This window comes from Pseudorhodoplanes sp. (assembly GCF_035565855.1).
Classification (GTDB): domain Bacteria; phylum Pseudomonadota; class Alphaproteobacteria; order Rhizobiales; family Xanthobacteraceae; genus Pseudorhodoplanes.
The window spans coordinates 1-43,376 of record NZ_DATMRX010000248.1 but is presented as its reverse complement, the minus strand read 5'-3'; the positions used below and the strand labels follow the sequence as shown (position 1 = coordinate 43,376).

General features: G+C 63.8%; 49 protein-coding genes and 1 tRNA gene. 26 read left to right on the top strand and 24 right to left on the bottom strand.

What is annotated here, in order from left to right; all coding sequences use genetic code 11:
* A partial coding sequence (locus VN004_RS13985; RefSeq protein ID WP_325611088.1) for an ABC transporter ATP-binding protein occupies positions 1-591 on the top strand: 591 nt, incomplete at its 5' end.
* Between the two features lie 85 nt (positions 592-676).
* Positions 677-1,474, top strand: a complete 798-nt coding sequence (locus tag VN004_RS13980) for an alpha/beta hydrolase (RefSeq protein ID WP_325611086.1) — start codon at positions 677-679, stop codon at positions 1,472-1,474.
* 34 nt (positions 1,475-1,508) lie between these two features.
* Here the strand turns inward: VN004_RS13980 and VN004_RS13975 are convergent, their stop codons facing one another.
* The 3 genes from VN004_RS13975 to VN004_RS13965 all read right to left on the bottom strand — a co-directional run bounded on the left by VN004_RS13975 (position 1,509) and on the right by VN004_RS13965 (position 4,487).
* Positions 1,509-2,312 carry a DUF2927 domain-containing protein gene (locus VN004_RS13975; RefSeq protein WP_325611083.1) on the bottom strand — a complete coding sequence of 268 codons (804 nt, stop codon included), beginning with the start codon at positions 2,310-2,312 and terminating at the stop codon, positions 1,509-1,511.
* Positions 2,313-2,432: 120 nt separating this feature from the next.
* Positions 2,433-3,722, bottom strand: coding sequence for a hypothetical protein (locus VN004_RS13970; protein WP_325611081.1), 1,290 nt, complete (start codon positions 3,720-3,722; stop codon positions 2,433-2,435).
* Positions 3,723-3,878: 156 nt separating this feature from the next.
* Entirely contained in the window at positions 3,879-4,487 is a 609-nt protein-coding gene (locus VN004_RS13965) for a DUF1134 domain-containing protein (protein ID WP_325611079.1), read from the bottom strand.
* A gap of 98 nt (positions 4,488-4,585) precedes the next feature.
* On the opposite strand from VN004_RS13965, the gene VN004_RS13960 reads away from it, so the two are divergent.
* Positions 4,586-5,086, top strand: coding sequence for a YHS domain-containing (seleno)protein (locus VN004_RS13960; RefSeq protein WP_325611077.1), 501 nt, complete (start codon positions 4,586-4,588; stop codon positions 5,084-5,086).
* Here the strand turns inward: VN004_RS13960 and cysQ are convergent, their stop codons facing one another.
* Positions 5,087-5,911, bottom strand: coding sequence for a 3'(2'),5'-bisphosphate nucleotidase CysQ (cysQ, locus tag VN004_RS13955; RefSeq protein WP_325611074.1), 825 nt, complete (start codon positions 5,909-5,911; stop codon positions 5,087-5,089).
* Between the two features lie 123 nt (positions 5,912-6,034).
* On the opposite strand from cysQ, the gene chpT reads away from it, so the two are divergent.
* The 6 genes from chpT to VN004_RS13925 all read left to right on the top strand — a co-directional run bounded on the left by chpT (position 6,035) and on the right by VN004_RS13925 (position 12,371).
* A complete protein-coding gene (gene chpT, locus VN004_RS13950) occupies positions 6,035-6,718 on the top strand; it encodes a histidine phosphotransferase ChpT (RefSeq protein WP_325611072.1) in 684 nt (227 codons plus the stop codon).
* A 181-nt stretch (positions 6,719-6,899) separates the two neighbouring features.
* On the top strand, positions 6,900-9,488 hold the full coding sequence (locus VN004_RS13945) for a chemotaxis protein CheW (protein WP_325611070.1): 2,589 nt from the start codon (positions 6,900-6,902) through the stop codon (positions 9,486-9,488).
* Between the two features lie 3 nt (positions 9,489-9,491).
* On the top strand, positions 9,492-9,947 hold the full coding sequence (locus tag VN004_RS13940; protein WP_325611067.1) for a chemotaxis protein CheW: 456 nt from the start codon (positions 9,492-9,494) through the stop codon (positions 9,945-9,947).
* Positions 9,948-9,996: 49 nt separating this feature from the next.
* Positions 9,997-10,362 (top strand): response regulator, encoded by a 366-nt coding sequence (locus VN004_RS13935; protein WP_325611065.1) that lies wholly within the window; start codon positions 9,997-9,999, stop codon positions 10,360-10,362.
* Between the two features lie 93 nt (positions 10,363-10,455).
* The gene (locus VN004_RS13930) at positions 10,456-11,517 is read left to right on the top strand and encodes a chemotaxis response regulator protein-glutamate methylesterase (RefSeq protein WP_325611093.1); all 1,062 of its coding nucleotides are present in this window, start codon (positions 10,456-10,458) and stop codon (positions 11,515-11,517) included.
* Positions 11,514-12,371, top strand: coding sequence for a protein-glutamate O-methyltransferase CheR (locus VN004_RS13925; RefSeq protein ID WP_325611062.1), 858 nt, complete (start codon positions 11,514-11,516; stop codon positions 12,369-12,371). The genes VN004_RS13930 and VN004_RS13925 overlap by 4 nt, the downstream gene beginning before the upstream one ends.
* A gap of 7 nt (positions 12,372-12,378) precedes the next feature.
* On the opposite strand, the gene VN004_RS13920 is transcribed toward VN004_RS13925, so the two are convergent.
* Complete coding sequence (locus tag VN004_RS13920) at positions 12,379-13,296, bottom strand: DMT family transporter (RefSeq protein WP_325611059.1); 918 nt, start codon at positions 13,294-13,296, stop codon at positions 12,379-12,381.
* Between the two features lie 813 nt (positions 13,297-14,109).
* On the opposite strand from VN004_RS13920, the gene VN004_RS13915 reads away from it, so the two are divergent.
* Positions 14,110-14,283 (top strand): hypothetical protein, encoded by a 174-nt coding sequence (locus tag VN004_RS13915; RefSeq protein WP_325611057.1) that lies wholly within the window; start codon positions 14,110-14,112, stop codon positions 14,281-14,283.
* Between the two features lie 55 nt (positions 14,284-14,338).
* Complete coding sequence (locus tag VN004_RS13910; RefSeq protein WP_325611055.1) at positions 14,339-14,878, top strand: hypothetical protein; 540 nt, start codon at positions 14,339-14,341, stop codon at positions 14,876-14,878.
* On the opposite strand, the gene VN004_RS13905 is transcribed toward VN004_RS13910, so the two are convergent.
* The gene (locus tag VN004_RS13905; protein ID WP_325611053.1) at positions 14,875-15,138 is read right to left on the bottom strand and encodes a hypothetical protein; all 264 of its coding nucleotides are present in this window, start codon (positions 15,136-15,138) and stop codon (positions 14,875-14,877) included. The genes VN004_RS13910 and VN004_RS13905 overlap by 4 nt on opposite strands.
* Positions 15,139-15,286: 148 nt before the next feature.
* Here VN004_RS13905 and VN004_RS13900 point away from each other — a divergent pair, with 148 nt between their 5' ends.
* From VN004_RS13900 to VN004_RS13890, 3 genes are all read left to right on the top strand, one after another.
* The gene (locus tag VN004_RS13900; protein WP_325611051.1) at positions 15,287-16,036 is read left to right on the top strand and encodes a rhodanese-related sulfurtransferase; all 750 of its coding nucleotides are present in this window, start codon (positions 15,287-15,289) and stop codon (positions 16,034-16,036) included.
* A gap of 200 nt (positions 16,037-16,236) precedes the next feature.
* Positions 16,237-16,575: a hypothetical protein gene (locus VN004_RS13895; protein WP_325611047.1), complete on the top strand. Its 339-nt coding sequence runs from the start codon at positions 16,237-16,239 to the stop codon at positions 16,573-16,575.
* A gap of 11 nt (positions 16,576-16,586) precedes the next feature.
* A complete protein-coding gene (locus tag VN004_RS13890) occupies positions 16,587-16,766 on the top strand; it encodes a hypothetical protein (protein WP_325611046.1) in 180 nt (59 codons plus the stop codon).
* A 115-nt stretch (positions 16,767-16,881) separates the two neighbouring features.
* On the opposite strand, the gene VN004_RS13885 is transcribed toward VN004_RS13890, so the two are convergent.
* Both VN004_RS13885 and ctrA read right to left on the bottom strand, forming a co-directional pair.
* Positions 16,882-17,913 carry a DUF2778 domain-containing protein gene (locus VN004_RS13885; protein WP_325611044.1) on the bottom strand — a complete coding sequence of 344 codons (1,032 nt, stop codon included), beginning with the start codon at positions 17,911-17,913 and terminating at the stop codon, positions 16,882-16,884.
* A 396-nt stretch (positions 17,914-18,309) separates the two neighbouring features.
* Complete coding sequence (ctrA, locus tag VN004_RS13880; RefSeq protein WP_325611042.1) at positions 18,310-19,011, bottom strand: response regulator transcription factor CtrA; 702 nt, start codon at positions 19,009-19,011, stop codon at positions 18,310-18,312.
* A 580-nt stretch (positions 19,012-19,591) separates the two neighbouring features.
* On the opposite strand from ctrA, the gene fliI reads away from it, so the two are divergent.
* The 5 genes from fliI to VN004_RS13855 all read left to right on the top strand — a co-directional run bounded on the left by fliI (position 19,592) and on the right by VN004_RS13855 (position 23,182).
* Positions 19,592-20,917 carry a flagellar protein export ATPase FliI gene (gene fliI / locus VN004_RS13875; RefSeq protein WP_325611040.1) on the top strand — a complete coding sequence of 442 codons (1,326 nt, stop codon included), beginning with the start codon at positions 19,592-19,594 and terminating at the stop codon, positions 20,915-20,917.
* 84 nt (positions 20,918-21,001) lie between these two features.
* Positions 21,002-21,421 (top strand): flagellar export protein FliJ, encoded by a 420-nt coding sequence (gene fliJ, locus VN004_RS13870; RefSeq protein WP_325611038.1) that lies wholly within the window; start codon positions 21,002-21,004, stop codon positions 21,419-21,421.
* 110 nt (positions 21,422-21,531) lie between these two features.
* On the top strand, positions 21,532-22,215 hold the full coding sequence (locus VN004_RS13865; protein WP_325611036.1) for an RNA polymerase sigma factor: 684 nt from the start codon (positions 21,532-21,534) through the stop codon (positions 22,213-22,215).
* A 97-nt stretch (positions 22,216-22,312) separates the two neighbouring features.
* Positions 22,313-22,852: a DUF4142 domain-containing protein gene (locus tag VN004_RS13860; RefSeq protein ID WP_325611033.1), complete on the top strand. Its 540-nt coding sequence runs from the start codon at positions 22,313-22,315 to the stop codon at positions 22,850-22,852.
* A 45-nt stretch (positions 22,853-22,897) separates the two neighbouring features.
* Positions 22,898-23,182 (top strand): cupredoxin domain-containing protein, encoded by a 285-nt coding sequence (locus VN004_RS13855; protein WP_325611090.1) that lies wholly within the window; start codon positions 22,898-22,900, stop codon positions 23,180-23,182.
* A gap of 85 nt (positions 23,183-23,267) precedes the next feature.
* Here the strand turns inward: VN004_RS13855 and VN004_RS13850 are convergent, their stop codons facing one another.
* Positions 23,268-23,996: a hypothetical protein gene (locus tag VN004_RS13850; protein ID WP_325611031.1), complete on the bottom strand. Its 729-nt coding sequence runs from the start codon at positions 23,994-23,996 to the stop codon at positions 23,268-23,270.
* 232 nt (positions 23,997-24,228) lie between these two features.
* Here VN004_RS13850 and VN004_RS13845 point away from each other — a divergent pair, with 232 nt between their 5' ends.
* Entirely contained in the window at positions 24,229-24,990 is a 762-nt protein-coding gene (locus VN004_RS13845) for a substrate-binding domain-containing protein (protein WP_325611028.1), read from the top strand.
* A gap of 12 nt (positions 24,991-25,002) precedes the next feature.
* Here the strand turns inward: VN004_RS13845 and rnk are convergent, their stop codons facing one another.
* The 3 genes from rnk to flhA form a co-directional block, all read right to left on the bottom strand.
* Positions 25,003-25,404: a nucleoside diphosphate kinase regulator gene (gene rnk, locus VN004_RS13840; protein WP_325611026.1), complete on the bottom strand. Its 402-nt coding sequence runs from the start codon at positions 25,402-25,404 to the stop codon at positions 25,003-25,005.
* Positions 25,405-25,869: 465 nt separating this feature from the next.
* Entirely contained in the window at positions 25,870-26,091 is a 222-nt protein-coding gene (locus tag VN004_RS13835) for a hypothetical protein (protein WP_325611024.1), read from the bottom strand.
* A 234-nt stretch (positions 26,092-26,325) separates the two neighbouring features.
* On the bottom strand, positions 26,326-28,443 hold the full coding sequence (gene flhA, locus VN004_RS13830) for a flagellar biosynthesis protein FlhA (RefSeq protein WP_325611022.1): 2,118 nt from the start codon (positions 28,441-28,443) through the stop codon (positions 26,326-26,328).
* Between the two features lie 123 nt (positions 28,444-28,566).
* Between flhA and VN004_RS13825 the strand changes: the two genes are divergently transcribed.
* Entirely contained in the window at positions 28,567-29,013 is a 447-nt protein-coding gene (locus VN004_RS13825) for a PaaI family thioesterase (RefSeq protein WP_325611020.1), read from the top strand.
* A gap of 23 nt (positions 29,014-29,036) precedes the next feature.
* Here the strand turns inward: VN004_RS13825 and VN004_RS13820 are convergent, their stop codons facing one another.
* The gene (locus VN004_RS13820; protein WP_325611018.1) at positions 29,037-29,930 is read right to left on the bottom strand and encodes a LysR family transcriptional regulator; all 894 of its coding nucleotides are present in this window, start codon (positions 29,928-29,930) and stop codon (positions 29,037-29,039) included.
* Positions 29,931-30,053: 123 nt separating this feature from the next.
* On the opposite strand from VN004_RS13820, the gene VN004_RS13815 reads away from it, so the two are divergent.
* The gene (locus tag VN004_RS13815; RefSeq protein WP_325611016.1) at positions 30,054-30,467 is read left to right on the top strand and encodes a DoxX family protein; all 414 of its coding nucleotides are present in this window, start codon (positions 30,054-30,056) and stop codon (positions 30,465-30,467) included.
* A gap of 64 nt (positions 30,468-30,531) precedes the next feature.
* On the opposite strand, the gene VN004_RS13810 is transcribed toward VN004_RS13815, so the two are convergent.
* From VN004_RS13810 to VN004_RS13760, 11 genes are all read right to left on the bottom strand, one after another.
* A complete protein-coding gene (locus VN004_RS13810; RefSeq protein WP_325611011.1) occupies positions 30,532-31,626 on the bottom strand; it encodes a DUF1176 domain-containing protein in 1,095 nt (364 codons plus the stop codon).
* Between the two features lie 15 nt (positions 31,627-31,641).
* Positions 31,642-31,983 (bottom strand): DUF952 domain-containing protein, encoded by a 342-nt coding sequence (locus VN004_RS13805; RefSeq protein ID WP_325611009.1) that lies wholly within the window; start codon positions 31,981-31,983, stop codon positions 31,642-31,644.
* 135 nt (positions 31,984-32,118) lie between these two features.
* Entirely contained in the window at positions 32,119-33,489 is a 1,371-nt protein-coding gene (locus VN004_RS13800) for a sigma-54 dependent transcriptional regulator (RefSeq protein ID WP_325611008.1), read from the bottom strand.
* Positions 33,490-33,514: 25 nt separating this feature from the next.
* Positions 33,515-33,871 (bottom strand): flagellar motor switch protein FliN, encoded by a 357-nt coding sequence (fliN, locus tag VN004_RS13795; RefSeq protein WP_325611006.1) that lies wholly within the window; start codon positions 33,869-33,871, stop codon positions 33,515-33,517.
* On the bottom strand, positions 33,864-34,508 hold the full coding sequence (locus VN004_RS13790; protein ID WP_325611004.1) for a FliH/SctL family protein: 645 nt from the start codon (positions 34,506-34,508) through the stop codon (positions 33,864-33,866). The genes fliN and VN004_RS13790 overlap by 8 nt, the downstream gene beginning before the upstream one ends.
* Positions 34,508-35,602 (bottom strand): flagellar motor switch protein FliG, encoded by a 1,095-nt coding sequence (gene fliG / locus VN004_RS13785; RefSeq protein ID WP_325611001.1) that lies wholly within the window; start codon positions 35,600-35,602, stop codon positions 34,508-34,510. The genes VN004_RS13790 and fliG overlap by 1 nt, the downstream gene beginning before the upstream one ends.
* 6 nt (positions 35,603-35,608) lie before the next feature.
* Complete coding sequence (gene fliF / locus VN004_RS13780; RefSeq protein ID WP_325610998.1) at positions 35,609-37,300, bottom strand: flagellar basal-body MS-ring/collar protein FliF; 1,692 nt, start codon at positions 37,298-37,300, stop codon at positions 35,609-35,611.
* Between the two features lie 161 nt (positions 37,301-37,461).
* Positions 37,462-37,857: a hypothetical protein gene (locus VN004_RS13775; RefSeq protein WP_325610996.1), complete on the bottom strand. Its 396-nt coding sequence runs from the start codon at positions 37,855-37,857 to the stop codon at positions 37,462-37,464.
* 165 nt (positions 37,858-38,022) lie between these two features.
* Positions 38,023-38,298: a DUF1153 domain-containing protein gene (locus VN004_RS13770; protein WP_325610993.1), complete on the bottom strand. Its 276-nt coding sequence runs from the start codon at positions 38,296-38,298 to the stop codon at positions 38,023-38,025.
* Between the two features lie 154 nt (positions 38,299-38,452).
* A complete protein-coding gene (locus VN004_RS13765; RefSeq protein WP_325610990.1) occupies positions 38,453-39,142 on the bottom strand; it encodes a flagellar hook assembly protein FlgD in 690 nt (229 codons plus the stop codon).
* Positions 39,143-39,159: 17 nt separating this feature from the next.
* The gene (locus VN004_RS13760; RefSeq protein WP_325610987.1) at positions 39,160-40,356 is read right to left on the bottom strand and encodes a flagellar hook-length control protein FliK; all 1,197 of its coding nucleotides are present in this window, start codon (positions 40,354-40,356) and stop codon (positions 39,160-39,162) included.
* Positions 40,357-40,931: 575 nt separating this feature from the next.
* On the opposite strand from VN004_RS13760, the gene mnmA reads away from it, so the two are divergent.
* From mnmA to VN004_RS13740, 4 genes are all read left to right on the top strand, one after another.
* Positions 40,932-42,122, top strand: a complete 1,191-nt coding sequence (mnmA, locus tag VN004_RS13755) for a tRNA 2-thiouridine(34) synthase MnmA (RefSeq protein WP_325610984.1) — start codon at positions 40,932-40,934, stop codon at positions 42,120-42,122.
* Between the two features lie 43 nt (positions 42,123-42,165).
* The gene (locus tag VN004_RS13750) at positions 42,166-42,804 is read left to right on the top strand and encodes a class I SAM-dependent methyltransferase (RefSeq protein ID WP_325610980.1); all 639 of its coding nucleotides are present in this window, start codon (positions 42,166-42,168) and stop codon (positions 42,802-42,804) included.
* 35 nt (positions 42,805-42,839) lie between these two features.
* Complete coding sequence (locus VN004_RS13745; RefSeq protein ID WP_325610977.1) at positions 42,840-43,187, top strand: hypothetical protein; 348 nt, start codon at positions 42,840-42,842, stop codon at positions 43,185-43,187.
* A gap of 110 nt (positions 43,188-43,297) precedes the next feature.
* Positions 43,298-43,374 (top strand) — tRNA-Met (locus tag VN004_RS13740).
* The last annotated feature ends 2 nt before the right edge of the window (positions 43,375-43,376 follow it).

The window sequence follows — 43,376 nt, the reverse complement described above, 5'->3', positions numbered from 1 at the left end:
AACGGCGTCGGCAAGACGACGCTGCTCGTCACCGCCATGGGCCATACGAGCGTGAAGAGAGGCGATGTCCTGCTCGACGGCGAGCCGATCACACAACTTCCGGTGTATCAGCGGGCGCTCAAAGGCCTGGGGCTCGTGCCGCAGGAGCGGGAAATCTTCCCTTCGCTCTCGGTACGGGAAAATCTCGAGATCGCCGCGCGTCCCGGCTATTGGACCGAGGCGCGCATTTTCGAGCTGTTTCCCCGGCTGCGCGAACGCCTCGGCAATATGGGCAATCAGCTCTCCGGCGGCGAGCAGCAAATGCTCTCGATCGCGCGCGCGCTGATGACCAACCCGCAGGTGCTCCTGATGGACGAGCCGACAGAGGGGCTTGCTCCCGTGCTGGTCGAAACCCTGGCCGAGGTGCTGGGCAAGCTGCGGGATGAGGGCGCGCTCACGATCGTGCTTGTGGAACAGAACAGCCGCGTTGCGCTCGCCTTCTCGCCCCGTGTGCTGGTGATGGACAAGGGCCGCATCATTTACGACGGACCCTCGCAGCCGCTGCGGGACGACCCGGAACGGCTGGCAGGCCTCGTGGGCGTCGCCGAATAGGCGGGTCAAAATCGCCGCCTGGTCGGTCGCGCGACCGGACAACCCACCCTATGATGCCGATCCATGATTCGAACCGGGCTGAATCATGATTAGGCGCGTCCGCAGAGCCGTCGTCGGCGTCTGCGCTGCATTGCTGATGATCACGGGAACTGACCGGTCGCTCGCGCAGCGCGACCTGTCCGATCTCGGCATTGTTCTCATTCATGGCAAGGGCGGCACACCGACCACCGCGATCGAGGGGCTTCACGAGTCCCTGAAGCGCAGCGGCGCGCTCGTCGAGGCTCCGGAGATGCCATGGTCGGCGCGGCGAATCTACGACGCGACTTTCGATCAGGCGATGGATGAAATCGACGCCGCGGCGGAGCGCTTGAAGAAAGCCGGCGCCAGGAAGATCGCCGTGATCGGCCACAGCCTCGGTGCGAACGCCGCCATCGGATACGCAGCGCGGCGCAAGGATCTGCATGCCGTCGTCGCACTTGCGCCTGGCCATCTGCCGGAGGCCTGGGCGCTGCGCGCCCGCACCGGAAGTGCCATCGCCGAAGCCCGCAAGTTGGTCGCCGCCGGCAAGGGCGACGTGCGCAGGACTTTTCCCGATCTTGCGCAGGGCATTCCGTTTTCGGTGCGCGCGACGCCCGTCGTCTATCTTTCGATGTTCGATCCGGACGGTCCTGCCGTGATGCCGAAGAATGCGGCCGCCATCGAAAACGTACCGCTTCTGTGGATCGTCGGCGTTGCGGACCCGATCATCTTCCACGGCAAGGATTACATTTTCGGTCGCGCAGCGCCGCATCCGAAAAGCAAATATCTGGTCACGGCCAGCATGCACCTGTCCACGCCGTACCAGTCCCGCAGCCAGATCATCGAGTGGCTCAAGGGGCTGTGAGCCTACCGGTCCGAGCGACGGCGCTGAGTTGCCTTCAGTCGGGCTTGAGCCCGTTCACTTTCGTCACCCAGGCCCGCACGTCAGGAAGGATCTGCGGCAGCAATTCCTTCACCTGATCCTTGGTCATGCCGGCGCGAATGCGCGGATCGTACAGGATATTCAGGAGATACTGGTCGAAGATGTCGAAATAGCCCATCTGGACCTCGTCGTTGAACATGGTCCAGGGCAGATCGTCGTCATCGTTGATCGGGCCCAGCGCCTGCAGCAGTTCCTCGTAGATGCAATCGAGAAAGATGAAATCGCCGGCATCGACCACGACGATCACGTCGGAATGCTGGATCCGGTACAAATCGTCTTTGCGGAACCCAGACAGGCATTGCGGCTCGAGGGATTTGACGATTTTCGCGGCCTGTTCGCGTCCATAGAATTGCCGAATCGTCTTTTCGATGTCTCGGTCCCGCACAAGCGTCACGTTGACATTGGCGTCCTTGCGGGAATCCGCCATCGCGATATCGAGGCCGCGCACTTTCGACGCGATATCCTCGACCACGGATGCGACCTCCTTGCGGCGATCCGGCTTGGCGCGGCTGTCCGCAAAAACGCGGACCGGCATCTCGTATTTGCGGATACGATCGACCCGGCCTGAGACGTGGAATTCGGCTCCGAACACAATGCGGAAAAAGCCGTCGGTGATTTCGGCGTCGGTGAATGTCGTCCGCTCGGATGCGCGACGCTTGGTGACCTCGGCATGCTCGGTGGCCGTCAGGCCGGGCCATGATGCCGAAGCGATGACCACGGCGAGCAACAGCGCCGTCAGGTGACGCTGTACGCGAAGCATGTCTGACAAACGGTCGACCACGGGCCGGAAGAGCAGGACCATCATGACTTGCGATACCCGGCCAAGCGCCGTTCGAATTGCCGTCACTCCGAAGCGCAATGGAGCGGCGGAGGACTGATTTCAGGAAGACGTCGTGAGGCGTGACGCGCGTGTCTGAAGCGCGCGCATGCGGTCGGCGAGGCTGCTCTTTCCGTCGTCCTCGCCGGTGTCGTTGGCGGGGAGGGGGACCTGGCCGTTTGCCGGGCGGAGTGCCGCACCGGACGCAGTGTCGGCGGACGCCAGGATCGCCTCGATCGGCGAGTTCGGCCCCTCCAGGGTCACCGCGAGCTTGGCAATCTCCGCGGCCACGTCGTTGATGCGCTCGCGCAAAAGCGCATTCTCGACCCGCTCGGCCGCCCAGCTGGCTTCGGCCTCCCGCTTCATGGTGGCGACCTCAGCCTGCAATTTGCTTCGCTCGGAATTGGCCAGCTCCAGTTCCTTCTGCAAGAGCTCCTTTTCCGCAGTCAGATTCTGGATCGTTTCGCGATGCTGGCTGCCGGCCGAGGTGAGCTCTTCGCGTAGATGGAAACCGGCTCGGCGGGCATTTTCCAGCTCGGCGCGGAGACGGTCGCACTCATATTCCCGTTGGACGAGAATCTTCCCCTGGTCGGAAATCCGGCCTTCCAGCTCGACCACGCGCTTGCCGAGCAACTCGGCTTCGGTGGTCTGTGCGATCAATTGCTGTTCGAGCTGGCTGACGCGCTGTCCGAGGTTTTCGACCTTGCCGCGCTCGTCCGCCAGATGCTGCGTTGCGGCGGCGAGCTCGGCCCGCTCCTTCTCGAGGCGGTCTTCGGTGGTCTTGATGTCGCGTTCGTAGTCTCCGATGCGCAGCCGCAGCGCTTCGATCTGCGTCTTGAGTGAGATCAGCTCGACGCGCTGTGCCTCCGTGGTCGCGGTGCGATCGCCAAGCTCGATCGTGAGCCGTGCCAGGTCGGCTTCCTTGTCCGACAAATTTCGTTCGTTTTCGTGCAGACCGAGCGCCTTGGCGGACAGTTCCTCTTCCGTCGCCTTCATCTGGTCTTTCAGCGCCTTTTCGCGCGCTTCCAGCGCAAAAATGGTCGCGGCCTTTTCACCAAGCTCGACCTTGAGCCGATTGATGGCGTCATTTTTCTTGCCGAGCTCGGCCAGCTGGCTGGTGCTCTTGGCCTTCAATTGCTCGACGCTCATCTCCAGCCGGCGGGTCGACATCGCAAATTCGGCGCGGAGCTGATCCTTGTCGGCCTGAATTTCGGCCATCGACAGCGGCGTCGCTGCTTCCATGCGGCGCATGGTGAGGCGGACGGCACGGGCGTGGACCAGGGGAATGAAAACAAGACCGATCAGGCTCGCCAGCAGGAAGCCGATGCCGAGATACATGGCCGGCTCAATCATGTGCGAAGACTCCAACCCCCGGACGCGATTTGAGCGGACAACAACACGGAACCATGACACGAGGGTCCCGCCACTCCCAGCGTCTCCCGCGATTAACCTAAACCGGCCTATACCCGTCGTGAAAGGGAATTCCGACTCGTCCGAAAGCCGGACCGCTTAAAAGGGATTCCAGGTCGCGGTTGGCGTGAATTTGAGGTAGCCGATATTGGCCCCGAGCCTCAGTCCAACCCCCGCCCTGATCGGCACGACGACAATGTTTCCCGCGCCGAGCGCGGTCATCCCGAAACCGCCGATGAAATAGGCCGAGCCGTCGATGCCCCCGAACCGGTTGTAGATCGCCTCCGTGGCGGGGAGATTGTAGACCAGCATCATGGTCCGCGCGCCTTCGCCCCCGGCATCGAAGCCGATCGAGGGGCCTTGCCAGTAGACGCGGAGATCGCCCGCATTTTTCGTGTAGAGCGTTCCCTCGCCATAGCGCAGGCCGGCGACGAACGCGCCACCGGCTTCTTCGCCGAGGATATAGCCATTCGGCTGGCCGAACTGGCTGAAGGCCTTCTCGACCACCTGAGCAAGCCCGCGGGACACCGTGCCGAAGAAGCGGTGGCCGCTGTCCAGAATTTCGTTGGTGGAATATTGCGGCTGTCGCGGCTGCCCGGACTCCGGACCGGGCGGCGGCACCGGCTGCGGCTGCTGCGCAAATGCTGCCTCACCCTGCAGGCAAGCCAGAAGGGCTGCGGCGGCCAGAAGGCGAATCAGCGAACGCATCAGGTGCTCCATGAAGAACGTCGGTCGCGCGGGCTTAACCGGATACTCATCCGAATATTGTTAAGGCATCCGAATCGGAACACTTGTTGGACCGAATCATGACAACACTGCGCCGTCAACGTTGCATGCTACGCGCGGCGCTCCTGTGCCTCATTGTTTGCGCCGCGCCGACCGGATTGTCGTGCCAACTTGCGCACGCCGCGACCACCGAGCTGATCGTCACCGACCCGAATTCCGGACTGGCGATCTACGGATATGACCCGGTCGCCTATTTCACCGACCGCCAAGCGAAGCCCGGACACGCGGCGTTCGAGGTGACCCATGCGGGCGCCGCCTGGCGCTTCCGTAACGAAGGCAATCAGGCGGCTTTCGTGCAGCGTCCCGACGTCTACATGCCCCAATTTGGCGGCCACGATCCGGTGGGGCTCGCGCAGCATGTCCCCCGCGCCGGCCATCCCCTTTACTGGGCTATCCACAAGGACAGACTTTTCCTGTTTTACTCCGAGAGTGCCCGCGATGCCTTCGCGGCTGACCCGGACAAGATCCTCGCTGCCGCGCAAAGCAACTGGCCCGAGGTCATCCGGCAGCTCGCGCCCTGATCAGCCGTATCGCGCGGCGTCGGCAGGGTCGCCCCATGCGATAAACGACGGGACCTTCAGGCCGCGAGCGATCTGTCCGTATTGTACCGGCGTGCCGTCCGGCGTCAGCACCACGCCGCCGGCGGCGCTGAGTACCGCATCCCCTGCGGCGATGTCCCATTCCGATGTGCGGCCGAGCCGCGGATAGACGTCGGCCTTGCCTTCCGCAATCCGGCAGAATTTCACCGAAGAGCCGCAATCCATCCGGGAAATCGCGGGAAAGCGGGTGAGCCACTCTTCGGTCTTGGGGTCGAGATGCGAACGGCTGACCATTGCGCGCCAAGGCCCTTCGCGGTGAGGATGCGTGCGCAGGGGCGTGCGCTCGCGAGCAGCCTCCGGCCCCGCGCCCGGCTGCAGCATCAGCCGCTCCGAACCTGCGCCAATGGCGCCGCGCCAGATCGCATCCAAAGCCGGTGCGCCGACGACGCCTGCGATTGGACGGCCGTCCCGCACGATCGCGATATTGACCGTAAACTCGTCGCGCCCCTCGATAAATTCGCGGGTGCCGTCGAGCGGATCGACCAGAATGAAGGTCGCCGGAATCTGCGGCAGCGATCCTTGCGAAGCCGCTTCCTCGGACACCACCGTGATGCCCGGCAAGATGCGCGACAGGCCATCGAGGATGATTGTCTCCGCGGCTTCATCGGCTTCGGTGACCGGAGTGGCGTCGGCCTTGGTGCGAACGCTGGCGCCTGCCATACGCACGCGCATGATCGCGTCGCCGGCGCGGGACGCAATGCCAGTCAGCGCGTCGAGCAGCGACGGATCGGACAGTTCCTGCGTCATGCGAGCGATGTCCGCGCGAGCAGACGCAGCTTGGCGCACTGGCGCGTGCGGTGTATCAAGCGGCCGGCCGCATCATGATCGAGTGATTCGCGTTCCGCCGCCGCTTTGATCGGAGCCAGATTCATGTCCGCTATTTCTGCTGCTCAAGCGCCTGTCGCTCAATCGTCAACCGAGACACCCATCAGGATCGAGGCTCTCGACCTCGCGGCGCTCTTGTGCTCGCGTGTCTGTCACGATCTGATCAGCCCTGTCGGCGCCATAGTCAATGGCCTTGAGGTCATGGAAGACGACAACGATCAGGAGACCAAGGCTTTTGCCATGGACCTGATCAAGAAAAGCGTACGCCAGGCCTCCGCGAAGCTGCAATTCTGCCGGCTCGCTTTCGGGGCGGCGGGTTCGGCCGGCGCGCAGATCGATCTCGGCGACGCCGAAAAGGTGGCGCGCGGCTTTCTGGAAGACGAGAAGACCAAGATCACATGGAATCTGCCGCGTCTGCTGCTGCCGAAGAATCGCGTTAAGCTCTTGCTCAACATGCTGCTGATTGCCGGCCAATCGATCCCGCGTGGTGGCCAGATCCAGGTGGATCCGATCGGCAACGGCGAAACCATGAGCTTCCGGATTTCGGCGACCGGCAGTTATGCAAAGGTCCCGCAGGCCGTACCGGACTTGCTCGCGGGCGGGACCCATGGCGGCAGCGTCGATGCCCATGCGGTGCAGCCCTATTACACGAGCTTGCTCGCGCAGGATTGCGGCTTGACCGTAGCGGCAGCCGCCGAAGGCGAGGCGATCGTCATCGCTGCCCGCTAGGCCGCTCGCGGCATTTCGCGAGTCGCGCCGCCTTTCAGGGAATGGCGGGTGGAGACTTAACGACCGGTTAAAGGCCGATTCGTTGAGGCATTCCATTACGCAATATTAAACCGTTAGCAACACACTACCGTGGTCGACGGTGCAGCGCGGGAGGACCTCCCGGCGCGGAAGGCCTATTGCCATGGACGAGTTGCTGCGGGATTTCCTGACCGAGACCCATGAGAGTCTCGATAATGTGGATTCCGAGCTCGTACGTTTCGAGCAGGAGCCCAACAACACCGAAATCCTCGCCAACATCTTCCGCCTGGTCCACACGATCAAGGGCACCTGCGGCTTTCTCAATCTGCCGCGTCTTGAAGCGCTGACGCACGCGGCAGAGAGCCTGATGTCTCGCTTCCGCGACGGGATGCCGGTCAGCCACGACGCGGTCTCGCTGATCCTTGCGACGCTGGATCGCATCAAGAACATCCTCGATGGATTGGAAAAGCATCAGGGAGAGCCGGCCGGTACTGATGACGATCTGATCGCGCAACTCGATGCCATGGCACAGGCGGGCAACAGGTCGCAGGTGTCCGGAACCCTCACTTATCAGGTTCTCGAACGGCCGCTGAAGCCCGGCGAGGCGACGCTCGATGAACTGGAGCGTGCGTTTCGCGACACGCCCGGCCCGGAGCCGGTGAGCCACAAGCCCGATGACCGGAAATCGAGCGAGCGCTCGGACGCGAAGGTCGCGAGCCAGTCGATCCGCGTCAATGTCGAGACGCTCGAACACCTTATGACCATGGTCTCCGAACTGGTGCTGACGCGCAACCAGCTCATGGAGCTCGCGCGCCGCCAGGCCGAGACCGAGTTCAAGGTGCCGCTGCAACGGCTGTCGCATGTGACGGCCGAATTGCAGGAAGGGGTGATGAAGACCCGGATGCAGCCGATCGGCAATGCCTGGCAGAAGCTGCCGCGTCTGGTACGGGACCTCTCCGTCGAACTCGGAAAGCAGATCGAGCTCGAAATGCTTGGCGCGGACACCGAACTCGACCGGCAGGTTCTCGATCTGATGAAGGACCCGCTCACGCACATGGTGCGCAATTCGGCGGATCACGGGATCGAAACGCCTGTGGAGCGCCGCGCCGCGGGGAAACCGGAGCGCGGGACGATCCGCCTGACCGCCCGTCACGAAGGCGGGCACATCGTGATCGAAGTGTCCGACGATGGCCGCGGTCTCGACCGCAGCAAGATCGCTGCGAAAGTCCTCAAAAGCGGCCTGGCCACCGAGGCCGAGGTCGCGAAAATGTCGGAGTCGCAGCTTCAGCGCTTCATCTTTGCGCGCGGCATGTCGACGGCGGAGTCGGTTACCAATGTTTCGGGTCGCGGCGTCGGCATGGACGTCGTGCAAAACAACATCGATCAGATCGGCGGCACGATCGAGGTCAAGTCGGTGCCCGGGCAAGGCACGGTCTTCACCATCAAGATCCCGCTGACGCTGGCGATTGTGTCCGCGCTCATTGTCGAAGCCGCGGGCGAGCGTTTCGCCCTGCCGCAGGTCGCGGTGATGGAGCTCGTGCGGGTGCGCGCGCATGGCGAGCATCGCGTTGAGAGGATCAAGGATACGCCGGTCCTTCGGTTGCGCAACAAATTGCTGCCGCTGATTTTCCTGCGCAAATATCTGCGCCTTGGAGAGGCGGCCGAGCAGGAAACCGAGAACGGCTTTGTCGTGGTGACGCAGGTCGGAGCCGAGTGTTTCGGCATCATTGTCGACCGCGTCTTCCACACCGAGGAAATCGTGGTCAAGCCGCTGGCGAGCAAGCTGCGGCACATCCATGCCTTCTCAGGTAACACCATCCTCGGTGATGGCTCGGTGATCATGATCCTCGATCCCAACGGGATAGCCGCGGCTTTCGGTTCGGTACGGAGCGGCGCGTTAACCCTTGAAACCGTCGCGGATAGCGAGAAGAACTTTGCCGAGCGCAACAAGACCGCGCTGTTGATCTTTCGTGCGGGCTCGAATGCGCCGCGTGCGGTTCCGTTGTCGCTCGTCACGCGCCTCGAGGAAATCGATGTTGGCAGCATCGAGACGACCGGCGGACGGCATGTGGTGCAATATCGCGGACATCTGATGCCGCTGATCTGTCCCGGCGAGAACGTGCGGATCCGTGAGAGCGGATCGCAGCCGCTTCTGGTCTTCTCCGACGGCGAGCGTTCGATGGCGCTGGTGGTGGACCAGATTGTCGATATCGTCGAAGAGGAATTCGAGATCGATCCCAGTGATGGATGGCCGGGCGTCCTCGGATCCGCGATCGTGAAGGGCGAGGCGACCGACATCCTCGATGTCGGCCATTATCTGCCGCTTGCCTATACAGGCTGGTTCGGCAGCAGCACGTCGCAAAAGTCGAAACGTCATCTCCTGCTGGTCGACGATTCCGCGTTCTTCCGCAACATGCTGGTGCCGGTTCTGCGCGCGGCAGGTTACACCGTGACCACGGCAGCGAGCGGTCACGAAGCGTTCGGCATGATCCGCAGCGGTCGCAACTTCGATGTCATCGTGACCGACCTTCAGATGCCCGGCATGGACGGGCTCGCGCTGGCGCGCGCGCTTCGCGCCGAAAATGCCAGCGCGCAAATCCCGCTGATCGCTCTGTCGGCTATGACGACGCCGGACATGATCGAGCGAGTCAGACACGCGGGCTTTCACGATTTCGTCGCGAAATTCGATCGCCAGGGCCTGATCGCCGCGATCAAGGAACAGACCGACACGGTCACGAGCCAGGCGGCCTGACGCATGACCAACGCATCACACTCTGGAAGCGCCGAGTACGTCACCGTCACCGTCGGCTCGCAATTGTTCGGGCTCCCGATCGCGCGCGTGCAGGATGTTTTCGTGCTCAATCAGATTACGCGTGTTCCGCTCGCACCCGATGACATTGCCGGGGTGATCAATCTGCGGGGGCGCATCGTGACCGTGATCGATCTTGCGCGGCGGCTGGGCATTACCGGCAGCAGCCGTGCGCATCTGGCGGTCGGTCTTGAAAGCGACAAGGAATCCTACGGTCTGGTGATCGACGCGGTTGGCGAGGTGCTCAAGCTCGGCGCTGACACGGCCGAAGCGGCGCCGGCCAATCTCGACGAGCGGCTCCGGCATGTCGCCGCGGGTGTTCATCGCCTCGATGACAGACTGCTGGTGGTCCTGGACGTCGACAGGCTGATCGATCTGAAGCCGATGGAAATCGCCGCATGAAGCGGCACAGAGTGCGGGTCAATCCGCTAGAAAAGCGAGTGAGGATATCATGAAGACCTGTTTGGTCGTGGACGATTCCAGCGTGATCCGGAAAGTCGCGAAACGCATCCTGGAAGGACTGGATTTCCAGATCATGGAAGCCGAGGACGGCCAGCAGGCCCTCGATCAGTGTCAGCGGATGCTCCCTGACGCGATCCTGCTCGACTGGAACATGCCGAGAATGGATGGATACGATTTTCTCAAGGCGCTGCGGCGCATGCCGGGCGGCGATCAGCCGAAGGTCGTTTTCTGCACCACCGAGAACGATGTCGCGCATATTGCGCGCGCTCTGCATGCGGGCGCGAATGAATACATCATGAAGCCGTTCGACCGCGACATCGTGGAAGCAAAATTTCAGGAAGTCGGACTGATCTGACGCCCCGTTTGACGGTTGCATGTTGAGAAGAACGTGACGGCGCTCCCCGATACCGGCGTATTGTCGCCCAACACCGCGTCCCCGCTCCGCGTCATGGTGGTCGATGATTCCGCGGTCGCGCGAGGCTTCATCCGGCGCTGGCTCGAGGTCGAGCCGGGCATCGCGATCGTTGCTTCGGTGCGTACAGGGCGCGAGGCGTTGAATTATTTTGATCGCGCCGCTCCCGATGTCGTCGTGCTCGATGTCGAGATGCCGGACATGGATGGCATCACCGCACTTCCGCTCCTGTTGCAGAAGAAGCCCGGTCTGGCGGTGATCATGGCGTCGACCCTGACGCGCCGCAACGGCGAGGTCACGCTGCGCGCGTTGTCCCTTGGCGCGCTCGACTGCATCCAGAAGCCCGATGCGCAAGGCACGATCACGAACGACAATTATCGCCACGCACTGGTCGCGAAGATTCGCGAGCTCGGTGCGCGCGCGCGGCGCCTTCCTCACGCGCGGGCGCCCGTGCCCTTGAGGGAGAGGGAGACGTCGCCTCGGCGGCCCTTCGCGTTGCGGCAGGCTCCGGCAACCGCGCCGCGCGTTCTGGTGATCGGCGCGTCCACCGGCGGTCCGCAGGCGCTCGACGAAGTCTGCAGCCATCTTGGTGCGGTGATCGACGTCGCGCCCGTCCTGATCACGCAGCATATGCCGCCCACCTTCACCACGATCCTTGCCGAACATCTCGGCCGGGTCACGGGGCGTCTTGCGCGCGAAGCAGAGCATGGCGAGCCGATCCGCGCGGGGCGCATCTACGTTGCTCCCGGACATCAGCATTTCAAGGTCGTCCGCAACAACGGCCAGCCGGTGGTGGCGCTCGACGATTCCGCGCCTGTGAATTTCTGCAAGCCGTCGGTCGATGTGCTGTTCTCATCGGCGGCCGAGGTGTGGGGGAGCTGGGTTCTCGGGCTCGTCCTCACCGGAATGGGCACCGACGGCGTCCAGGGCGGCGCCGACATCGTCAGTTCGGGCGGCAGCATCATCGCGCAGGATGAGGCGAGCAGCATCGTCTGGGGTATGCCCGGCGCGGTCGCACAGGCCGGGCTGTGCTCGCAAGTGCTTCCGCTTGCGGATATTGCGCCCGCGATCGCGAACGCCTTTCGGAGGCGCTCGTGACCGGTTCCGACTATGACTTCATCCGCAAGCTCCTGAAGGAGCGGTCCGGCCTGATGCTGTCGGCGGAGAAACAGTATCTGGTCGAGAGCCGGCTGATGCCGGTTGCCCGGCGGAACAAGATCCAGAGCCTGACCGAACTCACCTGCCGGCTTCGCGCAGGCACCGATGAAGCGCTGATCGCCGAAGTGGTCGAGGCGATGACCACCAACGAGACCTTCTTCTTCCGCGATCGCGTGCCCTTCGATCATGTCAAGAACCATGTCCTGCCGACCCTGATCGCGGCGCGGGGGAGCCACAAGCGCATCCGCATCTGGTGCGCGGCTGCATCGACCGGGCAGGAGCCGTATTCGATCGCCATGGCCATCAAGGAGATGGGCGCCTCGCTTGACGGTTTCCGCATCGACCTTCTGGCGACCGACATTTCGGAAGACGTGCTGGAGAAGGCGCGGGCCGGCCTTTACACCCAGTTCGAGGTGCAGCGCGGGCTGCCGATCCATCTCCTCGTGAAATATTTCACGCAGAACGGCGACCTCTGGCAGATCGCGCCCGAGATCCGCCGCATGGTGCAGTTTCGGAGCTTCAATCTGTTGTCCGATTTCTCTCGCCTCGGGTCGTTCGATCTCGTCATCTGCCGCAACGTGCTGATCTATTTCGAGCAGGACACCAAGACCGCGGTGCTCGAGAAACTGGCGCGCGTCATCGCGCATGATGGCTTCCTGATCCTCGGGGCGGCGGAGACCACGATCGGGCTGACCCAGGCCTTCAAGTCGGTACCCGACAAACGGGGGCTGTACGCGCTCTCCCACACATCGGACAGGGTCGTGCCGCTTCCGCTGCGCAGTCTCGCGTCCTGAGGGGTGGTCACGCCTTGCGCCGGCGCGGCGCTGCAAGCCGCGCCGCAATCATGATCAGCGTCACCGACACCACCAGCACCCAGGTCGGAGCGGCAAGGCCGAGCAGGATGAGCAGCGCCGTCGAAATCACCGGCGAGGCGTAGCCGAGCACGCCGAGAAAGGCGACGTTGCCTTGCTTCATGCCGATGTCCCACAGCATGAAGGCGGCGCCGATCGGACCAAGCCCGAGAAACACCATCGCGATCCATTGCGGCGCGGATGGCGCGACCCAGCCCTCGAAGAGCAGATTGCACGCAAGTGCAAGGAGAGCCGTGGCAAAACAGGCCGGCGCCACGCTCTCGCTCGGCACCGCTGCAATCGTCCGCGACATCACCGAATAGGTCGCCCAGACCACGGCGCTCGCGAAAGCGAAGCTGAAGCCGAGCAATGCATCCGGATGGCCGGCCGATGCGCCGAGCTTGTCGAAGACGAGGAGCGCCGCCGCGGTGAAGCCCATCAGCGCGCCGACGACGTGGCGGTAGCTCAGCGTCACGCCGGGAAGAAATCCGGAGAACAGCACGGTGAGCAGCGCCCAGAGCGAGGCGATGAGACCGGCCTCGGCGGGCGGCGCGAATTTCAGTGCCGCGAAATACAGAACATGAAAGACGAACAGCCCGTAGATGCCGAGCAGAAAGGACGGCAGCGTCGGCACCATGGCGCGGCTGCGTCCCACCGCGATCGCATAGAGCGCGATCGTCGCGCCGCCGACCGCGAAGGTGATCGCGGTCGACTGGAATGGCGGAATGTCGCCGCCCTTCAGCGTCGTGAGCGTGGCGAGCGTGCCCCACAGCATCACCGCGCAGAAGCCGATCAATGTGGCGGTGCGTCCTGGGATCGGTGCGCGGTGCGCCGAAGCGGCCTGCGCGGTGTTGGATGTGGCGTCCATGATTTCTCGACTGTCGCCGGCGCCCCGGAATGACCAGCTTGAGGGCTTCGCCGGCATGAGCGGGTGAGTGCATAGCGCGGTTTTTCCTCGAGGAAAGCGGCAAGTGTGAAAGCCGCAATGTGAAAGCGGGCAGGCGGCAGCGCCCGTGTTGTTTGTCAGGGCGCCGGGTACGCCCTTCACTTTTCTGGCCCTCCGCGAAAGGGAGGGGGACGGCGCGCCGGGAGGCGCAGGCCAGTCCTTGTGCCGCATGACGTCAGCGCCATGCGGCCGCCTCTCGGCGCGCAGTCCGCGGCGATTTCGCGCTCCGGAGCCGTTCTTCCGGGTCTGGACAGAAGGAGCCGCGCCCCCTCCGATCCGGCAGGCTTTCGCCCGCCTTCGACCAGACCGTCGTCCAGCAGGTCTACCTGCGGCCCCTCGTCAGTAGGGGCGGACGGCCAACCCAGAGCGTCCCGGAGGCAGGGTTACGAGCCCCGCCCGCAGGCGCCGCATCCCATCCCGCCCTCATGACGTCTCATGACAACGCCCTCGGTGGATGGGATGAATAGGAATATAATCATAGATCCAAATCAGTCAAGAGCCCGGAATGGCTCCGATAGCGGATCAGCTTGAAATAAGATTATTTTCACAATCGATGCGATGGGACAACATTGTATTTGCAGGAACATTGCCCATTCGGCCTGCTACACTTTATTGTGTGGCGCCGTTGCCACACAGAAACCATATCCGTCGAACACAGTTGGTCTGTGCGGCGACACACAATAGCGTAAGTCTCGCTTAACGGGCGAGGCGCACCCTAGCGCCGGGGGAGTCGTCATGAGTGAGCAGGAACTTCAGGACATTCTAGCGACGATTGCGCGGGTGCGTGAAGCCAATACGGTCACGCCTGAAATGGCGCGAGAATTCTTGCAAAAGGAAGGCGTTATCGACGCCCAAGGCAACCTCACCGGGCCGTATGCTCGCAAAAAGGTAGAGCCCGCCGCCGCTTAAGTTGCATCGCCTCTCAACCACGTTCGTTCTTGGCTACCACGGCTGCGACCGAGACGTGGGCGATAGCCTTATCGATGGCACCCCGTTTGAAGAGAGCCGTAACGAATACGATTGGCTCGGGTGGGGGATTTATTTCTGGGAGGCGAACCCCATCCGAGGGCTTGAGTTTGCGAATGAATGGAAAGAGCGCAACGGCAAGATAAAAGAGCCGTACGTTGTCGGCGCGATCATAGATCTTGGATACTGCTTAGATCTCACAACATCTGCAGGCGTGCGTGCGATCCGAGGAGCACACAAGGATTTCATCGCATATAGCAACAAGGCCGGCAGCCCTATTCCGAAGAATAGCGGTAATGATGAAGACAAGCTTCTAAGGAAGTTGGATTGCGCCGTGGTGAACCACCTTCATCACGTTCTTCAAGTGGGCCGCCAAAAGCCGTTCGACTCTGTTAAAGGTGTTTTCATTGAGGGCGGGCGCATGTACGACGACTCCGGATTTTACAACAAGACGCACATACAAATTTGCGTACGTAATCCGGAATGCATTAAGGGGGTTTTTCGCGTGCCGGACCATGACCTCAAATCCGGTATTTAGCCTTGCTCCTTCTTGTCTAAAATCTCAACGATATCGGCATCTTTACAGCGGAAGCGTTCGCCGCTTTTGCATAAACCAACAACCACGAAGAAAGAGAGACTTAGCGAAAGAGACGACTTAGCCCTCTCGTCTAAGAAGCGGTCTTTGATGACTTTCATAATGACATAGGCTGCATCGCAGGGCCCGGAGCATATGAGGGACGGATCGCGAAAAATACGCCAGTTGCAGGCCGGATTTGCCCATCTTTGATTTTCCAACATGGGCAATCCCGGTTGCAATCAGCCTGTGTAAACTGAACTCGTTCGATAACTCTGGAGCCGAGAGACAGGCGAACACCGCCTCGACCTATTTGTGCCTCATCGGTAATTGAACCGCACTGGTCCCCTTATCTTTGCTACATCCGCGCCCATGCCTCTGAAAGTCGCCGCCCTCTATCAATTCGTCGCGTTGCCGGATTTCCGCGAGCTGCGTGAGCCGCTGCGGGCGCTCTGCGCCGGGCTTGCGATCAAGGGCACGATCCTGCTTGCGCACGAAGGCATCAACGGCACTTTGGCCGGCGCGGATGAGGCGATCGACGCGCTGATCCGTGAGCTGCGTCATGGTTCGCTGTTCGGCGGACGGCTCGACAATCTCGAACTGAAATATTCCACGGCCGACGAGATGCCGTTCCAGCGGCTCAAGGTGCGGCTGAAGAAGGAAATCGTCACGCTCGGGGATCGGGCGACGGACCCGACCAGGCAGGTCGGCATCTATGTCGATCCCGCCGACTGGAACGCGCTGATCGCCGACGAGGACACGCTGGTGATCGACACGCGCAACGCCTTCGAGGTTGCGATGGGCAGCTTTGATGGTGCGGTCGATCCGAAGCTCTCGCGCTTCGGCGAATTTCGCGATTACGTCGCCCGCGCGCTCGATCCGGGCCGGCATCGCAAGATCGCGATGTTCTGCACCGGCGGCATCCGCTGCGAGAAGGCGAGCGCCTCTCTGCTCGCGCGCGGCTTTCCCGAGGTCTATCACCTGAAGGGCGGCATCCTGAATTACCTGGAGAAGATTCCCGAAGCGGACAGCCGCTGGCGCGGCGACTGTTTCGTGTTCGACGAACGCGTGGCGCTCGGCCATGGCCTTGCGGTGAAGCGCGACGGTCGCGGCGAAGGCTGAGCGCGGCCAGCCGGACATCCGGGATTCGGTCTTTAAACTATTGAAAATGCAGCGTTTATTCGCTCCTTTTCCCCCTCTTGACGGCGGGCGGCTCTGCCCTAAATCGCTCCTCCGACAGGGCCCGGGAAGGGCCTGTCGCGGACGCCGGACGACGTCCGGTGTTTCGCTCATGGCCATGTTGCTCTGCGGAGGATATCGCTGTGAGAGACTTCACTATCGATGACCTGCTCCATCCCGCGCGCGCCTTCGCGCATCCCGGCGATGTGGTGCGCGATCGCGATCTCACCCTGAACGAGAAGCGCGCGATCCTCGCGTCCTGGGCGTCGGATGCCTGCGCGCTGGAAGCCGCGCCCGAGCTGCGCGAAATCCCGGGCGGTTCCAAAGTGCGCTTCGACGACATCATGGATGCGCTGCGCGAACTCGACCAGGAGGCCAATGAGGCGACGCCGCACGGCCCGAGAACCATCCGCAAGCGGCGCCTGCGCGATCGTCTGCGCGGCAGCGATTCCGATCCCGATCAGGGTCGCTCGCTTCAATAGGAGCTGAGGCCATGATCGCGACGAGGCTCGAGCGCTATGTCATCGGCCGCGAGCAGAATGTGCTGCAGGTGAATTTCGACCGTGAGCCCGAGCCGCCGACCCCGCCATGTCCGGGAGCCGGCGCGTTGCGGCGTCTCACATTGCCGCCGCCGTCCGAGGTCTTCCCAGAGAGGAGAGTGCAGGTGGCGTGATGAAGACGATGCTGACCTTGCTTCTGATCGCGGCGATCGTCATCGCTGCGCATACAGGAGCACGCAAGGCTCACCCCGCGCGACAAACGTAATGGCGGAATGAGCCGGCCGGGGCCTACAGCGCTTTCGCGGTTTTGCCCATGTGGCGCCGCGCATAGGTCGCGGGCGGCTCGGGCAGGCGGAACACCACGATCATGCGGTTGACTTCGCCGCGTTTGAAGGCGGCGAGGAACTTCGGATAGTCCTTGATCGAGACGCAGCCATTCGACTGGCCGTTCGGTCCGAGCATGTAGGGGTGAACCAGGATGCCGTTGCGTCCGAACATCCCGTCGCGGTCTTCCGGATTCATGCGGATCGCTTCGACGCCGTGGAAGCGCGACTCGCGCATGGTCAAGCGATAGGTGTTGGGCGGCGTTACGCCCCGCATGCGAAGCTTCACATGCTTGGGGTCGTCCATGTACTGGCCATAGCCCGAATGCGCCTCGAGCTTCTCGCCGTTCGGCATGTACACCGCCTTGGCATTGATGTCGTAGATCGCGGTCTTGGCGAGTTGCGGATCTTCGTCCGGAATGGCGAGACCCTTGGCCGGCGGCAGCGCGGCAAGCTTCGGACGCGTGCGCGGAATGATCATCGGCGGGATGATCGCGGGGCGAACCGGCTGCTCGAAGCGGTTCGTGACGGCGGAGAACCGGCGCTCGAAATGGTAAGCGCCGTGGCCGGGCATGCCGGAAAAGATCGGGTCGTCGGCGTCACCGCCGAGGAAGCCCGAGGAGGGCAGGGCGACCGTTCGGGGCTCAACCGAGCCGGTGACTGCGGCCTTGTCCTCTTCGTCGGGCCAGTTGCGGGTGATGTAGGGGACGGTGGAAGCGATGGCCACGGTCGGCGCCGGCAGCGTCAGCCAGGCAAACTTGCTTTGGGGCGGCAGGCCGATCGTGCTGCGCCGCTCTTCCTTCGCGTCGGTGGTGATGGACAGCAGCCATCCCGCGACGGTGAGCGTTCCGGTCACGATCGCAAAGCCGATCGCAACGGCCGCGGCGCCGCGCGCAAGAGAGCCCGCGAACCGCGGGGTCCCCGCGATGCGCGCGATCAATGGCGCAGCCGACCGATGACGCGTTTTGACGCGCCGGCCCGTGGTCGCACGCGTCATGGAACGCAAAACCCCCACACAACCCAAGAGAAATATTTCCCCCATTCACCTTGGACCCGCGTGGTTAAACGCAAGTAAAGGCGCAACAATGGACTGTAAGCGACAAAACCATGGCAGCGAGGCGCTACCCACCGTTATGGTTAACGCCGCGGTAATGGAGGACTGGCTGCGGTGTTCTTGCCCTCCGGTCGCAGGGCGCACGCCGCAGGCGCCCCCCGCTTGAATAGGCACAACCATCCCGCAGGAATGGTGCCGGGGTAGGGGGAAGTTGCATAGCGCCAGCCGGCCGGTCGGCAACAAAAAAACCCCGCCGTTTCCGGCGGGGTTTTCAGTGACATGGCAGAGGAGATTCAACGCACGTCTACGACATCCCCGCCCCCGCGGGGATGATGCGGCTCACGCCGGAATCCGCGCCTCGTCGTCGGACGGCTCGCGCAGCACATAGCCGCGGCCCCACACCGTCTCGATGTAGTTCTTGCCGTTCGAGGCGTTCGCAAGCTTCTTGCGCAGCTTGCAGATGAAAACGTCGATGATCTTGAGTTCGGGCTCGTCCATGCCGCCATAGAGGTGGTTCAGGAACATTTCCTTGGTCAGCGTGGTGCCCTTGCGGAGCGAGAGCAGCTCCAGCATCTGGTACTCCTTGCCGGTCAGATGCACGCGCTGGCCGTGAACCTCGACGGTCTTCTGGTCGAGATTGACGACGAGGTCGCCGGTATTGATGACCGACTGGGCATGGCCCTTGGAGCGGCGCACGATCGCGTGGATGCGCGCGACGAGTTCGTCCTTGTGGAAGGGCTTGGTCATGTAGTCGTCGGCGCCGAAGCCGAGACCGCGGACCTTGTCCTCGATGCCGGCAAGGCCGGACAGGATGAGGATCGGCGTCTTGACCTTCGCGACGCGAAGGGAGCGCAGCACCTCGAAGCCCGACATGTCGGGCAGATTAAGATCCAGGAGGATGATGTCGTAGTCGTAGAGTTTCCCGAGATCGACGCCTTCCTCACCGAGGTCGGTGGTGTAGACGTTGAAGCTCTCGGATTTGAGCATCAACTCGATCGACTGCGCCGTCGCGCTATCGTCCTCGATCAGCAAAACGCGCATGCCAGTCCCCTCTCTCGCCGCTGCGGGGCCCCTATCAGGTCGGCACGCCGGAGCGGCGGCCTTTCAAACGCCTTGCAACAATACGATTCGGGAACGCTAGTCCCACATGGTTAACAAAAGCTGATTCCGGTGTGCAAGGGCGATCTAGGCAGGAGCGCTCGAATCGGCCTAAAGTCTTACCGGGATACAGTTTTTTACCCGTGCGTGAGTTCATGTTCCGTATCAGGAAACGGCGTTAACCGACTCCCGGGACCAGCCTTTGACCTACGCCGCCGGCTCGCCCTTCGCACCGTCACAGGAACGGTGACGCAATGATTAACGACGCGGGTAAACACGAAGTTAAAGCCAGCACTTTGGAGGTAACTTTAAGCGCGCGTGAAGATGCGTTGCCTCATGACGTCTCAGCGGCCGAGGTGCGACTCCCTCTCCCCTTGGCGGAGAGGGTTGGGGTGAGGGGGCTCAACCCCTTTCGCGACTCGTCCCCCCTCACCCGGCTCGCGTCGCTCGCCGACCTCTCCCCCCAGGGGAGAGGTGAAGCCCGAGTTCGCCGCGTGCACCCTCGTTCACGTTTGTCACCGCGATGAAAGCCCTCGCCGAACAGATCGCCGAACTCGATGGCGTCGAGATCTACGGCCGGGTGGTCGGTGTCCGCGGTCTGATGGTCGAGGTCGCGGGCCCGATCCATGCCATGTCGGTCGGCTGCAAGGTCACGATCGAGACCGCACCGGGGCGTTCCATTGCCGGCGAGGTGGTCGGCTTCGCCGGACATAACGCTCTGCTCCTGCCATTTGGTGCGCTCGATGGCGTTCGGCGGGGTTGCCGCGCCATCGTGTCATCGCTGCCGGCCGCGGTGCGCCCCTCGGATGGCTGGCTCGGCCGGGTGGTCAACGCGATGGGCGAGCCTATCGACGGCAAGGGCCCGCTGCCGCCCGGCGCTTCGCCCTATCCCTATCGTGCCGCGCCGCCACCGGCGCATGGACGAAAGCGCGTCGGCGCCCCGCTGGATCTCGGCGTGCGGGCGCTCAACACGTTTCTGACCTGCTGCCGCGGCCAGCGCATGGGTATTTTCGCCGGCTCCGGCGTCGGCAAGTCGGTGCTGCTGTCGATGCTCGCTCGCAACGTCGAGGCCGACGTGTCGGTCATTGGCCTGATCGGCGAACGTGGCCGCGAAGTGCAGGAATTCCTGCAGGAGGATCTGGGCGAGGAAGGGCTCAAGCGCTCGGTGGTGGTGGTCGCAACCTCCGACGAACCTGCGCTGATGCGCCGGCAGGCGGCGTATCTGACGATGGCGATTGCCGAATATTTCCGCGACGAGGGCCGCGACGTCCTGGCGCTGATGGATTCGGTGACGCGATTTGCCATGGCGCAGCGCGAGATCGGCCTGTCGGCCGGTGAACCACCGACCGCCAAGGGCTATACGCCGACGGTTTTCTCCGAATTGCCGCGCCTCCTCGAACGCGCGGGTCCGGGCCCGGATCAGGGAACGATCACCGGCCTCTTCACCGTTCTGGTCGACGGCGACGATCACAACGAGCCGATCGCGGATGCGGTGCGCGGCATTCTCGACGGTCACATCGTCATGCAGCGCGCGATTGCCGAGCGCGGCCGCTATCCGGCGATCAACGTGCTGAAATCCGTCTCCCGCACGATGCCCCGCTCCGCCGACCCGGCCTTCCTGCCTGTCATCACCAAGGCCAAGCAGGTGATGGCCACTTACGCCGACATGGAGGAGCTGATCCGGCTGGGCGCCTACCGGCCGGGATCGAGTGCCGAGGTGGACGAAGCGATCCGCCTGCATCCCCATCTGGAGGCGTTTCTCGGGCAGGCCAAGGAAGAGAGCACCAGTCTGGCCGAAGGATATCAGCGACTTGCCGGAATTGTCGGTGATCTGGAAACAAAAAAATAACGTTAGCCGGGCACACTCTCGCCGTTTTCGCCGGCGCGCGTTTCGCGCGGCGACTGGAATTGGGGCTTCGGGGAGTATGTGTCGATGAAGTCGCGTGAGACGCTGATCCGGCTGCGGAAGTTTCAGGTGGACGAGAAACGCCGCCGGACGATGCAGATCGAGACGATGATTGCCGAGTTCGAGCGCATGAGCAACGATCTCGAGCGCGAGGTCAAGGCTGAGCAGGATCGTGCCGGCATCCAGGACCCCTCGCATTTCGCCTATCCGACCTATGCCAAGGCCGCCAATCAGCGGAAGGAAAACCTGAAGCGTTCGATCGAGGATCTGCGCGCTCAGCTCGAGGATGCGAAGGCCCAGCTGGCGGAAGCCTTCGAGGAACTGAAGAAGGTGGAACTGCTCGACGAGCGCGATCAGGCTCGCGAGCGCGCCGAGAATAATGCCCGCGAACAGATGGAACTGGATTCGATCGGCATCATGCGGATCCGGAACGCGGCGCGCGCCTGACGTTTACGCCTGTCTGGATTAGGATCATGGCCGGGTGTCTGCCCGGCCATTTTCTTTTTCGGGAACCTTTGCCGCCGCGGATCATCCAATAAGCGACAAGAGGTTCGACCGTGCCGCATCTCCACGCGAAAAGTGCCTACGCTCCGGATGACCTTGCGCTGGTTCAGCGTGCTCTCGCGGGCGAAGGCAACGCGTTCCGCCTCATCATGCGCCGCAACAACCAGCGGCTCTGTCGCCTCGCGCGCGGCATCGTCCACGACGACAGCGAAGCTGAGGACGTGGTGCAGGAGGCCTATGTCCGTGCCTTCGCGCATCTGCGCGATTTTCGCGGCGATGCGTCGCTGTCGACCTGGTTGTCGCGCATCGCCATCAACGAGGCGCTGGGACGGGTTCGCAGCGCGCGCCGGCGGGCCGATCTGGACCCCGGTGTGGAAACGCCGACCGAAGCGCAGGTCATTCCCTTTCCGCTCAACGCGGAATTCGATCCGGAGCGGAATGTGGCTCAGCGTCAGATCGTGCAACTTGTGGAAGCCGCAATCGACGCGCTGCCGGATGAATTCCGCACCGTTTTCGTCGCACGCGTGGTCGAAGGCCTGAGCATCGAGGAAACCGCCGACCTCCTCGACATCGTGCCGGAGACCGTCAAGACCCGCCTGCACCGCGCGCGCGTTATGATCCGGAAGCAGCTCGACCGGCAGATCGGGCCTGTGCTCCTCGAAGCATTTCCGTTTGCGGGACGGCGTTGCGACAGGCTCGTCGCCGCGGTCGTGCAGCGGCTTGGCATTCCCGAGTAATTGCCGGGAACCTTTTCCTGCGGCCTCCATCCAACAGGCGTTGATCAGACAACGATCAGACGGATGTCCGCGTCGCTCGCGGGCTCAAGGAGGAATCATGCTTATTCGAACGACGGCGCTGGTGGCATTGCTTGTGTTCGGGACCGCACTGACATGGACGCAAGCGACCTCGGCGCAATCGGCCCAGAAGCCCACCGATCCGCAGATTGCGCATATCGCCTACACGGCGGGCGTGATCGATATCGAAACCGCAAAGCTTGCCTTGTCCAAATCGAAGAACAAGGCGGTGGTCGAATTTGCGCAAGGCATGGTGCGCGACCACGAGGCCGTCAACAAACAGGCGCTCGACCTTGCGAAGAAGCTCAAGGTGACGCCGGAAGACAACGACACCAGCAAGGCGCTCACCAAGGCGGCGGCCGATGAACGCAAGAAGCTGTCCGCGCTGAATGGTGCGGCCTTCGACAAGGCGTACATGCAGAACGAGGTCGCCTACCACAAACAGGTCAACAGCGCGCTGAAGACGCTGCTGATCCCGTCGGCGTCGAATGCCGAACTCAAGAGCCTGCTGGAGACCGGCCTCAAGCTGTTCGAAGGCCATCAACAGCATGCCGAGCAGGTCGTGGCGGGCTTGAAATAGGAGGCTTGCGTGCCCCGTGGATTAATTCTGCCTGCCCTCGCAGCGATGATGCTCGGCGGCGGGGTGGCGGTGGCATTCGCCGATACGGTCCGGGTGACGATCGACAAGCTGGTCTTTGCGCCGACCGAGATCAGCGCGAAGGTCGGCGACACCATCGAGTGGGTGAACAACGATGCGTTCGCGCATACTGCGACCGTCAAGGGTGGCTGGGACGTGATGATCCCGCCCAAAGCGACGGCGACAATGGTGGTCGAGAAGGCGGAATCCGTCGCCTTTTTCTGCCGCTTTCATCCGAACATGAAGGGGCGGCTCACAGCGACCGAGCGTTAAGTCCTCGCAAGCACCGCGCGACACCGAAACGAAAACGGCCGGGTGATGCCCGGCCGTTCTGCATGAAGCTGTGCGCCGGTTTGTGTCAGTTCGATTTGGCGGGGAAGCGTTCGCGTCCCTCGCGCGGGTAATAGCACTGCATCGGCATTTGCCCTGTCGCCGGGTTGCAGATCCGCGACCGGAGCTGCGGCGCAAAGCCGAGCTGGCTCTCGCGTTCGAAATAGACATTCGGCCGCTCTGCCCGCGTCGCCGGTTTCGCCGGTTTCGCTGCAGCCGCGCGCCGAGGGGCCGCGTTTGTGCGTGTCGCCTGCTTGGCGGGGAGCTGCCGTGCGTGGCGGGGCTTGGCCTTTGGCAGGGCTTTCGGCTTGGCCTGGGGTCTGCGGATTTCAGCGGCGTCGTCGTCTTCCGGTCCGGACGCCGTGCGCGCGGCCGGACTCGCCGGCAGCAGGCTGGCGGGCGGCTGCGCCGTAAAGCCCTGCGCCGGCAGGGGAGGCTGCGCCACGATCGGCGGCTCTCCACGCAGGTCCTGCGCAGTGGCAAAATCCTGGCCGGGCGTCTGCGGGCGTGCGGGTTCGGCCGGTGGCGTCAGCGCCTGCTGAAGCTGGGGCACTGGCTGCGCTGGCGGCGTATCCGCTTGCTGCAATCCGGCAGATTGCTCGCTCGGCTCAGCATTCGCGAGTGGCGCAGTCGTGTCGTGCGACGAGCGATAGGCGCGCTCGGCCGCGAACAGGGTCGTGGTGATGACGGCCGCCGCCAGGGCGTAGCCGGCGATCCGCAAGGACTTTCTCTGGGCACTTTCAGTCAGATCGATCATGGGGCGACTCGGACGGTGACCTGTCGAGACTTCCTTGGCGCGTGTATGGGGCGAAAATTCGCTCCAGACATATGAATTCAAATGCCAGGGACCACCCGCTTGTCGAGCGGCATTTGAAATTGTGCTGAACGGCCCCCACACAGTTCCGTTAACCTAACTGCCGCGGGAATATCCCTGTGCCGGCCGGGTTGAGGTTTCTGATCCTCGCCGTGGGCCAATTGGAGACCAATTCATGCCGCTTCGACTATCCGTGTTCGCCGCCGCAGCTCTGGCCCTCGCCATGGTTCCCGCCGCCGCGGCGGAGGTGAAAGTGCTGACCGCCGGCGCGATGAAGCAGGTCGTGCTGGCGCTGCAGGACGAGTTCGAGAAGCAGGGCCACAAACTCGTGGTGGACAACGACACGGCCGGTGCCCTGCGCAAGCGCATCGAAGGCGGCGAGGCTTTCGATCTCGCCGTCATCACGCCCGCGGTGATCGATGCCCTGGGCAGCGCCGGGAAGGTGGTGCCGGGAACCAGGACCAATCTGGCGCGCGTTGCGATCGGCGTCATGGTCCGCAAGGGCGCGACCCTCCCGGACATCTCGACGGTCGAGGCTTTCCGCCGGGCGCTGATGGACGCCAAGACGGTGGCGTATATCGATCCGGCGTCGGGCGGCTCGAGCGGCATCTATCTCGACAAGCTGTTCGAGACATGGGGGATCGCCGATCAGATCCGCGCCAAGGCCAAATTGAAGCGCGGCGGCTATGTTGCCGATCTCCTCAAGTCCGGCGAAGCCGAGTTCGGCATCCACCAGATCAGCGAAATCGTTCCGGTGAAGGAGGTCGTGCTGGTCGGGCCGCTGCCGGCGGAGATCCAGAATTATACCACCTATGCCGGCGCGGTGTCGGCGACCGCACGGGATGCGGCCGCCGCCAAGGCGTTTCTCGATCTGTTGGCCGGACCGTCCGGCACCGCCGTTCTCAAGGAGAAGGGCATGCAGCGGCCCGGCCCTTGAGACCGGCTGCCGTCAATTCATCGAATCGACCGACAGCACCGTCAGCGAACGACGCCCGCCGCTCACGGTTTCCCACTCGATCGACTGATTGACCGACAGACCAATCAGAGCAGCCCCGATCGGGGTCAGAACCGAGATCTTGCTCTGCGCAAGATCGGCTTCGTCCGGAAAGACCAATGTGACGGTGCGGACCTGCGAGGTCACGTCATCGCGGAAGGTCACGCGGGACCCCATCGTCACGAGCCCCGGCAAGCGCTGGAAATCGTCGATGATGTCGGCGCGGTCGATCTCGCGCGACAAAAAGTCACCGGCGCGCTCGAATTCGCCGCGGGCATGGTCGGCAAGCCGCGCGAGCTTCTCCGCATCGCTCCGCAGCAGAGCAATCGGGGGAAGTTCAGGCTGCAAATAGCTCATGGACTGGCTCCTTTGCTGGTCAGATGAAACGCTCGCGCTGCAGCATGCGCTGCAAGGCAGGGCGAAAGGTCAGATTGCGATGTGAGGAGTGAGAAAGGTCAGCCCGGAAGGCTGACACGCGCAGCCGTCCGGGTCAGCAGCCTGCGTGCAGGCGACCGGCGCGAAGCGTGGAACGGTTAAGGCGCGTAAACATGATGCAATACATAAGGGCGTGAGGCCCGAAGTCAATCTGTCCCGCCGCTACAGCGCGAAGTCAGCCGCTATGAGCGGCCGATCACAACAGCGATCTGCGACGCGTACAAGCGGAGCACTGATCGAGGTGGGCGTACGCTTGTGCACGATGATGGAAAGCGCGGTGCCTAAAACCGGAGAAGGGTGGCCACAAAAAAGTTGCGCCCCCTTGGGGGGAGGGGGCGCAACACATAACGTTGATCCCTGGGGGGAGGGAGATTCAACGTCAGAAAACTATCGGATATTTCCGAGGTCGCCAGCGGTGGCCGTCGGCTTACCGGCGCGGATCACCGGACCGGCTGCGTCGAAGCGCGAGGCGAAAGTGGCGCTGCCGTCCGAGACGGTCGGCTTCGCGAGGATACCAACGCCTACGACCATGATCGCGGCGACGAGCGACACTACGACCACCTTCAGGTGGGTCGCGCTGTCGGCGCTGCGCAGCGAAGAATTGTTCATGACACGTCCCTGCCTATCTTCCATCCCGTTGGTCGGGATTTGGCATCGCCGGGTTCACCTCGTGCGATGCACGGCTAACGTAGGAGCGCCTGGTGCGTTCCGCACCGGGCTTTCACATCTCGTTGACCGGATGTGAAAATACGTGACTGTTGCGCCGCAGTCGCGGGAGTTCTGTTGGGCTAGTTAATGCTTTCCTTCCGCAATTTTTGCGGAAAACGCTGTCCTGTCGGCGGTTTAGACGCTGCCGATGGTCTTCAGCCGCACCCGCGGATGGATCTCGGCCTGCGACAGGACAGGCGTCTGAGAGCGGAAGCGTTCCACGAGGCCGCGCACGAACGGCCGTATTGACGCGGATGTGACCAGCACCGGGGCTTCCCCTTCGCGGGCCGCGTCCTCGAAGCGTTCACGAACCAGTGTGATGAATTCCGAAAGCTTCGACGGCTGCATGGCGAGCGTGCGCTCGTCGCCCTGGCCGATGATGGAATCGGCGAAGGCTTGCTCCCACCTGGCGGACAGCGCGATCAACGGGAGATAGCCGGACGGCGTGGTGTATTGCGCGCAAATTTGGCGCGCCAGCCGGGTGCGGACGTGCTCGGCGATCTGCGTCGGATTGCGGGTGAAGGCGACGGCGTCGGCGATCCCTTCGAGGATGGTCGACAGGTCGCGGATCGAGATGCGCTCGGCGAGCAGCATCTGCAGCACGCGCTGGATGCCGGACATCGAAATTTGCGCCGGCACGATGTCCTTGAGCAGTTCGGCCTGTTCTTTCGGCAGCTCCTTCACCAGCTTGGTGACCTCCGCATAGGAGAGGAGGTCGGACACATTGGCCTTCAGCAATTCGGTGAGATGCGTCGAAAGGACCGTCGCCGCGTCGACGACGGTGTAGCCCTTCACCGCGGCTTCTTCCTTGTGCGCCGCATCCACCCAGGTCGCCGGCAGTCCGAAGGTCGGCTCGGTGGTGTGGATGCCGGGCAGGTTCACCTGACCGCCGCCGGGATCCATGACCATGAATTGCATCGGCCAGAGCTTGCCGCTGCCGGCCTCCACTTCCTTGATCTTGATGACATAGGTGTTGGCGTCGCTCTGCACATTGTCGAGGATGCGCACGGCGGGCATGACGAAGCCCATCTCGAGGGCGAGCGCGCGGCGCAGCGCCTTGATCTGTTCGGTCAGCCGGTCGCCGCCGTCCTGCGCATTGACCAGCGGCAGCAACGCGTAGCCAAGCTCGATCTTCAGATCGTCGATCTTCAGCGCGGACGAGATCGGCTCTTCCGCCGGTGCGGCTGCGGCCGTGGTCGCGATCTCTTGGTCCTTCTCCTGGGCTGCAACGACCTTGTGATGCTTGGCGACATGCCAGGCGAGGGCGCTGGCGCCGCCTCCCAACAGCAGAAAGGGCAGCATCGGGATGCCGGGCAACAGCGACATGATGATCATCACGCCGCCCGACATGCCGAGGGCCTTCGGATATCCGGAGAGCTGCTTCATCAGCGCCTTGTCGGCTGCGCCCGAGACGCCGGCCTTCGAAACCAGAAGGCCGGCCGCGGTCGAGACGATCAGCGCCGGGATCTGGGTGACGAGGCCATCGCCGACGGTGAGCAGGGTGTAGGCCCTTGCCGCGTCGAGAAAGCCCATATTCTGCTGGGCGACGCCGATGATGATGCCGGCGATGACGTTGATGAAGACGATCAGGAGGCCGGCAATGGCGTCGCCGCGCACAAATTTCGAGGCGCCGTCCATCGCGCCGAAGAAGCCGCTCTCGTCCTCCAGCTCCTTGCGGCGCCTGCGGGCCTGGGCTTCGTCGATCAGACCGGCCGAAAGGTCGGCGTCGATCGCCATCTGCTTGCCGGGCATGGCGTCGAGGTGGAAACGGGCCGCCACTTCGGCGATGCGGCCCGAGCCTTTGGTGATCACCACGAAGTTCACGATGATCAGGATCGCGAACACGATGATCCCGATCACGAAATTCCCGCCCATGACAAAGTTGCCGAAGGCTTCGATCACATGACCCGCGGCGGACGGTCCTTCGTGTCCGTGGGAGAGGATCAGGCGGGTTGAGGCGAGATTGAGCGCCAGCCGCAACATGGTCGCGATCAGGAGGACCGTCGGAAAGGCTGAAAATTCGAGGGGCGCCTGGATGAACAGCGCCGTCATCAGGATCAGCACCGACATCGTGATCGAGACGGCCAGAAACACGTCGAGGATGACCGGCGGCAGCGGCAGGATCAGGACGACAAGGATCGTCAGCACGCCGGTCGCGAGCATAAGGTCGCCGCGCCTGGCGATCTGCGCAATTTCTCCGAGGGCAGGCAACGTGAAGCGCCCGCGCGAAGGAGCAGCCGTGATGTCGGACATTCGAACCTGGAAGGAACCCCAACCCCTAGGTAATATTTGCCCGGTCTATGGTTAGCGAACGGTTAACGGGGGTGGCGTGACACCGCGGAGCCGTTAAGGTCGGCGGCGAATCGGGGGCAATCGATGACCGAATCCGACACTGCGCCGTTTGATCTCGTAGCCGCACAACAGCTTCTGACCGACGTTTTTGCGGCCTGGGTGCAGGACCTCCAGCTCAGCGTCGAAGCGCTTCATCCGCCGGGAAGCGAGGGCGGCGCCGGGGCGACGCTGCGGATGAAGTTCTCGGAGCGAATCTGCCGCGAAGGCGGCGTGATCTGCGGGCAGGCCCTGATGTCGCTCGCCGACACCGCCATGGTTTTCGCGGTCGCATCGGCGTCCGGGCGCTACCGGCCGATGACCACGGTCGACCAGACCACGCATTTTCTCAAACCGGCCTCCAACGCCGATGTGCTGGCCGATGCGCGCATCCTGCGCGTTGGCCGGACCATGGCCTTTGGCCAGGTGATGCTGACGCCGGCCTTCGACGTGAAGCCGGTCGCGATGGTGTCGACGGCCTATGCCCTGATGTAACGCGCATCGCGAGCGCGGGATCGCTATCGGCTCAGCCGGGCGATCTCGCGCTTCACGCCGTCGCCCACGTCATCCATGAAGCTACGGACGCGCGCGGTATCCTTCAGCGAGCGGTGCGTGACGATCCACATCTCGGTCAGGAGGTCGTCGAGACGGCCCAGTACCGGCGCGAGCTCCTTGTCGTCGGATGCGAGATAGACCGGCAGCAGCGCGATTCCCAATCCTGCGCGGGCGGCGACATACTGGCTGACGAAACCGCTCGCCCGAAAGCCGATAGTGGCGGCGGGCAGTTGCTTTGACAGATACGTCCCGGCCTTGGTCTGCACCGGGTTTTCGGTCCAGCCGATCACGTCATGGGTGCCGAAATCGGCGAGACGCTTCGGCGTGCCGCGGCTTTTCAGGTAGTCGCGGGCGGCGAAGAAACCCCAACGCACATCGGCTAGCTTGCGGCCGAACAGGTCGCCTTCCGCCGGCCGCGTGGCGCGGATCGCAACATCGGCCTCGCGGCGTGCCATGTCCACCGGCCGGTTATCGACCGAGAGCTCGACCACGATGCCGGGATGCCTGTCACGAAACGCGCGAATGAGCGGGGTCAGGACCTTCAGACCGAGCGTCTCCGAACAGGTGACGCGCAGTTTTCCGCTCAGCCGCGTGTCGCGACCGGTCAGCTCGCGATCGAGCGCCAGCGCCTCGGCCTCCATGCGTTCGGCGGCTTCGATCAGGCGCTGACCGGCCTCTGTCGGCCGGTAGCCGTTTGCGAGCCGCTCGAACAGCTTGGCGCCGATCGCGGCTTCGACGGCATTGAGCCGCCGGAACATGGTCGAGTGATTGACCGACAGCGCCGTGGCCGCGGCGGCGAGATTGCCGCTCCGCCCGATGGCGAGCACGAAGCGCAGGTCGTCCCAGCCAAAGGTCATCGGGCGTTCCCGAACGGTTTGCAATTTCGCAAATGCAGTTGGCGCGAACGCTTATAGCATTGCGGATGTGCAAATCCTAGTTAGCGGGCCATCGAAACCTCTTTCAATGGCTGGAGAACTCCAATGACCAACTCGTCCGAATATGGCGCGCTGATCCTGCGTCTTGCCCTTGGCGTCATGTATCTCGCGCACGGCCTGCTCAAGGTCTTCGTCTTTACGTTGCCCGGCACCGCCGCCTTCTTTGCCGGTCAGGGCTTCCCGGCCTGGACCGCCTATGTCGTTGTTGCAGCGGAAATCCTCGCCGGCATCGCGCTGATCGTCGGCTTCCAGGTGCGGCTCGTCGCCATCGCTGGCCTGCCGATCCTTCTCGGCGCGCTTCTCGTGCATCTGCCGAATGGCTGGGTCTTCTCCGCGCCGAACGGAGGCTGGGAATATCCCGCCTTCCTGATCGTCGCCTCGGTGGTGCAGGCGCTGGTCGGCGCGGGTGCCTATGCGGTGCAATGGCCGCTCGCGAAGCTCCAGCCGGCCCGCGCGTAACGCGGTTGTCGCACCGCAAGTCGAAGGCCGGGATGCGGGCGCATCCCGGCCTTCTGTTTTTCGATTAACGCTTCACGTCGGCGCACCAGGTCACCGGCCAGTCATCCAGCGGAATCCGTTTGCAGTCCGACATCATGCGCTGAAGCGAAAGCTGAAAGACCTTGCCGGTCCACACCCATTGCTCCTCGACGCCGCAATCGCCATAGCCGCGTCCCTTGTTGAAGCTGGTCAGCGTCATCGTTTCCGGATCGAACAGCGGGTTCGTCAATCCGGATTTCGGGGCTTCGTCGTTGCTGTCGCCGACGCCTTGCGGCCTGCGGAACGTAACCGGGCGCAGCGCCTTCACATCGCCGGCGGGTCCCATGAGGAAGACGTTGAGGAAATTATAGGCGCCGCTGCTGTCCGGGCAGGTGAACTGATAGAGGAATTGCCCGCCACCGAGCGAGTTCACGTCCTCGAGCTTCGAGCCTTCGTCCACCTCGTCCTCGTCGCAGAGCTTGCGACCCCTGGCGAGCAGGGCCGGCGGATGCTTTTTCGGCGGCTTGGCATTCGAGGGCTTCGCCGCAACGATCACCGGGGCTTTCGGTTGCGGCGGCACGGCGGAGGCCGGCTTGTCGCCGCGGCGCACCAGCGCGGTGACGGTGTCGAGCCGCTTCTGCTGATCGTCGATCCAGAGCAGCGAGGCGACGGCGCCGGACATCGAAATCTGGGACACCGCGCCGTCGGACTTTTTGCCGTCGGGGAATTGCCGGGTGACGACGATCGACTTCGCCTTGCGGATGGACTCGATCAGCGGCGCCGCCGCTTCGCCCCTGGCGAGCACGATCCGGCGATAATCGCCGCCCTCGCTTTCCTCGCCGACATGGAGGCCGCCGGGCAAACCGGGCAGCGCGGGATCGTCGAATGCGAGCGTGTAGCCCTTGGCGTCGTTCAATTCCACCGAGAGCGTCACCGTGACCGGTGCATTCGCTTCTCCGCCGCGGTCGATCCGCAGATAAGCCGCTGCGTCGTTGGAGTCGGAGTTCAACGCATAGGCCGAACAATTGCGGAGGTTGTCGCAGACCGCGAGCCAGTCGCGAAAGTCCTTCGATGCGGCATGGGCGCAGGCAGCCGGCGCGGCCAATGCGATCGCAAGAAGGAAGCGGGCTCCGACTTGCATGAAGGGCTCCTTCCGTCAGACGAGGGGCGGAAACAGGTGACGGCCGTCCGGGCCGAGCGGCAGCGGATCGGCGCGGATCACATGCTCGAGCTTGAGGTCGGCATAAAGATGGGGAAACAGCGCGCCGCCGCGCGAGACTTCCCATTTGAGCGGGGCGCCGAGACTTTCGGCATCGACCTGCAGAAGAACGAGATCGCGCTCACCGGCAAAGTGCTTGGCCGCGGTCTCCCGGACCTGATCGGCGGTCGAGAAATGGATGAAGCCGTCGCTGAAATCGACCGCCGACCCGCGAAAACGGCCTTCATCCTGTGCGGCGGCCCACAGCGATGCCGGCAGGATTTTGTAGATCATGGTCATCGCACTTACTCCGGGATCGTCGCCGCATCCGAAGCGGGCGCACGACACCGGGACTCTTTTAGCAGAAGGAAGGCCAACCATGCATCGCTGCGCTGGCGTGATGCGCAGCGTTTTGCGCCGGGCGCGTAACCGCGTCTAGCCCGCGTACCGCATCTCGCCGCCATGGGGCGGCGGGACCGGCACGCCGTCGCTCGCATATTCATTGAGCTTGTTGCGCAGCGTGCGGATCGAGATGCCCAAAATGTTCGCGGCGTGGGTCCGGTTGCCGAGACAATGCTTCAGCGTTTCCAGGATCAAATCGCGTTCGACATCCGCGACGGTGCGCCCGACCAGCGCGCGCGTGACCTGTTCGGCCGCGACCGCCGCATGCGCGACCTGCGGCGTGGTCTGCGGCGCATCGAGCCGCATGCCGTCCGGCGTCATCAGCGCGTCGGCATCGATCTCGGTGCCGCTGGTCAGCAGCACCGCGCGGTGCAGGGTGTTCTCGAGTTCGCGCACATTGCCCGGCCAGCGGTTCAACGCCAGGGCCTTGCGGGCTTCCGCTGCCAGCGGACGCACGGGCAGGCCATTCGCCGCCGAGTATTTGGCGATGAAATGTTCCGCCAGCGCGATCACGTCCTGCGGACGTTCACGCAGCGGCGGGATGCGCAGGTTGACGACATTCAGCCGGAACAGCAGGTCTTCCCGGAAGCTGCCATTGCGCGCGGCCTCCGCGAGATTGCGGTTCGAGGTCGCGATGATGCGGATATCGACCGGCACGGGCTTCGTGCCGCCGACCCGGTCGATCACGCGCTCCTGGATCGCGCGCAGCAACTTGGCCTGCAGCCGCACGTCCATTTCCGAGATTTCGTCGAGCAGCAGCGTTCCGCCATTGGCCTCTTCGAACTTGCCGATCCGGCGGGCGACCGCGCCGGTGAACGCGCCTTTCTCGTGCCCGAACAATTCCGACTCGAGCAGCGCCTCGGGAATCGCAGCGCAATTGACGCTGATGAAATGCTTCTTCGCCCGCTTCGAGCGCGCGTGCACATAGCGGGCCAGCACTTCCTTGCCGGTTCCGCTTTCGCCGGTGATCAGCACCGAGGCGTCGGAGCCTGCAATCTGCTGGGCGAGCTTCACCACGCGCCCCATCGATTCGTCGCGCCACACCATCTCCCGATCGTCGTCGGCGACCGCGGCGAGCACGGCCGCGATCATCTCGGGATCGGGCGGCAGCGGGATGTATTCCTTGGCGCCGGCATGAATGGCGGCGACGGCGGCCTTCGCGTCGGTGTCGATGCCGCAGGCGACGATCGGCGCGTGGATGTGCTCGGCCGCGAGGCGGTTCACCAGCGAGGCAATGTCGAGCGCGACATCCACCATCAGGAGATCGGCGCCGCGTCCCGAACGCAGCACCGCCAGGGCCTGATCGGCATTGTCGGCGTGGGTCACCGCCGCGCCCTTGTCCATGGCGTATTTGGTGGCCAGTGTCAGCTGACCCTTGAGCGTGCCGACGATCAGGAGGCGCATGATAATGTCCTTACTGCTACTGCGGTCAGGCTTTGTCAGCCTTGATGATTTCGGTCATGGTGACGCCGAGCTTGTCCTCGACGAGGACGACCTCGCCGCGTGCGACGAGCCGGTTGTTCACGTAGATGTCGATGGCTTCGCCGACCTTGCGGTCGAGTTCGAGCACCGCGCCCGGACCGAGGCGAAGCAGCTCGGAGACGTCCATCCGCGAGCGGCCCAGCACGGCCGATACGCGCACCGGCACGTCGAACAACGCTTCGAGATCGGCGGCAGTCTTGCCATTGGCCTCGGGCTCGGGCGCGGCGAGTGTCAGATCGCCTTGAGGCAGCGCGCCGCCATTTTCCAGATTTGGAAACGGGACATTGGACCGGTTGTCACTCATCGTCGCTGCCTTTCAACTCCGCTTCGGGCGCGTGGCGCCCTTCCACAAAACGCTGCACCGTCTCGCTGATCAAAGCGTCCGCGGCCGCCTTGTCGCGGATCATGCCGCCGTCCGCCCATTCGATGCGGCAATCGCCGATCGCGATGTCGGGCTCCGCCAGTATCAGCAGGCGGCCGTCAAAGCCGGTCTCGCGGGCAATGTCGGCGAGCTTGGCCTGTGCTTCCGCGTAGAGCGCATCGTTGAGGCGCACCACGACATGAGGCGTGTTCACAAGCTCGCGGAAGCACCCCTTCGCCAGTGTCTCGATCTCGGCAAAAGGCTCCCTGGCGATCAGCGCCTCGGCGAGCTTGCGGCCGGTCGCCACCGCGACTTCGACCGCTTCCGCCTCGACGCGCAATTCCACCGATGAAAGGCCACGGGCGAGGAGCGACAGCGAATGCGCAATGCTCTCCATCGCCACCGCGAGCCGGCGCGCGCTGTCGCTCGCCGCTTCCTGCTGACCCGCGGCAAAGCCGTTGCGATAGCCGCGCGTCTCCGCTTCGCCGAGCTTGGTCTCATGATCGGAGAGCGGGATCGTGTTCGCGGGCTTCGGCGCCCCGAAATCCAGATCGAACATGAATTTGGCGGGCGCGCTCATCAGTAGATCAACTCCTCGTCGCCACGCTGCTTGGAGATGATCAACTCGCCCTTCGCCGCGAGATCCTTGGCCAGATTGACCAGGAGGACCTGGGCCTCGTCGACTTCCTTGAGCCGCACCGGTCCCATATTCGCCATGTCGTCCATGAGCATCCTGGCGGCGCGCGTCGACATGTTGCTGAAGAAGAATTGCCGCACCGCTTCGTTCGCTCCCTTCAGCGCGACCGCGAGCTTGTCCTTGTCGACATAGCGCATCAGCGTTTGTGCGGAGCCGGTGTCGAGCTTGACCAGATCGTCGAAGGTGAACATCAGCGCCTTGATGCGTTCGGCGCTGTCGCGGTTGTCTTCTTCGAGGGCGGTCAGGAAGCGGGTCTCGGTCTGCCGGTCGAAATTGTTGAAGATCTCCGCCATGACCTCGTGCGAGTCGCGGCGCCGCGTCTTGGCGACGTTCGACATGAATTCGGTGCGCAGCGTCTGCTCGACCCGGTCGATGACTTCCTTTTGCACCGACTCCAGGCGCAGCATGCGGTTGACCACGTCGAGCGCGATGTCTTCGGGAAGGATCGCCAGCACGCGCGCGGCGTGTTCGGAGCGAAGCTTCGACAACACAACGGCGATGGTCTGCGGATATTCGTTCTTGAGATAATTGGCGAGAACGTCTTCCTGAACGTTGGACAGCTTTTCCCACATGTTGCGGCCAGCGGGGCCGCGGATCTCGTCCATGATGCCGCCGACCCGATCGGGCGGCAGGAATTGCTGCAGCAGGCGCTCGGTCGCCTCGTAATTGCCCATCAGCGAACCGGAGGCCGAAAGGCGGCTCACGAATTCAAGCAGCAGGCTTTCGACGAGTTCGGACTCGATCGTGCCGAGCTGGGACATCGTGATCGACAATTCGCGCAATTCGTCGTCGTCGAGCAATTCCCAGATCTTGCCGCCATATTGTTCGCCGAGCGCGAGCATCATCACCGCCGCGCGCTCCGGGCCGGTCAGCTGCCGGCTCGGCTTTGGCGCATCGGCCTGACGGCTGGCGAGTCCGGCGACGATCGCATTGATCTGGTCGCGGGCATGCTCGACTTTTTGCAAATCGGTCGTCATGGCGTCCTACGCGGCCTCATGCAGCCATTGACGGATGATCGCCACGGTTTCGTGCGGGTTCTGGTCGGCGAGCTCGCCGACCTTGCGCACCGATTCCGCATGCACCTGTCCCTGGACCTTGGCGATGTCGATCATGGCCGAGGTGTGGTTGGAGATCGCGACGTTCTGGTCGCTGCCGACGATCGCGACATTCGGACCGCCTGCGGAGACGACCGAGGCGCCGTCGACACCGGGCAGTCCGATGACGGTGCCATCGGGCAGGACAGCGCCGCCGCGCGGTGTCTCGGGTGTGACGATGCGCCGGACCAGGGGGCGGATGACGAAGAACAGGACGATCAGGCCGAGGAATCCCATCACCAGCATTTCGATGCCGCGCAGGATGTCGTCCTTGGTGAATTCCGGCGCATCGAGCCAGCCTTTGGGCGCGGCGGCGAGGTTCTGCGGCAGCTCGGCAAAGCGCAGGTTGACGATCTCCACCTGATCGCCACGCCGCTGGTCGAAGCCGATCGCGGTGCGCACCAGCGCGGCGATGCGGTCGAGCTCGTCCTTGTCGCGCGGCATATAGACCGACTCGCCGTTGGCGTTCCGGAGATAGCTGCCGTCGACCAGAACGGCGACGGAAATGCGGGTGATGCGGCCGCCTTCCATCACTTCGGTCTTGGTGGTGCGGGAAATCTCGTAATTGACGATTTCCTCGCTCTTGCGGTTGTCGTTCTTGTTCGCCGGTTCGATGGAGCCGGTTGTGCCCTGGTTTTGGCCGCGGTTCTGCTGCGCGCCGGGGAGTTCGTTCGCAACCGTCACCTGGCCTTCGCGGGCCTCGTGTGAATTCTGCGTCTCTTCCCGGATCTGGCTGGACCGCACGACGCGGCCTTCCGGATCGAACTTGTCGGTGGTCTGGGTGATCCGGTTGAAGTCGAAATCGGCCGTCAACTGCACCCGAGCGCGGCCGGGGCCGACCACGGATGTGACGATATTCTCGACGTTTTCACGCAACCGGCGTTCGTAGGCGAGCTTGCGTTCGTCGGCCCCGGTCCCGAGCCCCGAGAGGGCGTCTTCGGCGCCGTCAGCCAGCAGGCGCCCGCTTTCGTCGACGATCGAGACGCGTCCGGGCTTGAGCCCGTTCACCGCAGAGGCAACGAGATGGCGGATCGCGCGGACATGCTGCGCCTCCAGCGATCCGCGCAGCTTGAGGACGATGGACGCCGACGGTTCCTGCCGCTCACGTGAGAAAAGCGGGCGCTCCGGCAGCACGAGATGCACCCGCGCGGCGGCAACCCTGTCGATGGCGCGGATGGTGCGGCCGAGTTCGCCTTCCAGCGCGCGCAAGTGATTGATGTTCTGCACGAAGCTGGTGGCGCCGAGGGCGTCGGACTTGTCGAAAATCTCGTAGCCGACCCCGCCGCCCTTGGGCAGACCCGATTCGGCGAGCTTCATGCGCAGCCGCATGACCGCGTCCTTGGGGACGAGGATGACCGCGCCATCGTTGCGGACCGAATAGGGAATGGCCTGCCGTTCGAGGTCGCGGATGATCGCGGAGGAATCCTCCATGGTGAGGTCGGTGAATAACGGCGTCATCGGGACCGCCGTCACCCGCAGGATGATGAAGCCGAAAAAGCCGATCAGAGCGGCGGCAACCGCCGCCATGGCCATTACGCGCGTCGCACCCAGCGTCTTTACGAACTCGACCAGACTTTGCACCGAAGGTCCCCCCAACGCGCAACCCGGCAATATTTGCCGTGCGTATGGTTTCCATTCGGTTAACGACGTTAACGATTGCGGCCGAGGTGACTTGCCGAGGCATGAAAAAAGGGCGGGTGAACCCGCCCTCCGATTTCAACCTGCGGTTCGGACCGCCGCGATCAGTACCAGCCGCGGCACATCTGATAGCGGCCGAAGCCGATGTCGGTCACGCATGGCGCGCGCCGCACCTTCCGGAGCGTCGTCGACACCTTCACGGGGCGGTAGACGCGCTTCACCGCATAGGGGTTCGGCAGGCGCTTCCAGTAATAGCCGCGCACATAGACGTAGCGATAGCCGCGCGGCGTGGAATAGATCGGCTCGCGGAAGGGGTAGCCGAGCGTGGTGTCGACCGGCGTCCAGGCCGGGCCCCGCGGCCAGGTATAGACCGGAACCGCCTTGTATCCCGGAGGTGTGATGAAGCCGGAGGCGGCTCCGACCGCGAGCTGGCGAGCGGACGCGGGAAGAATTGCGGCAACCAGCACCGCCAGTGCGAGGACGATCAGTCGAATTGGCATGAAGAGCTCCGGAACAGCGCCGGCAGTGTAGCCGGGGCGGGCAGGGACCGGAAGCAGCTTCGATGGACTATGCGCAGCATTCGCGCGGGGCTGTGGCTTGCGCGCAAGATGCGGAAAGGGGCCCGGCTCGCCGAACGCGGGCGCGAAAGCCCCTGCCTCAAACGCCTATTGGCGATATTGCTGGATACGTGTCGTCCGCAAGCCGGCGAGACCATGCTGGTCGATCGAGAATTGCCAGGACAGGAATTCCTCGGTGGTCAGCGTGTAGCGCTGGCAGGCCTCTTCAAGAGAGAGTAACCCACCACGCACAGCTGCGACCACTTCCGCCTTGCGGCGGATGACCCAACGCTTGGTCGTCGGGGGCGGCAGATCCGCTATGGTCAGCGGAGAACCGTCCGGACCGATCACGTATTTGACCCTTGGCCGATGAGGCTCGGTCATCGTTGCACTCACACACTCAACCGACAAACTCACGGAAACGTAGCTTGACCCGCTTAAGATTTGCCTAAGCGCAACACTCAATTCCGATCTGCTTGCGGCCCCAATGGAGCGCATCAATTTAATCACCTGTTAAGAGATGCTGTTGTGGCGCCGCTCAGAACAGCGAAGAGCTTGCCGAACGCACCACGCGCTTGATCTTGTCGAGCGCATATTCGGTGTTGTTGACCAACAGAACCGGCGGGCTCTTCGTCATGTCGACGGAATCGACAGCGCCCTGAATTTCGGTCGATACGGCGACGCTCTGTCCGCTCGCGTCCTTTGCGGTGATGGAAAGCTTGTAGTCGCCATCAGGCTGCTTGACGCCGGAATTGTTGCGACCGTCCCACACGAAATTCTGAACGCCCGCATTGAGCGAGTAGTTGCCCGAATAGACGGTCGCGCCGGTCGAGTTGAGAATGTTGATTGTTGCGGTTGCGGGCTTCGGCGAGTTGAAGCTCCATCCCGCGCCGTTGGCCGTCAATGTCGATGTCTGGCCGTCGATCGCCACCGTCTGACCGATATAGCCAAGCGCCTGCGTCGCCTGCGTCGACTTTTGCAAGGCGACGAGCGTTTCGAGCTGCGTGTTCGACTTGAGCTGTTGTTCGACCTGCGCGAATTGAACGAGCTGTTGCGTGAACTGGTTGGTGTCCAGCGGGTCCAGCGGATTCTGGTTCTTCAATTGGGTCGTCAGCAATTGAAGGAACGTGGTGAAGTTGCTGGCCAGCGTATCATTCGCGACGGTCGCCGCCGCACTGGCATTGACGGCCGCGCTGACACCGCTGGTCGTTCCTGTAATCGTTGACATGGGGATCGTCCTTTCGATCAGACGCGAATATCGAGGCCCGCGCGCATGTTGAGCAGGCGGGCATAACCGTTGACGGCATCGCTTGGTGGGATCTCGTCCTGAAGCGGCTGATGCGCGTTGCGCGGCCGGTCCTGATCGTCACCCTGACGCTGGTTCGCGAAGCTCTGGTCTCGCAGCGAGAATTCCAGCGCGTTGTCCGAAGTCTTCAGTCCGGCCTGCTGCAAGGCGCGCTCGAGCGTGGACTGGTCGCGGCGCAACAGATCGTAGGTGTCGGCGCGCTCGACGACCAGTCGCGACGTCACATTGCCGTCGCGATCGATGTCGAGGCGAACATCGATGCGTCCAAGCTCCGGAGGATCGAGCCTGATCTCGAAGCGCGAATTCCCGGCGCGGGCCTGGCTCGCGATTTCCACGGCGAGGGCATTGACGGGAATGGCTTGCGCTGCGGCGCTGACGGTGACAACCGGTGTTGTCACGGCATGCGTTCCGGTGGCGTGCGGTGCAATGCCCAGCATTTGCAGGCCGAGATCATGAGCGGGTTTTGCCTGCGAGGTGTCCGACGGATTGAGAAAGGCCATCGGGTCGTGCTGCGCGCCACGCTCGGGTGCGTTGGTCTTCTCGGCCGAAGGCGCGGCCGCGGATTGCGCCGGCTTCGCGTCTGCCTGGGCGGGTTGCGGCGATGCGGCGTCCGAACGCGCTGGCGCGTTCGATGTTTCCGCGCGCGCCTGCTTGTCCAGGTTTTCGATATTGCTCTTGTTCGCTGACTTGAGATCCGCGGTCTTTGTCTCGCTAGTTGACTTGGCGGCTGCGTGAGCGGGTGCGGCCGCGTCGTGGTCAGCGGTTTCGGTTGCTTCCTCGGTCGCTGCGGATGTTGCAGATGCCGCGGCAGCCTGCGTCTCGGCAGCGGGCGCTGCGGATTTCGGCATCGAATCCGCGAGATCGACAGCGGGCTCCAGCGGAGCTGGCGTTTCAGCATCCTTCGCCGCAGATTGCCCTGCCGGTGCTGCGGGCTCGACCGGCACCGCCATTTGGGTCGGCAAGGCCGGCTGCGGCTCCGCCGGCAGAGCTGTCAGGACAGGCGCCACGCCGTCGGGCGCGCTGTCGGGGTCTTTGTCCGGACTGGAGCCGCCGGAGATCGGCTCCGATTCCTCTGCGGTCGGGACGGGCTGGCTTCCTTCCGCCGCTGCCTGGATGGCTGCGATCGCATCCGCCACGGCGGTCGCCTCGGCCGATGCCGCGGCGCTGTCCGCCGCTGCGGACTCGGCCGCCGCTGCTGCCTCTGCTGCCGCTGCCGCTGCTGCCCCGGTCGCGGTCGGGGTTTCCTGCCGCCCCTGAACAGGAGCGCCCGGCTGCGATTGCCTTGCAGGAACCGGCGTCGACGCAGGTTCCGGCCGGCCTTCACTCTCCACGAGCGCCGCAAAGCCTCCCTCGCTCCGCGTTCCTGTCGGCCGGGAGGTGGCTTGAGCGCGGGGTTGGACGGGCGGCAGGTCGAAGGCGACGCTGGTCACAGGCAGCTCCGGGGCATTGCAAAACGTAAGACGCACGTATTGCTGCCGGGCTTTGCAAGCGTTGCGCCATCGGCTGGGCCGGAAAAAGACTGTAAAATCAATGGCGTCTCTTGCAGCCTGAGCGAGCCAACCGGCAGCGGCGGCCATCACCGGGCAGGAAATTCCTACCCGGCCTCCCTATATGTCCTCTGATTGCATCCGTCGGTGCTCCGCTTGTACAAGCGGGCCGGGCGGTATTGTCAGCCGGATATGCAGGGAGTGCGGCGCGCGCCGCGAACGTGATGCCCAATTCTCTCGGACTGGACCGACGTCCGCAGGACACCCGCGTGGTGGTGGCGATGTCGGGCGGCGTGGATTCGTCGGTAACGGCCGCGCTGCTCGCCGCCGAGGGCTATGACGTCGTGGGCGTCACGCTCCAGCTCTACGACCACGGAGAGGCGACGCACCGCAAGGGCGCATGCTGCGCCGGCCGCGACATTCACGACGCGCGCAATGTCGCCGCGACCCTCGGGATTCCGCATTACGTTCTCGACTATGAGAGCCGCTTCAAGGAAGAGGTGATCGACCGCTTCGCCCAGAGCTATGTCGCCGGCGAGACGCCGGTGCCATGCATTGCCTGCAATCAGTCGATCAAGTTCCGCGATCTCCTCGATACCGCCAAGGACCTCGGCGCCCACGCGATGGCGACCGGCCATTATATCGCCTCGCGCGCCTTGCCCGGCGGCGGCCGCGGCCTTTATCGCGCGCTCGAACAGGAGCGCGACCAGAGCTATTTCCTGTTTGCGACCACCCGCGAGCAGCTCGATCTGTTGCGCTTCCCGCTCGGCGATCTGACCAAGGCGCAGACCCGCGAGGCGGCGCGCCGTTTCGGCCTGTCGGTCGCCGACAAGGACGACAGCCAGGACATCTGCTTCGTGCCGCAGGGGCGCTACACGGACATCATCGAAAAGCTGATGCCGTCGGCGGCCGATGCCGGCGACATCGTCGATCTCGATGGCAAGGTGCTCGGCCGGCACAACGGCATCATCCATTTCACCATCGGTCAGCGGAAGGGCCTCGGCGTCGCCGCGGGCTACCCGCTGTACGTCGTCAAGCTCGATCCGGCGACGCAGCGGGTGATCGTTGGTCCACGCGATGCCTTGCGAACGCGCCGCATTGCGCTGCGCGAGGTCAACTGGATCGGCGATGGCACGCTCGACGAGGCGCTGGAGGCCGGTCGGCGCGAGGTTTTCGTCAAGGTGCGCTCGACGCGGCCGCCGCAGCATGCCTGGCTGATGCGAGACGGGGACGACATCGTGGTGGAATTGATCGATGGCGAGGACGGCGTCGCGCCGGGCCAGGCCTGCGCCTTCTACGATGCCCCGGACGGGCAGGCCCGCGTGCTCGGTGGCGGCTTCATCACCAGCACCTTGCCGGTGAGCGCCTCGTCGTCCGATCATCGGAAAGAGCCTCTGGCGGCGCGCGCGAGTTGAGCGCGTCTGAAGCACGATCCTTGGGGGCACGACAGAGGGGACGATGGGGGAACTCGACGCTGCCACAATAACCAAGGCCTACGCACGCTGGGCCCCGGTCTACGATCTCGTTTTCGGCGCCGTGTTCGACAAGGGGCGTCGCGCCTCTATCGCGGCGGCCGAGCGGATCGGCGGGCGCGTGCTCGAAGTCGGTGTCGGCACCGGCATTTCGTTGCCGGAATATTCGCGGCAGACCCGGCTGGTCGGCATCGACATCTCCGAGCCGATGCTGCGCAAGGCGCAGGCGCGCAAGCGTGAATTGAAGCTCGACAATGTCGAAGCGCTGTCCGTGATGGATGTCGGTCATCTCGGTTTTCCGGACGCCAGCTTCGATGTCGTGGTGGCGCAATATGTCATCACCGCCGTGCCCGATCCCGACGCCGCACTCGACGAATTTGCGCGTGTCCTCAAGCCGGGCGGCGAGATGATCCTCGTCAATCACATCAGCGCCGAGGGCGGATTGCGGCGGACCTTCGAACTGCAATTCGCGCCGATCGCGCGCCGCCTTGGCTGGCGGCCGGAATTCGAATGGGCGCGGCTGCAGGCCTGGGTCGACCGAAATCCCACTATGCGGGTGATCGAACGCCGGCCGATGCCGCCACTCGGTCACTTCTCGATGATGCGGTTCGGCAAGGCGGAGTAGCGGAACCAACCGCCAGCCGGCGTGGTTGACCCTGCATGACACGCATCCGGCACGCTCTCGCAACGTTCGCCCTGGCTTGCGCCGTCGCTACGCCCGCCATGGCGCAGGCGCCCGAACCCGCGGTGCCGGCGCAGCCCGCCCCGCCGAAGCTCGATCCCAAGGCCTGCGCCGACCGCGATCGGCTGACGGACGGCGACACGGTTCAGACCGAGGGCAGGGGCCCGGCGCAGGACAATCCGGGGGACACACTCACTGAGAGCGGCGGGGTGATCTGCCCGCCGCCGGGCCTCGATCCGCATATCCGCGCGCCGGCGCCCCGCACCGGAAGCGATATGCCGGTGATCAGGCCGCCGGCCGAAGGCTCCGATACCACCAAGCCGTGACCGCAAATTCGGCCGCCTGCGCTTTTTGGCCCGGTTTGCTTGACAGCTTTTCTCTGTGAACCTTATATCCGGCCAGCTTTCGGGTGGCCGTCACGGATCGCCTGACGCGTGGCGGGGTAGCTCAGTTGGTTAGAGCAGCGGAATCATAATCCGCGTGTCGGGGGTTCAAATCCCTCCCCCGCTACCAAT

Excerpts from the sequence above, each read along its gene's own strand:
- VN004_RS13980 (WP_325611086.1), top strand. The coding sequence starts at position 677 with ATGATTAGGCGCGTCCGCAGAGCCGTCGTCGGCGTCTGCGCTGCATTG.
- VN004_RS13975 (WP_325611083.1), bottom strand. The coding sequence starts at position 2,312 with ATGCTTCGCGTACAGCGTCACCTGACGGCGCTGTTGCTCGCCGTGGTC.
- VN004_RS13970 (WP_325611081.1), bottom strand. The coding sequence starts at position 3,722 with ATGATTGAGCCGGCCATGTATCTCGGCATCGGCTTCCTGCTGGCGAGC.
- VN004_RS13965 (WP_325611079.1), bottom strand. The coding sequence starts at position 4,487 with ATGCGTTCGCTGATTCGCCTTCTGGCCGCCGCAGCCCTTCTGGCTTGC.
- VN004_RS13960 (WP_325611077.1), top strand. The coding sequence starts at position 4,586 with ATGACAACACTGCGCCGTCAACGTTGCATGCTACGCGCGGCGCTCCTG.
- cysQ (WP_325611074.1), bottom strand. The coding sequence starts at position 5,911 with ATGACGCAGGAACTGTCCGATCCGTCGCTGCTCGACGCGCTGACTGGC.
- chpT (WP_325611072.1), top strand. The coding sequence starts at position 6,035 with ATGTCCGCTATTTCTGCTGCTCAAGCGCCTGTCGCTCAATCGTCAACC.
- VN004_RS13945 (WP_325611070.1), top strand. The coding sequence starts at position 6,900 with ATGGACGAGTTGCTGCGGGATTTCCTGACCGAGACCCATGAGAGTCTC.
- VN004_RS13940 (WP_325611067.1), top strand. The coding sequence starts at position 9,492 with ATGACCAACGCATCACACTCTGGAAGCGCCGAGTACGTCACCGTCACC.
- VN004_RS13935 (WP_325611065.1), top strand. The coding sequence starts at position 9,997 with ATGAAGACCTGTTTGGTCGTGGACGATTCCAGCGTGATCCGGAAAGTC.
- VN004_RS13930 (WP_325611093.1), top strand. The coding sequence starts at position 10,456 with ATGGTGGTCGATGATTCCGCGGTCGCGCGAGGCTTCATCCGGCGCTGG.
- VN004_RS13920 (WP_325611059.1), bottom strand. The coding sequence starts at position 13,296 with ATGGACGCCACATCCAACACCGCGCAGGCCGCTTCGGCGCACCGCGCA.
- VN004_RS13915 (WP_325611057.1), top strand. The coding sequence starts at position 14,110 with ATGAGTGAGCAGGAACTTCAGGACATTCTAGCGACGATTGCGCGGGTG.
- VN004_RS13905 (WP_325611053.1), bottom strand. The coding sequence starts at position 15,138 with ATGTTGGAAAATCAAAGATGGGCAAATCCGGCCTGCAACTGGCGTATT.
- VN004_RS13900 (WP_325611051.1), top strand. The coding sequence starts at position 15,287 with ATGCCTCTGAAAGTCGCCGCCCTCTATCAATTCGTCGCGTTGCCGGAT.
- VN004_RS13890 (WP_325611046.1), top strand. The coding sequence starts at position 16,587 with ATGATCGCGACGAGGCTCGAGCGCTATGTCATCGGCCGCGAGCAGAAT.
- VN004_RS13885 (WP_325611044.1), bottom strand. The coding sequence starts at position 17,913 with ATGACGCGTGCGACCACGGGCCGGCGCGTCAAAACGCGTCATCGGTCG.
- ctrA (WP_325611042.1), bottom strand. The coding sequence starts at position 19,011 with ATGCGCGTTTTGCTGATCGAGGACGATAGCGCGACGGCGCAGTCGATC.
- fliI (WP_325611040.1), top strand. The coding sequence starts at position 19,592 with ATGAAAGCCCTCGCCGAACAGATCGCCGAACTCGATGGCGTCGAGATC.
- fliJ (WP_325611038.1), top strand. The coding sequence starts at position 21,002 with ATGAAGTCGCGTGAGACGCTGATCCGGCTGCGGAAGTTTCAGGTGGAC.
- VN004_RS13860 (WP_325611033.1), top strand. The coding sequence starts at position 22,313 with ATGCTTATTCGAACGACGGCGCTGGTGGCATTGCTTGTGTTCGGGACC.
- VN004_RS13855 (WP_325611090.1), top strand. The coding sequence starts at position 22,898 with ATGATGCTCGGCGGCGGGGTGGCGGTGGCATTCGCCGATACGGTCCGG.
- VN004_RS13850 (WP_325611031.1), bottom strand. The coding sequence starts at position 23,996 with ATGATCGATCTGACTGAAAGTGCCCAGAGAAAGTCCTTGCGGATCGCC.
- VN004_RS13845 (WP_325611028.1), top strand. The coding sequence starts at position 24,229 with ATGCCGCTTCGACTATCCGTGTTCGCCGCCGCAGCTCTGGCCCTCGCC.
- rnk (WP_325611026.1), bottom strand. The coding sequence starts at position 25,404 with ATGAGCTATTTGCAGCCTGAACTTCCCCCGATTGCTCTGCTGCGGAGC.
- VN004_RS13835 (WP_325611024.1), bottom strand. The coding sequence starts at position 26,091 with ATGAACAATTCTTCGCTGCGCAGCGCCGACAGCGCGACCCACCTGAAG.
- flhA (WP_325611022.1), bottom strand. The coding sequence starts at position 28,443 with ATGTCCGACATCACGGCTGCTCCTTCGCGCGGGCGCTTCACGTTGCCT.
- VN004_RS13825 (WP_325611020.1), top strand. The coding sequence starts at position 28,567 with ATGACCGAATCCGACACTGCGCCGTTTGATCTCGTAGCCGCACAACAG.
- VN004_RS13820 (WP_325611018.1), bottom strand. The coding sequence starts at position 29,930 with ATGACCTTTGGCTGGGACGACCTGCGCTTCGTGCTCGCCATCGGGCGG.
- VN004_RS13815 (WP_325611016.1), top strand. The coding sequence starts at position 30,054 with ATGACCAACTCGTCCGAATATGGCGCGCTGATCCTGCGTCTTGCCCTT.
- VN004_RS13810 (WP_325611011.1), bottom strand. The coding sequence starts at position 31,626 with ATGCAAGTCGGAGCCCGCTTCCTTCTTGCGATCGCATTGGCCGCGCCG.
- VN004_RS13805 (WP_325611009.1), bottom strand. The coding sequence starts at position 31,983 with ATGACCATGATCTACAAAATCCTGCCGGCATCGCTGTGGGCCGCCGCA.
- VN004_RS13800 (WP_325611008.1), bottom strand. The coding sequence starts at position 33,489 with ATGCGCCTCCTGATCGTCGGCACGCTCAAGGGTCAGCTGACACTGGCC.
- fliN (WP_325611006.1), bottom strand. The coding sequence starts at position 33,871 with ATGAGTGACAACCGGTCCAATGTCCCGTTTCCAAATCTGGAAAATGGC.
- VN004_RS13790 (WP_325611004.1), bottom strand. The coding sequence starts at position 34,508 with ATGAGCGCGCCCGCCAAATTCATGTTCGATCTGGATTTCGGGGCGCCG.
- fliG (WP_325611001.1), bottom strand. The coding sequence starts at position 35,602 with ATGACGACCGATTTGCAAAAAGTCGAGCATGCCCGCGACCAGATCAAT.
- VN004_RS13775 (WP_325610996.1), bottom strand. The coding sequence starts at position 37,857 with ATGCCAATTCGACTGATCGTCCTCGCACTGGCGGTGCTGGTTGCCGCA.
- VN004_RS13770 (WP_325610993.1), bottom strand. The coding sequence starts at position 38,298 with ATGACCGAGCCTCATCGGCCAAGGGTCAAATACGTGATCGGTCCGGAC.
- VN004_RS13765 (WP_325610990.1), bottom strand. The coding sequence starts at position 39,142 with ATGTCAACGATTACAGGAACGACCAGCGGTGTCAGCGCGGCCGTCAAT.
- mnmA (WP_325610984.1), top strand. The coding sequence starts at position 40,932 with ATGCCCAATTCTCTCGGACTGGACCGACGTCCGCAGGACACCCGCGTG.
- VN004_RS13750 (WP_325610980.1), top strand. The coding sequence starts at position 42,166 with ATGGGGGAACTCGACGCTGCCACAATAACCAAGGCCTACGCACGCTGG.
- VN004_RS13745 (WP_325610977.1), top strand. The coding sequence starts at position 42,840 with ATGACACGCATCCGGCACGCTCTCGCAACGTTCGCCCTGGCTTGCGCC.